Origin of the sequence: Flavobacterium aureirubrum, from assembly GCF_038739835.1 — a bacterium.
Taxonomy (GTDB): domain Bacteria; phylum Bacteroidota; class Bacteroidia; order Flavobacteriales; family Flavobacteriaceae; genus Flavobacterium; species Flavobacterium aureirubrum.
On sequence record NZ_JBCGDO010000014.1, the window covers coordinates 57,672 to 100,827 of the forward strand.

Consider the following 43,156-nt stretch of genomic DNA (forward strand, 5'->3'; position numbering starts at 1 on the left):
TCAGTGTAACCATTGCAAACATACTATTCAGAAAAATTAAAAATAGTAATTATTGACTAGATTTTCCTTCATTAAACTTCTTCATGATAGCTTTTCGCAGTTCTTCGCGCGCTATTTTTTTTGCCTTGGCTTTGTCTTGCGCTTTATGAAGTTTATCGTTATATGCTTTGATATTCTTGTCGTTATTTCTTCCCATGGTGTAAAAATACTTTTTATAAGCAGTAAAAAATAACTTTGGCACAAGTATTGAGCAAGTATTTTGTAATATTACACTCTTAAAATTATATGTTATGAAAAAGATTACCCTAATTTTAGCTTTTATCGGGATGATAACGCTACAAGGATGTACTGTAAATGAAGATATCAACAATGGTATTGATAACGATACTATCAGTCAGGTATTTGAATACAGCAATGTGAATTTTGTACCCAATAGTTTTACCTCAGTATTAGTTTTTCCTCGTCCTATTTTTAATTCAGATATGGTTTTAGTCTATCGTTTATCTGGAGTTTTTCAAGGTGAAGATGTGTGGAAATTATTACCCGAGTCGTATTATTTCCCCGATGGTACACTAGATTTAAGATATGATTTCGATTTTACGCGTTTTGATGCAGAAATTTCTATGCAAGGATTTGATCTTTTAAGCGTTAGTCCAGGCTTTAGATTGAATCAGGTATTCAGAGTAGTCGTAATTCCTGGATTTTTTGCTAATAAAAATGCAGTAAATCTTAACGATTATAAAGCTGTGATTGAAGCATACGGCATTGATGAAAGCAAGATGATCAAAACCAAATTGTAATATTTCTTGCTTGTAGTAGTTTAAATTTCACTCACGAAATGAAGTGAATGAGTTTAAAAAAAATGTTTGCTGGTGCAGACTGTAACCAAAATTTTATACCATTCACAATAATGAGCTCAATGTTAATTGGGCTCATTTTGTTTAAATTATCTTTTCAAATTTCTTTGTAAAAGAAAAGGAACAGAAAAAAACTAATTCACTTTCTTCAACGCACCAATTTCCATTCGCAACTGTTGAAACATAGCGGTAACATTCGTCACTCCTAAATCGTCGGGTTGATATTCCTGGGTACAAAAACTACAAACATGCTCCCAAATTTCCAGAATATCGCTGGCTTTCACTTCATAGGGTTCGTAAGCAACATTATCCGAATGAAAGATAAAAATCGTCTCTCGTTTGGGTTTTCGATAAATTCTCTTGTATACGATTCCGTCGTTTTTGCTTAAAACTACATAGGTTTTCCCTTCTTTGATATCGGCTAATTTCTCAATATATTTCCCTACAATAAACGATTTATCGTTGTGTGGCGGCATCGAATCGCCTTCAATTGGGAACGCTCTGTATTTTCCATTAGATAGAAAAGATAGCGAAATACGTTGTAAATTTTCAATAAATTCTGGATCTCCATAACCAGTCAAATAGCCCGCTTTTGCTTTAGAAGCCACAATTTCAATTTTATTCTCGCCGTTACTATCTACAGTAATTGGAAGCAAAATACGGTTTTCCTCGAGCTGTAATAAATTCTCGTAGGGCACACGTCGAATATCAAAAGACAGCAATAAATCGATACTCACGTGAAAGTATCTAGAAATCCTTTGTAAACAATCAAGTGGCGGATCTGTTGTTCCTTCATATTTTGCATAGCGTTCACGAGGTATACGCAATTCATCTGCAATTTTTTGTTGTGTCATTCCGCTTTTAACACGAAGGTATCTAAGATTATCTGAAAAGATAGACATATGTTAATGTGAATTTAATTCACAACAAATATAATTATTTTTGGTAATATGGTTCTAATTTTGTAACATAAATTTTCATCATTAAATAGTAAACAGAGTATGTCACGCGCAATTGTACATATGGATTTAGATACCTTTTTCGTTTCGTGCGAAAGATTGGTCAACTCAAAACTTATTGGCATGCCTCTCATTATCGGTGGTAGTTCTGATCGTGGTGTGGTTGCGTCCTGTTCCTACGAAGCTCGAAAATTTGGCGTTCGTTCCGCTATGCCTATAAAATATGCGTTACGCCTTTGTCCGCAAGCTACTGTAGTTAAAGGCGATATGGAATTCTATTCTAATAAATCACACGAAGTCACTTCCATTATTGAAGAGGTAACGCCTGTAGTAGAAAAAGCCAGTATCGACGAATTTTATCTCGATTTAACCGGAATGGACAAGTTTTTTGGTTGCTATAACTGGACATCAGAATTGGCATCCAAAATTCAAAAACAAAGCGGTTTACCCATCAGTTTTGCATTATCAGTCAATAAAACGGTTTCTAAAATTGGCACTGGCGAAGCCAAACCATTTGGCCGATTAGAAATTACTGAAACCAACGTAAAACCATTTTTAAATCCATTACCTATTCAAAAAATACCGATGCTCGGCGATGTTACTTTTCAACTCTTATCCCGAATAGGCATCAGAAATATCCAAACATTAGCCCAAATGCCAGTCGAAATCTTGCAGCAAATGATTGGTAAAAACGGCATCGAAATCTGGAAAAAAGCCAACGGAATAGACAACAATCCCGTAGAACCTTACACCGAAAGAAAATCAATCTCTACCGAACACACCTTTGAAACCGACACAATAGACATTCCAAATATCAAATCGTTAATCGCTGGGATGATAGAAAAATTAGCCTATCAATTGCGAACCGAAGGATTTCTCGCATCCACAGTGGTCGTAAAAATTAGGTATAACAATTTTGACACTGAAACCAAGCAAATCAAAATTCCTTACACCTCGTTTGACCATGTTTTAACCACGGCAGCACTCGATTTATTCCAAAAATTATACACCAGAAGAATGCGTTTGCGGCTCATCGGAATTCGATTTACAGGTCTAGTTCGCGGCACTTACCAAATCAATATGTTTGAAGACACCACCGAAATGCTCTCACTCTACCAAGCCATTGATAAAATTAAAAACCGATTTGGTTTCGATGCGGTTGCCCGATGTTCAGGAATGAAATTAAAAGATGTAAAGATGAAAAGTTAAAAAATTAGTTGGGCGTTACCCTTCGGGTCGGGCTTTTCGTTCCAATCTTTTTTTCTGAAAAAGAAAAAAAGGATTTCCACTTCAATCCCTAACGCAAAAAAAGAGAAAAGAGAAAAGAGAAAAGAAAAAAGGCACACTCATTCTAAAATCTCGGTTCTTTACCCTCACCCTTAAACATTTAAACCCTTAAACATTTAAACCCTTAAACATTTAAACCCTTAAACATTTAAACCCTTAAACCCTTAAACCTTTAAACCCTTAAACCCTTAAACCCACAAACCTCCCGTGTACCTCAACTGCCATTCCTATCACAGCCTTCGCTACGGCACCATTCCTGTAGACGAACTCATAGCACAAGCCAAAACTTGTGGCGTTACTGCATTGGCACTTACCGATATCAACACCATAACAGGAATTTACGAATTCAAAAAACGCTGTGATGAAGCCAGTATAAAAGCCATTGTTGGTGTCGAATTTCGGCAAAATAACAAGTTGCTTTACATTGGCTTGGCCAAAAACCAAAACGGCATTGGCGAAATGTGTCGATTACTCACCAAACACAACCTCTCAAAAACCGAATTACCCTATTTTGCTCCAAATTTCGAACACGTAATCATAATTTATCCATCAGAAAATGCACCAGAGAACCTGAGAGATTTTGAATACATCGGTATCAAACCAACCGAAATCATCAAACTCTTCAAACCCGATTGGAAACAGTTCATCCCAAAGGCAGTTATTTTACAACCCGTAACTTTCAGTACCAAAAAAGAATACAACCTGCACCGCATTCTTCGCGCCATCGATAACAATACTTTATTATCAAAACTAACCGATGATGACATTTGCCACAAAACGGAACTGCTTATTCCAGAAAATGAACTCATCACAAAATATGCGGATTATCCAGAAATTATAAAAAACACCGAATTTATAATCAATCAATGTCACTTTGAATTTGAGTTCAAAACACCTCGCAACAAAAAGTTTTATACCAAAAGCAAAGAAGGCGATAGATTACTACTCGAAAAATTAGCCAAAACCGGACTCATAAAGCGTTATGGAAACAACAATAAAGAAGCGCAAACCAGAGTAATTAAAGAACTAAAAGTAATTAACGATTTAAACTTTAGCGGTTACTTTCTCATCACTTGGGATATTGTGCAATACAGCAAAAGTCAAGGTTTTATGCACGTTGGGCGTGGAAGTGGTGCGAACAGCATCGTGAGCTATTGTCTAGGCATTACCGATATTTGCCCAATAGAACTTGACCTATATTTTGAACGTTTTCTAAACGAAAATCGGAAATCGCCACCCGATTTTGATATCGATTGGTCGTGGCGCGAACGCGATTGCATTCTCGATTATATTTTTAAACGGTTTGATCCAAATCATGTAGCATTTTGTGGCACCAATGTAGAATTTAAATACCGCTCCATTTTTAGAGAAGTAGGCAAAGTTTTTGGCTTATCAAAAGAAGAACTCGACGGACTATCCAAAGCCAAAGGAAGACAAATTGATAGTAATTCCGTGGTGAAATATGTGCAAGAATATGGCATGATGCTCGAGAAATACCCCAACCAGCGTAGCATGCATTCCTGCGGCATTATCATTTCAGAAGAACCCATTACCAATTTCACCGCTTTAGAAATGCCACCAAAAGGTTTCCCCATTGTACAATTTGATATGTACGTTGCCGAAGACATAGGCTTTGAAAAATTTGATATTCTCAGTCAACGCGGTTTGGGCACTATTGACGAAGCTGTAAAAATCATTGAAAAAAACAGAGGTATTACAATTGACATTACTGATATTTCTTTGTCAAAAAACGAAGCCAAGTGCAACCAACTATTGAGCATTGGCAAAACATTGGGTTGCTTTTATATCGAAAGTCCAGCGATGCGTGGATTGCTACGCCGACTAAAATGTGATAATTATAAAACGTTGGTTGCTGCCTCAAGCATCATTCGTCCTGGAGTGGCACAAAGCGGCATGATGCGAGAGTATATTTTTAGGCACAATAATCCAGATAAGTTTGACTATTTCCACGAAGTTTTTAAAGAGCAATTAGGCGAAACCTATGGCGTAATGGTTTATCAAGAAGATGTAATTAAAATTGCCTTGCACTACGCCGGGTTGGAAGCATCCTATGGCGATATTTTGCGACGTGCCATCAGCGGAAAAGGACGTTCACTAAAAGAATTACAATCGGTAAAGGAGCAATTTTTTATTTCGTGCCAAAAAAAAGGACATCCGTTAAAATTAAGCGAAGAAGTCTATCGACAAATAGAAAGTTTCGCAGGATATTCGTTTTGTAAAGCACATTCCGCATCGTATGCCGTGGAGAGTTATCAAAGTTTGTATCTCAAAACCTATTTTGGTATAGAATTCATGGTCGCAGCCATCAATAATGGTGGCGGATTTTATAGACCCGAAATTTACATTCACGAAGCCAAAATGAGTGGCGCAATTATTCATAATCCATGTATTAATAAAAGTTGTTTTCAAACCGCTGTGTATGGCGTTGATGTGTATTTAGGATTTATGTTGTTAAATAATTTGAACAGCGATTTGATACAAAGTATCGTTGCTGAACGAGAATTGAATGGCGATTTTACCTCTTTAGAAAATTTTATCAATAGAATTCAAGCTGGATTAGAAAGCATACAAACTTTAATTTTTATTGGTGCTTTTCGATGTACGGGTAAATCTAAAAGTCAATTAATTATCCAAGCCCGAATGCTTTTAGCACACCAGAAACCTACTAAAAATAATTTGCTCCTGATGGAAGAACCCACCAAAGAATTTCAATTTCCGCTCCTAGAACGTTCTTATTTAGAAGATGCTTTTGATGAGATGGAATTACTGGGTTTTCCGGTTTCTTGTTCGCCCTTTGATTTGTTAGAGACAAGTTACAAAAGCGAAGTCGTGGCCCAAAATCTCACCAATTATTTAAAAAAAGAAGTAAAGTTAATCGCCTATTTGGTTTCTATAAAACAAGTGCCTACTAAAATGGGGATGATGTTTTTTGGAACGTGGATAGACGTAAACGGCGATTATTTTGACACCGCACATTTCCCTAAAAGTCTGGAAAACTACTCTTTTAAAGGTGGCGGTTGTTACCTACTATTAGGGATTGTAGAAGTTGATTATCATTTCCCCACCATTACAGTGACTAAGATGGCAAAAATGCCGTTCAAACCCGATCCACGCTATGCTAATTCTAATGCGCTTCAATTTAAAGCTACCGAGCAACTTCGTGGCGACATCAGTACTACGGAACGTGCACCATATCCGCAGCCACACGAAATAAATATTCCGAGATTTAAAATGATTGACCAATAAAAGCTGAATTTCCCTCCATAAAATAGCAAAAGATTACAATAACGTTTTTCAAACCGCTGTATTAAAAAGTAGCTCTTTTTTAGGGTTATATAGCTACACTTCAAAACCTATTTGGTAAGTGATCATGGTATCTTTTTTTACAAACGCTAAATTTTGGTTTTGGTAGCTGATGTTTTTTATAAAAGTGTTGTGCTGCAGACTATCAGTTTCAAAGAGAAAATCGTCAATAGTAAGCTGCTCTGAATTGACCATTAATTCACACGTGCCGATGGTTCCAATTTCGTTTTGAAGGATGTAAATCCCATTTTTGGATACAAATGAAGTGCTAGTTTTTTCGAGGTGGAATAGGGGAAATAGCAGGTTTTCGTTGAATAACTCAGCCGTATTTATTTTAGATACTTTTTTGCGATTGAACCAAAACTCAATTTGACTTTTGGGAGCATTAATAATTCCTGAGCAGTGCTCCGAGGGCAAATCTTCTAGACAGTTATACCTTTTATCTTTTAGTTTATAGTAAAAAAACGGATCAACTAAAGCTTTTGTTAAGGAACTTTTTGGGTTAATGAATCCTTTCCATTCTTCTAAAACAGACTCAGGCAATAGAATTCTTTTGATTACTACACCCGTGCCTAAGAGGTTAATTTTGAGTTTGTTCAAGTGTATAAAGGATTGATAGATTGGGTTTGCTCAAAGGTAGTAAAACTTTAAATAAATTACTTCAACCCTTCAATAATCGCTCTAAAACTCTCCAATCCAGCCTCAATATTCTCTACTATCTCCAACGCTAATACATCTGGGTCAGGTAGATTATCTAAATCCGCTAACGATTTATCTTTTAACCACGTGATATCCAAACTGGTTTTGTCTCTTGCTATGATTTCGTCGTAGCCAAACTTTCTCCAACGTCCTTCGGGATTACTTTCAGCGTTATAGGTTTCTTTTCTTTTATGTCTGTTTTCTGAATTATATAAGTTGATAAAATCACGCAAGTCTTCTAACTTTAACGGATTTTTCTTCAACGTATGATGAATATTAGTTCTGTAATCATACACCCAAACTTCCTTTGTCCATGGGTCTTTGCTCGAAGGCTTACCATCAAAGAATAACACATTTGCTTTCACACCATTAGCATAGAATATTCCTGTGGGTAATCTAAGTATAGTATGTAAATTAGTAGTGTCTAACAATTTCTTACGCACCGTTTCTCCAACACCACCTTCAAACAAAACATTATCAGGCAATACTACAGCAGCTTGTCCTGTGGTTTTTAGCATGGTGCGAATGTGTTGCACAAAGTTCAATTGCTTGTTACTCGTCGTTACCCAAAAGTCCTGACGGTTATAGGTCAAATCTTCTTTCTCTTGTTCGCCAGCTTCATTGGTAAACGTCATACTACTCTTTTTACCGAAAGGCGGATTAGCTAAGATATAATCATAACGCGTACCCGAATCAGTAATCAACGAGTCATTAGGTGAAATAAAGTTATCCGAGTCAATATCACCAATGTTATGCAAAAACAAATTCATCAACGCTAAGCGTCTCGTACTCGCCACAATCTCATTCCCAAAGAACGTTTCATATTTCAGGAACTTCGCAGCATCTTTGTCTAAATCTCGGTTGGCAACAATCCAGTCATAAGCGGCAAGGAAGAAACCACCCGTTCCACAAGCGGGATCCGCTATGGTTTTCATAGGTTCTGGTCGTAAACATTCTACCATCGCTTTAATCAATGGGCGAGGAGTGAAGTACTGACCAGCACCACTTTTAGTATCTTCTGCGTTTTTCTCTAAAATACCTTCATAGATGTCGCCTTTGTCTTTTACGCCCATCAATATCCAGTTTTCGGCATTGATTAGTGCTATTAGTTTATACAACTTGGCTGGGTCTTGTATTTTGTTTTGACTTTTTACAAAGATTTGCCCCAAAATACCTTTTTCTTTAGCCAACTCGCGCAACATAATGTTGTAATGCGACTCCAATTCAGTACCACTTTTACTCGTTAAAGTCTCCCATGCAAACTCGCTGGGAATTGGCATCGTTCTATTGTGTGGCGGTTTGGTGTACTCGTCTGCCATTTTTAGGAACAACAAATACGTTAATTGTTCTAAGTAGTCACCATAACCCACACCATCGTCTCGCAACGTTTGGCAAAATGCCCAAACTTTGGATACTATACTAGATGCGTTTGCTGAATTTTCTTTACTCATTATTAAATTAATTTAATTATCCTCGAATTCAAATTCTACATTTGGATAATACTTTTTATACGTAATATCTAAAACTTGTATCCCTGGTACATTTTTTATAATATTGTATTCCGATATTAACCTAATTTCTTTATTTGTTATAGGATTAATTTCTGGTTTTAAGTCCCATTTTAATCCTAAATTTGATAAACTATTAAGAAACAACAATGACTGTTCATAGTTAGATAATTGTGCCCTTAAAGTTTTACCAAAAAAGTATTTTTCCTCGTCTGTTAAATCATTTTCATTAAATAAGAATTTATAAGACTGAAATAAATGTCTGTAATAATGTCCTAGTCTGTGTTGATGACCACCATAATATTTTTCTACAGCAAGATTGTTAAAAAAATTCATATGATTAAGGTGAGCTTCATAACCACTAACTCTTCTGTTTGTATGTATATTTTCAAAAATTGGTTTCATTTCAAGAACATTTAAATTAATGAAATATTTCCAACAATTATACATTTTTCCATACTGCATTTTTGGTTTTAATTGGAGAAACGTGACTAGTTTTCCAAAATAATCATCATTAAATTTTTGTTTAAACTTTATTGTTAAGAAAGCTTCACTGTCCTTTGCAACTCCAAAAAATAAAAAAGTATAAGCTAAATCTATTAGTGCAAAATCTTCTTCACTTACATTTAATTTATTTTTTTCAATTATTGATTTTAGTTTATTTTTATATTGATTTCTCATGAAGCTTTGACCATAAATTTTATGAAATCTTTTTATCTCAGTATAACATTCTTCAAACTCTTTATGTATTACTCTAAAAACTTTTCGTCCTTGATATTTTTCCATTTCCGTTTTTCCAAACTTAGTATAATTCTGGTCAGTTACATTTTCTCTGTGTAGTCTAATCAATTCGAAAAACTTAGTTTCAAAACTTGATAAATATTCTCTTTTTCTTTGAATTTTTAAATCATCTTTCTGCTGTTCATTAGCTTTGTATTGCACCCAAAAAGCTAAGAATGTTAGTATACCACCTGCAATACCAATAAAAGGCCCCATTAACCCACCAAAAGTATCCCCAATTTGCCCCATGTCATTGAAATCATAGAACAATAATTCATCTCTTACCCAATATGGAAAATAAATAACCATTAAAATAAAAATTATAAATGGTATAAATATTATCCAGAATTTCTTATCAAATGTTTTCATAAATTTTTTTAAACCAACTCCCCACTAAAAGCCTTTTTCAATATACTCTGTCTCAAAGCCTCGGCTTGTTGCAAGCTTTGTGTAATACTTTCCTCCATTTTATCTGCCACACTCAATCGGCTTTCTAATTCATCAACAACTTTACACTGTTCCTCCATTGGAGGAATTGGAAACACAAAACTTTTTATTGATGCAATTCCAATATTTGCTTGTGTTGTTTCTACAACATATTTTCTAATCTCATCAGTTATTTTTGGAGATAATGAAAAAAGGTAAATATATTTTGAAAGAACAATATCATGATTTGGTTTTATTACTGCACATGAATATGAAACAAGAAATTCTTTATCAAAATCAACTAATATATTTTTTCCTATTGTGCCATATCGCGGAAAAATAATGTCTCCTTTTTCAGGTTTTATTTTTCTTGATAAGTTTAAATAATCTTCTTCCGAAATATACTTAGCATTATCAAATGATATTTTTAAATCATTTGTAAAGTCTTTTGTTGAAACATAAGGATAACCTTTATCTAATTGTTTAGGCATCTTATGGTCAATATCTCCAATCTTTATACAAACCTTTTGAAAGGTTGTCCATTCCCAACTTTTAGGCAACTCACCCTCTTTCAAATTCTCATTCGTTAACTTCCCTTCAAAAGCCCATTTCAATACACTTTGGCGGTAGGTTTTGAGTTGCTGTTGTGCGGTTTTTAAATCTTCTATGCCTTTGTCTAACTCACTAAAGAGTTCTTCTATTTTGGAGACAATGGCTTGTTGGGTTTCAATATCATTAGGAACTAAAAAGCTTTCTTTTTCTAACAACTGAAAATGTCTTGCGTATCCTTTATCTTCAATTTTAATCGTAAAAAGTAAATAAAATAAAAACTTTGGTAAAATGTTTTCCTTTGCTTTTAAGACTTTTACACCGTCAGCACCTGGAATAAACTTGAAAGTAATATATTTTTTAATTTTCGTGTGGTCACCAAATATAATATAGGGTGGTTCATCAGAAACCAACAAACTTTCATCATTATAATATCCTCCAATTAAATCTTGTCCTTGATCAATAACAGGAAATAATCCACTTGGCAAATATTCTTTTTGCTTGATTTTTAATTTGTTTAACGATAGTTTTTTTGAAACATCATTGAGTGTTTTTATTTGCCAACTTTTTGGTACTTTATTATCCATTATTTCACCAAATAGTTAGCATCAATTAAGTCCAAGACTTCCTCATTATAAAGACGTTGGTTGGCAAAAGATATGGTTTTGTCAAACGCTAATTTTCCAATAATCAAAGCTGGGTGTATGGCTAACTGTTTAGCACAGTTTTCAATATCAGTTGTAGAAAGATAATTTATTTTTGTTTTTAAATACGTTACAATTTCTTGGTGTTTTAGTTTTTCAGCCGCAAGTTGGTTGGCTTCGGTTTCTAAATCATTAACTTCTTCTTCTCTAAAATTATCAAGAAAAAAAGTGTTCTTTTCGTCAAGATGTTTTAAAATATGTGCTATTTCGTGTGCTATCGTAAACCAAAAGTTATCTATACGTTTATATCTTGCAGTATAAACAATTACAGGATTGTTTTGGTAATAAAAAGCTGCACCATCTAAATACGTTTTTTGCAAATGAGGCAACACAAAAAAGACAACACCCAATTGGTTGAGCTTTTCTAAAAATTGGTTAATACCGTTTTCTTTCACGGTATAATTATGCAAATCATTATAGAGTTCTTCTAATCCTTTTTTATCAAATTCAGGAACAGTATAACCGCTAGCTACAATCATCGCTTTATGATACCAAGTATAGGTGTATGAAGCCTTATATTGATTAAAGCTTTCTGATTTTCTTGCTAAAAGTGGCGTTATTTGTTTGTCCCATTCATCAAAGTCTAATTTTTTAGTATTCCAAAAATCCAAAAGGCTATCGTAAAGTTCATATACATCTGCAAAAGCTGGAATCCAGTTTTTAGCAATCATATCTCTAATAGGCATACGCTCATAAAGATTGGCTTTTAATTCAGCTTGTTTTTCTTTTTCCGAAGGAACAGAATCTAACCAAAGTCTGTAATTAGCATCTAAATTCAACCAATATTGCGGAGAAGTGTCAAAAACTTCAGCTAATACTTTTGCAGTATCCAATGTAATGGTTTGTTTGTCTTTTAGAATTGCGTTAATGTGTTTGATTGTCATTCCCATAACTTCAGCTAATTCCTCTTGTGTCCAGCTTCTATATTCCATTTGTTCTTTAATGAAATAACCTGGTCCAAATTTAATTGCGGGTCTTAATTTTTGGGTAGTTGCCATAATGAAAGATTGTTTTTTTAAGAATAATGATTTGAAATGTCAGTTATAATGAAATCACCAATAGTTAGTTCATTATTTTTCCAATCAATATCCATTTCAAGACGGTATTTTATTTTTAAGCGCATGGAATAAGAATTTTCAGTGTTTGTTAATTTTTCAAAATTCAAACCTTTATCATTCCATAGATCATAAATATCGTTAGCGGCTTCGATTTGTTGTAATCTAGCAAAGAATTTTTCAATAATATCACTTGGAAGCTTCAATTTTTTTGATTTTCCAGTAGTGTATAGTTTCTCTAATTCTTTATTTCTAAATGTAAAATCCATCTCAATTCTTTTGCAAAAGTATAATTATTTTTTAAAACAACAACAACAAAATGTGATATTAGGTTAAAATTAACTATTGATTTAACCTATAAGTACAATTAGTAATTGCATTTAAGCTGCTAAAACTTCATTTAATTCCTTAATAATACTATCCGTTTCTTCCCCAAATAACTGCCACATTTTACTCAAACCGCCTTCGGCATTAAAAGGACTAAGGTCAAAATCATCCTTTTCAATACTAAAACTGCTGGTTACATAGTCTTTCATCATCCGCAACCATTGCATTTGGGCTTCGGTAAAGGCATTGTGTTGTCCAGCATTTTTCTTGAATATCCACTCTTGAAAGTTTTTATCTACCGTTTTATCATAAGCGGTTAGGGTAGTGTCAATACCTACTACTTTGCGAATCAAGCTTACCAGCGCAATTAACTCGTTTTTTGCTGAGCCGTTGGTTTTTTCCAATTGTTCATAGGCACGCCAAACGGCTAAAGGTGCTAATAGCGGTTTTTCGTGCTTTAGTTTTTCGCACAATTCTTTTATCATTGTATAAGTAAACGTGCGGTGTCTATAATCTTGTGCATAGAAAATCTGCAAAGCGGTAATCTCGTCTTTGTGGCTTTCTATCCATTGTTTAAAATCATTAATAGTGGCAGTTGCCGCTGCTTCTTGGTCTTTTACCCAACCAATGTTGGTAATCGTGTCCATGTTCACCACATCAATAATCTGGTCATACTTCTTGCGGATATCCACAATAAAGTCTCGCAACTCAGGATTGTGAAAAACGGCAATAGCATTTTCAATTAGTTGTTGTTTGGCATTGTCTATGGCTTTTTCAATTTCTATAGGAGCTTGTCCTCGTAAACTATTCGTAATTTCTAATTCACAATTCGTAACTGTATCCGGGTCATATGCATTCAGCAATTGTTTCACCACTTGGTTAATAGTAAAACCACCCGATTGTTCTATAAATTTTTGCTTGTCTTTGTCTAACAATTGTCTGTCCAATCGTATCAATCTATTGGCTAAGGTAGTCAGCATATCTTCACTGGTATTACCCATTGCCACACTGGTCAGTACATCTTTCAACGAAATACCCGGCAGTTTTTCCAAAGGGCGACTGTCGGTTTTCTGTGATTGCTCCACGCCAATAGCATCAATAATCACAAAATGGTCTTTACTGTATTTGGCAGCAGGCGTTCCTTTGGCTCTCAATTCTTCCACAGTACAGGTGCGTGTGCCACGACCTTTCATTTGTTCATAATAAGAACGGCTTTTCACATCCCGCATAAACAGTAATACTTCCAATGGTCGTATGTCGGTTCCCGTGGCTATCATATCTACCGTAATGGCTATACGTGGGAAATAGTCATTGCGAAACTGTTGCAACACACTTTTGGGGTCTTCGTCACTCTTATACGTTATCTTTTTGCAAAATTTGTTTTCCTCGCCAAATTCCTCACGAACGATGTCAATAATATCCTCAGCATGACTATCGGTTTTGGCAAATATCAATAGTTTGGGCACTTCAAAATTGCCGTTGCCATCCACTCGGTCAGGAAACATAGAAGGTAAGTTTTCTTTGGTCGCTCTAATAATGGTTCTAATGGTACTTGGGTTGACAATGTCTTTATCCAATTGCTTGCCGCTATATACTTCATCTTCATCGAGCGCTTCCCAAAACTTCTTGCGGGTTTGTCGGGAACGTCTATCAATAAGCGGACTGAATTCTTTTAAAATACTCGCACCGTTTTTGGTAATTTCGGTTTCGATGGTAAACACATTATAGGGTACTAAAACCCCATCAATCACCGCTTTTTCATAACCATAATCAGAAACTAGGTTTTGGTTAAAATACCCAAAAGTTCTGTTGTCAGGCGTTGCAGTCAACCCAATTTGAAAGACATCAAAATAATCCAACACCTGTTTCCACAAATTGTAGATAGAACGATGACATTCATCTATCACCACAAAATCAAAAAACTCAATCGGCACTTTTTCGTTATACCCCACAGGAACTGGCTCTTTTGGTATATAGCGTGTTTCGTTTGGGTTTTCTTCCTCGGCACTTTCATCCAGTTCCGTTTCTTTGAGTATAGAATACATACGTTGAATGGTGCTGATATATACTTGGCTGTCATTAGGAATAAACGAACTGTTCAAACGCGTTACGCCATACAATTCGGTAAACAAACGGTTATCTTCCTGAGCAGTATACGCTCTAAATTCGCCTTCGGCTTGTTCGCCTAAGTTTTTAGTATCAACCAAAAACAAAATGCGTTTGGCTTTTGCATATTTTAATAAACGGTAAACAAACGTAATAGCTGTAAACGTCTTACCTGAACCCGTTGCCATTTGAATTAAGGCTTTTGGTCGCTGGTCTTTAAATGATTTTTCCAGTTTATTAATGGCCTTTATTTGACAATCCCGCAAACCTTCTTCAGGCAAAGCTGGAATGTCATGCAATCGGGCACGCAAGGTTTTAGGTTGGCTTAACCATTGTACGAAAGTTTCCGGTCTATGAAAAGTAAATACATTTCTTGAACGCGGTTTTGGGTCACGGTAATCCGTAAATCGGGTTATTTCTCCCGTGCTTTCATACACAAAAGGCAAGGGGTCATTATTCAATAACCGCAATTTAGCATTGGCATATTGTGAGGATTGATCTTCCACGGTAGTCAGTCGAACACCTTCTTCTTCGCGCTTAGCCTCAATAATCCCAACAGGTTTTTTATCCACAAACAACACATAATCTGCAGGACCAACATCCGTCTGATATTCTCTAATAGCAATACCCAAACCAGCCGCAAGATTGAATTGCTTCTTATCTTGTATAATCCATCCACAGGCAAGAAGTTGCTTGTCGATATTATCGCGTGCTATCTGTTCAGGGTTTTGGTTGGTCATTCTAAGTATAATCAACTTTTAGTAAAACATATTTTCAAATATACAGTGTTATTCCCTACAATTAAAATGTAAAATTAATTTACCTATGGTATGCACATTTTTTGTAAAAATAGAGAACCTTATTTCTTTTTCTTTACGGCTTTCCGTAAAAACAAGAATATTTTTAAAAATATATTGTCATGTTACTTACCTAACCCATATTTCTCAATAATATACTTGGTAATAGGACGCAAAGCCTTGCCTGTTTCGGGATGTGTTCCATGAGTATTGAAACATTCTATTTTTTGGTTGATTTTGCAGTACCAAATTTGGGGTTCACCATTTTTAAAGAAAACAGTTGTGTCAGTAGGGATAACTCTTCTCAGCATCATTTCATTGTGGTCAATAGGAATAATGTCACTAAAACCAGCAAAGGCTTGCTGAGCAGATGAACTACAATCAATCAATTCATAATGGTCTTTTTGCCATTGCATACATTCCTTTTCGGGAAAAGCTACATCTTTTGCCGTATAACCAATGGAAAACAATCCTGTAACTCCTAAAATCCCATACATCAATTTCCTTTTTTTAGTTTGTGGAACCGTCGCTGGGAAATCTTCTGCTTTAGACTCAACAGTGTTTTCTGGGGTAGTATTAAATGGTGCCGCTTCATTTCCTGAAAAATGTTTGGCAAACTTTAAAAAAGGTCTTGGCGTATAATCCACCAATAGGGCTATTAAATTAATTGCTTCGATAGCATTACAATCGGTAGTATTTTTCAAAAAATTCTCTAAGGCTCTAAAGCGATCGGTCTCCGATTTTAATCGGTTTAAATTTCCTTCACCAAACTCAAAACCAAAAAAAACTTTGAAAGTCGTGGCATCATCTTGAGATTGATTTTCCTTTAATCGCTCCACACACAGCTTTCTTAAATTGGCTCTACTGGGTTGCAATAATAGGCTAGAGTAGAGGCCTGTTTTCTCGGTGTCATACTGCTGTTTTATAGCTTTTTTATAAGCTTCCAAGTTATTTTGTGTCATAAACAATAGGATTTTTAAGGAACAATCAGGAATCATAGGAAAGACCGGAATCTCCTGCAAACACTAATACAAAAACCCTATTCCTTTGCCTCAGAATTAGTTCTTGTTCTGTTTCGCGGATAGAACAAATGTACAAAACTACTTCTAAAAAGAGTGATGCTATTCAGAATTGAATTTTTATTCGGGAAGTATAAAGAAACCGTTTTGTTGTAGCACACTTCACTTCCCAAAAGACTTTTTGAGTTTTTAAAATCCGCAATGGCATTGCCACTGCAACGGCTTCGAGCAGCACTCGAACGGCCACATCTATGTCTAATTTTAATTATTTTAACAATGAAAAAGCTTATATTATTCTCGTTTTTTATTTTGTCCTCTATTGCCACTAGCTCTTGTACTGTTGATGATGCACCAATCCAAGTACAAGGCACTGGTGGTCAAGGCGGAGGATTAACGCCACCGCCACCACCGCCACCAAAACCATAATTTTTTTATCAGAAATAATTTCTTTACAGATTAAATTAATATTTTCGGGAAATGAAACTCAAAAGGTTGCTTTTCCCGATTTTTTTATTTGGCATGGTCTTTCAATCCTGTACTAAGGATTTTGAAATAGAGAAGAATTTGTCAAAATCGGAATATGACCGTTATAATGATAGAGCATTTAACTGGGTCGAACAGCAGCGCTATGATAGTGCTTTTTATTATTTTCATAAGTCAAAATCTGTTGCTCAAAGTTCGGAACAAATGGTTTATAGCTTGCTGCAAATAGCTTCAATAGAACAAAAATATTGCGATTTTGCTGGAAGTGAAGAGACCATAACCCTTGCTTATGAAAATTGTACCAATCCCATTTACTTTCCCACTATCTACAACCTGCTTGGTCTCGCTTTTTTAGAACAATATAATTATGAGGAAGCTTTGCTGTATTTCAATAAATGTTACAACTACTCTTTAAAAGAGCTGGACAAGTCTATTGTTAAAAACAATATCGCGTATGTATATTTAGAAAAAAAAGAATTTAACAAGGCCATAGCTGTCTTAAGTAAAATAGTTACCAATGACTCTTTGCAAGCCGATAAAAAGCAATATGCAAAGGTATTGGATAATTTAGGTTATGCTTATTTTAAAGTCAACAGTCCAAAAGCATTGCCGTATCTTACTAAATCATTAGCAATGAGAACTGCACTCAAAAATGATTTTGAATTAATTGCCTCTTATATTCACATGGCGGAATATCATCAAAATAGCAACCCAGCTTTCGCCTTGGCATTTGCTAAAAAGGCTTATGAATCTGCTAAAAATGTAAATAGTCCTGATGATAAAATAGAAGCATTGAAATTTATGATTACCAGCAGCGAACCAGCTACAGCAAAGCAACTCGCGCTACAACAAATTGCATTGACTGATAGTATTTATAAAGTGCGTCAATCGGCCAAAAACCAATTTATTAAAATTAAATACGACTCAAAAAAAGCTATTGCAGAAAAAGAACACCATAAAACGCAAAAGGAACTAGTTGTGGTTATCCTTATTACGGTTATTATTTTAGCTGTTTTATTGCTACTATTTCTACGCTACCGTAACCGACAAAAACTCAAAGGTTCTGTTTATGCCACAGAGACTAGGATTGCCAAAAAAATACATGACGAATTAGCAAATGATGTTTTTCAAGCCATGACTTTTGCCGAAACACAAGATTTGAATAACCCAGATAGTAAGGAAACTTTACTCGAAAACCTGGACACTATATACACCCGAACTCGAAATATTTCGGGCGATAATTGCCCAATAGACACTGGCGAAAACTATAGCAAATTACTTATCGATTTACTCCATAATTATACTAGTCAAGAGGTAAATGTTATTATCAATGGCGCTACTTCCATCGACTGGCACAAACTCAAAAAAGAAACTAAAATAGCCATTTACAGGGTTTTGCAAGAATTGATGGTTAACATGAAAAAGCATAGTCAAAGTACACTTGTGATTATTAGTTTCAACAATTTTTCAAAACACATTGAAATTAAATATACCGATAATGGAATAGGAATTTCGTCAGGAACGCTTCCAAAAAAAGGTTTGCAGAATGCGGAAAACCGTATTCATGCTATCAAAGGAACGCTTACTTTTGAGAACGAAACCCAAAAAGGTTTTAAAGCAAAGATTACCATTCCAAAATAGAAAGTATGTATAAGAAAGTTCTAATAGCCGAAGATTTTGACAGCATTAACATTGCCGTAAAACAAACCCTTGAAGAAATGGGCGTTCAAGAAATACACTACGCAAAATACTGTGATGATGCGCTCCTAAAATTCAAAAAAGCACTCCAAGAGAACCAACCCTTTACTTTGCTAATTAGCGATTTATCCTTTGTAGAGGACTATCACAAAGTAACCCTAGCTTCGGGAGAAGCACTTATTCAAGCCATTAAAGAAATCCAGCCCGAGATAGACGTACTAGTCTATTCTATTGAAGACAAACCTTATGTCATCAGAACTCTTTTTGAAGAAGCTCATATCAATGGCTATGTAAAAAAGGGGCGAAACAGCATCAGCCAGCTTAAAACCGCAATAGAAACACTACTTTATGGTAAAATATTTCTATCGCCTGAACTTTCCTATGCTTTGCAGGACAAAACAGCCAAAGAAATAGATGATTACGACATTACGTTGCTTTCTCATCTGGCGAACGGCATTGCTATTGAAGAAATGGAGGCCTTTTTCAAACAATTGAACATCACACCAAACAGCAAATCCACCATCGAAAAGCGAGTAGCGAAACTAAAAGACTACTTCAAAGCGAAAAACAACGTCCAACTAATTGCAATTGCTAAAGATTTGGGTATTATTTAGCAGTTAGCTTGTGTTGTTGTATACTGTATTGTTGTATACTGTATTTTTTTTATTAGTTTATTACTTCTAACTTCCAACTAGTTACCAGCGATTTTCCACTTCGTATTTAAAAAAAATGCTCCAATTACGGATTCCCGTAAAATACTTCCAAAAAGGGTGACTAAGTTTGATTTCAAAAAAAAAGACATGAAATTATACTATATCGAAACCACCGCAGATAGTAATGGCGAGCATTTAGTGCACTTATCAGAGTGTGACAAAGTACCTAACTTTTTAAGTCGAAGATTACTGGGCTATTTCAATTCCTATGAAGAAGCCTTGACAAAAGCCAATACCGCTTATCCAAAAGCAAACGGTTGCCCAGAGTGCCTTTCGGCGTGTCGTTCTACCAACGATGAACTAAAAAGTAAAAAAAGCACCCAATTGCGGTTTCCCGTAAAATATTCTCAATAAGCTTAACTAAGTTTGACTATTAATTTAAATAACAATCTCATGAAAAAAATTACATCTCTTTTATTGCTTGTACTATTCGCATCTTGTAATACAGTTTCAACGTATTATCAAGTATACAAAACCCAATCCCGAACTGTAAAAGCGGAAGGAAACACTATCGCATTTGAAGATTCCAATTGCAAAATAAATTACAACCTGTGGGCAGAAAGCGGTAATGCAGGATTTACATTCTACAATAAAACCACAGAAACCATCTACCTTCAATTAGACCAAAGTTTCTATGTTATTAACGACAGAGCTTATGACTATTATCAAAACAGAATTTTCATAGACACTGATCATCTGGCTACAAAAACCTCCAATACCGTGGGCTTTTCGCAACTAGGTTGGCTTTCATCAGCATCTTATACAACTAATACGTTATCCAATAACAAGACTAGAGGAGTAGAAACCATCGAAGCCAAAGTCGTAGCAATACCACCAAAGACCTCGAAAACAATCTCAGAATTTCAAATAAATCAAACACTTTTTAGGGATTGTGATTTGCTTCGTTTTCCAACTTCAAGACAAACCAGCACAAAATCATTCACAGAACAAGCATCACCCATTCGGTTCTATAATACTATAACCTATACAAAAGGCGACAAAACAAACAAAGTCAACAACGATTTCTACGTTTCCGAAATAACAAACATAGCTTCAAAAGATGCGTTCAGCCAAGAAAGAAAAACGTTTTGCAACCAAAAAGGCGGCGGCATTCAAAACGTATTCAAAACAGCTGCACCCGATAAGTTTTATGTAACCTATACCAAAACACAACTCGACACCTGGAAATACTAAACAATATATTTGTGGTTGTTTGCATCAGGACAGTTACACATACGGCTGTTCTGGTTGCAAACAAAGAAGTTACACAGAAATACATTTGAATTCTAGGTAATGTATACTTTAAATAAAAAAAAGTATTTTTGGATAGAAAAAGGTGAAGTTTGAAAGTTAATATAGATAACAAATTTGTCGTATATTTAAAATAATTATGGAATAACAAGCTGATCAACTAAAATATAAATTAGTTTGCCTTCCTATAAAAAATTAAAAGTGTTTATGACAGAAAAATCAAAAAAAAATTAAAATAGTACTTTATAATAATTTTGTTTTTAGCCCAAACTTAAACTTGAAATCCTAATTTAATAAATAGAAATAAATGTCAGGAACAAAAAAAGAAAGCCATTGGATACCCTTAGCCGACCTCATGACGGTTCTAATGGTAATTTTTCTGTTTATGTCTATTTCTTATATGGCATTAATGGAAAAGCGACAAAAGGAACAAAATCAAATATTCAAGGACTACGAAGAATCAAAAGTGGCATTATACAACGAATTAAACGAAGCTTTTAAAAGCGATTTTGCAAGATGGAATTTAAAACTTGACAACGACTTGTCAATAAAATTTACAAATCCACAAGTTTTATTTGATGAAGGAAAATCAGATGTTACTCCTACATTCCAAAATATTTTAAGAGAATTTCTGCCTAAATATTTAAGGGTTGTTTTACAAGATAAATACAAAGACAAAATTGCTGAAATCCGTATCGAAGGACACACAAACACGAAGCCCATTAACAAAACAAGCGACCCCTACATTGACAATATGGAGTTGTCACAAAACAGAGCAAGAAATGTTCTAGGTTTTCTTAGACAACAGGATTGTTTTATTAATCTTGAAACAAATAAAAAAGACAGGTTACAATATTGGCTGACAGCCAATGGTCTTTCATTCGGACGAACCGTGGATAAAGATTTCAAAATTGCCTTTGGTGGCAATCAACCAATTGACAATGACAAATCAAGACGAGTTGAATTTAGAATTGTTACGACTAGCGAAGCTATTATTAACGAAGCACTTAAAAACATAAAATAATAATGAACATAGTAGAAATAATTATTGCAATAGGATTAATATCATATTTGATTTATGGTATTAAAGTATTGAATTTAGCAAAAGTTGATTATTCAAAAGTAAATCAAAATGACTTGGATTTAATTCCGACTATGTTTACTACAATTGGAATTTTAGGAACTTTTGGAGGAATTGCTTATGGCTTATGGTTTTTTGAACCAACCGATATAGAAAATAGTATTCCTACATTATTGAAAGGTTTGAAAACTGCTTTTTTTGCTTCAATTTTTGGAATTGCACTTTCAATTGTTTTTTCCAAACGAATTTCTTTCATAAAAAACAAAAATGAAAAAGGGGTTTTAAGCGACGAAACAATTGCTATAAATAAACTAATTGAATCAATTGAAGAATTAAGAAATGATTTCTCTACCGCAGACGATAATGGCAACAAGATTAAAGCAGGTAATCTGTTCAGAGACATCTATAAAGAATCTCAAAAGCAGTCTAGTGCTTTGCAATCTTTTTCCGCTAACCTTGCTTTAACAATTGAAGCAGGATTTGAACAAATATTAAATAATCCAAATGAGGTTCTTGTAGCAGAAATTAGAGATTTGAAAACAGAAATTGAAAAATTAGGATCAAATATATCAGAAAATACAGGTGATGGAATGGAAAGAATAGTTTCTAATTTGGAAGTTTCTATTGGTAAAATGATTGAAGAGTTTAAAACTTCAATAAGTGGCGATACCAAAAACGAAATGGAACACTTAGCGAAAATTCTTGGTCAAGCTGGAAGTTCCCTAACCGACTTTCCAATGAAATTGCAAAATATGACAGATAACCTCAATGAAAATTTCAGGGGATTACAAGATGTTGTAAAACAAATTTCTCAACAAACGCTTTCTCAATCAGAGGATTCTACTAATGCCATGAAAAAACAGGTTGAAGATATGGGTGAAATATTGAGAAGTAAAGTTGGAGATTTACAGTCTGGACAACAATCATTATTAAGCGAACAATCTAAGAACTTACAGGTTTCTGAGAGTCTATTGAGCGCATTCAATACAAGTATTGAAAATATGAATGGATTATCTGTTGGCGTAACACGGAGTATAAATAATTTAAATGAAGCTCAAGCAGCATTGGCAACTACAATCTCAAATTTCAGAAACGCTTCACAAGAAATCAACTCATCATCAAGCAAGTTTGGAGAATCTCAATTGCTATTCTCAAAGCACTCAAATGAGTTCTTGCAAAACAATTCAAGCACTATAGATGAGATTCAAAAATCCTTAATAAAAGCCAAAGATGTTTCGGCAGATTACGCACAAAAATTTGAAATAATTGAAAAAGGGTTACAGGGGATATTCGTTCAAATAAATGATGGTCTAAAATCATACGAACAAACAGTCAATGAGAATATACAAAAATATTTATCGGAATTTACGAAATCATTAACATCAACAGCCGAATCACTAGCTGGAGCATCCAAAGAACACAAGGATTTAATAAATGATTTAGGTGATTTATTGGATGGAATTAAGAATAAATGAATAAAATAAACGACATATTAAATTTTTATTTTTCACCATCAGATTTTCATAATCGAAGTAAGAGTGTTATACCTGTTACTTTAAAAAATCAACTTGATTTGAGAATTGGGGAATTGCAAAAAATAAAAGATGAAATTGGAGAAATGTCTTTTCAATTTGATAATGAAAAGTTGATTCCTGGTGTGTTTAGGAAATTTAAAAAGTTTTTAAATTCTAATAGTGTCATTTTAGACAGAAGAGAACTTAGTACTTTAACGTATTCTTTAACTTACTCCGAAAGAAACTTACAGACTGTTTTTAGCAACGAAAATGAACTCATAATTGCTTTGGAAGCAATGGACAACAATTGGCGTGATTCTTTTTTATCTGGCTTGATAGATTGCTTTTTAAGCAATTGGGAAACTAAACATCAAAAGTCATTAGAGAAATTGGGACAATTCATTGCTAAGAAATTAGAAAACTACACTGGAAAAAGGAGCTCAATAAATTCATTCAAAAACAATAACAGATTCTTCAATATAAAAAATGGAAGTGAAATTTTGGGATACGAATTGGCATTAAAGAATATAAATATTTCTTTTTTGCCAATGTACTTGGGTGTTCCTGAAAAGTGGATTTCATACGATTATTTTTCAAAATCGATTGTGGCATACTACCAAAAAAACGAACCTAAAATAATTGAGATCTTTGACGACTTGATTAATGTTTTGAAATCGCACCAATCAGGAAATCAAACTGGAAGTGATGATATTAAAAAAACAGCAAAACGGCTAATTAGTAAGATTATTATAAAGGCAAACCAGCCTCAATTTGCAATTCTACAAGATAAATTAAAGGAAATTGCATTCACCCAAATTGGCGACCCCAGCAATATATCGAATTGGACAGCTTTTGAAAATGCAACTGACGCAGAAAAAAACGAACTTGTAGAAGCTAGAAATATATTGGACGAGTGGATTGCCAAACAATTTATTGATATTTTCTTTAGAGTCTGTATTAATGATGTAAGACGGAAAAAGTTTTGGTTGAAAATAGCATCTAAAAATAAAGTAACCTTCAAAGTTTATGGCTCTGCACAAGTAAAACAGCAATTAGGGTTGAATAAAAATATTGCGGAGTATTTGGATAGCAGGTTTGAGATTGTGGAAAGCAACAAAAATGTATCTGCTTTTATTTTATATACAGCAGATTATATGTTGATAGAATTTAGTAATGCCGGTTATGCTTTCTACGCATATAAAATTGATGGCTTAAGACGACCAAAATTAATAAATAAACTAAAAAGTATAGATATGTTAAGGAATAGCAACGTAAATATGTTGGTTTACCGATCAGGTTATAGCATTACTTCTACTAATATAGAAGGACGGCTAGGACATAATGATGGAGATTTAAGTTGGGAACAAGTTTTTGAATATTGGTTTAAAAATATAGCAGGAATAAATGTTTAGATATATATACGACAATAACAATTTTTCATTTTATTTCCTTAACCAATCAGGGGATAAAATACCTGTTTCAAATTGGGCAGAACTTCAATTAGAATTTTTATCTCAACTTGCCATTTTAAACGAATTACAAGATAATGGTTTGGCTGATTGCACAGAATATTCCTGTGAAGTTGACAGTTTAGAAATTTTAAAGTTAAGCAATATTGACAAACAGATTTTAGATTTACCTAATAATTATCCGTATGAAATATTTATAGAATCTGATGGAGTGCTTAGCCAAAATACTTTTAAATTCAAATACGGTTTTTATGATTTTAGTCCTAATGGCACAAGATTAAACACAAAAAGAAATGGAACAATTTTATACGTCGATGAAACTCCATATCTATTATCTGAAAATCAATACAAAATTTGTGAAGCTATTGTAGAATTCAATAATTTAATTGATTCACAAAAAGGGAATTTAATTAATCTTAAAAAACTGTCGGAATTAAAAACCCTTTCCAATGAAAGTGGATTAACGTTAGAGCATTTTTTGAGTAATCAAGAATTGTTTATTCCTGAAAAAATCAAGTTAGACATTGAATTCAATAATGGTGTTTTAGAGGTTATTCCATCCGTTGGTATTTCTAATCCCTACTCTTTTACAAAAACTTTTGACATAGATAGATCAAAAGTGAAAGAGTTTTATCCAGTAAATGGTAGTGAAGGAAAAACTACTAGAGTATATGTTTATTCCCAGAAAGAAATTGACGACCTAAATACGGCTAAAGACAATAGGGATATCAATGAAGTAGAATATAATGAAAAGCTACAAGAACTTTTAAAGCGAAAAAGGCAATTTGACAACATAAAGGCAATTCGAAAAGTAACTGACATTAATAAGATACGGGAAATTTCAGATAACCCTGAACAATTTTTCGATGATGAAATTATTGACTATCCTGATTCAGACAAACAAAGTTTTCTTCAATTTTATAGCGACAGAGTTAAGGAAATTGGAGTGTATAGTCCAAAGTTCTATCCTTTTGCAAGCCCTTACAAATCGCAATGGATTCCCGGAATAGTGGTTAAGGACAAAGTACATGGAGAAAAAAGAATCTATTTTAAATCGCAAGAAAGACTTTCTGATTTTATAGAACAAAAGGAAAAAGCGGTTAGAGAAAATAAACAAACTGTTCAATGGGAAGAAATAGAAATACCTATAGATGATGCTGTACAGTTCATTGAATCTGCAAAAAAACAATTTGAGAAACCTCATACCGCTGTTCTTCCTAAAGAAGAGAAAACCAATCCCGATGTTCTTATTATAAAAGAAAATGCCGAAGAAACAGAGTTTAGTAACGGAAATGAGTTGCCTGAGAATTTAAAACATAACTTTTACGAAATACCTAATTTAGTAAATAGTATAAATTTGATGAACCATCAAAAAGAAGGTATTTCTTGGCTACAATCCTTATTCAAAGAAAATTTTGCAGGTGGTTTACTCGCTGATGATATGGGACTTGGTAAAACATTACAATTACTATATTTTATTGAATGGCATTGTCAAAATTGCAATGATAATAAACCTTATTTAATTGTTGCTCCAGTTAGTTTACTTGAAAATTGGGAAAACGAATATCAAAAATTTTTTAGCCCGCAAAGTTTGCCATTACTCAAACTATATGGTTCTGTTTCATTAACCAAAGAAAATAATCATATTCAAAATCAACAAGATGCAAGGTGTCTTCAATTTAAACAAATCATTTTAACAAATTATGAAACCGTAAGGTCATATCAAATTAGTTTAGGACTAGTAGATTTTGCAATTATAGCACTAGATGAAGCACAGAAAATAAAAACACCTGGAACACAAATAACTAATGCGAGCAAAGCATTAAAAGCAGATTTTAAAATTGCAATGACAGGTACACCAGTAGAAAATACGTTGGTAGATATTTGGTGTTTGATGGATTTTGCAGTTCCAGGCCTTTTAGGTAATGCTAAAGATTTTGCTAAAGAATATCAAAATCCATTAGGTGATGAAGGTATAGACATTAAAGCTTTAACAGAACAACTTCGCAATAACATTGGGGTATTTATCAAAAGAAGATTGAAAATTGATGTAGCAAAAGATTTACCAAACAAACACGACGGTTCAAATTCAAGAATAAAAAAAGTGATGCCAACTATTCAATTAGATCGTTATAAACAAGAAATTGAAATGGCAAATGACACAAGTTTAACTGGAGTTGCTGGACGAAATCAAAAACTAAAATCACTTTGGGCAGTCCGAGATATTTCAGACCATCCGTTTTTATTGGAGAGTCAAGTTTTAACTTTCTCAAGCGAAGAACTTATATCAAGTTCTTCAAAATTACAAACTACAATAGGTGTTTTAGGTGATATAAAATCTAAGTGCGAAAAAGCTATAATTTTTGCTGATAGAAGAGAAACTCAAAAAATGTTGCAAAAAGTTGTATATGATACTTTTGGAATCTTTACGAGCATTATAAATGGAGATACTCCAACAACAAAACAACTTGAAGGTAAATCAAAATTAAGCAGGCAGCAAACAATTGACCGTTTTCAATCAGAAGAAGGATTTAATGTAATAATTATGTCGCCAATTGCAGCGGGCGTTGGACTTAATGTAACCAAAGCAAACCATATCATACATTATACAAGACACTGGAATCCTGCAAAGGAAGAGCAAGCAACAGACCGAGCATATAGAATAGGTCAAAAAAAGGACGTTTTTGTGTATTACCCAATGGCTATTTTTCCAGAAGAAATGAAAGATGAAAGCGGTAACAGATTAAAATCTTTTGACGAAATTCTTGATGCTCTTTTGAATAATAAAAAAGCATTAGCAAGTAATACACTATTTCCAACAGAACAAGCCGAAATAACACCTGACGAACTATTTGGTAACATATTTGGGACAAAAACCGAAACTATATCAAAGTCATTGTCTCTACTGGACATAGACAGATTGAATCCTAATTTATTTGAAGCAAGTATTGCAGCACTTTATAAAAAACAAGGGTTTGAAATTTACTTAACACCATACTCCAACGACAAAGGTGTCGATGTTGTAGTTCTCAAAAATGGAGAAAACTATCTTATTCAAGTTAAACAGACAAAGTCATTAGTAGGAAATGACGCAATACAGGAAATTTATACTGCAAAAAACTACTACGAAAGCAAGTTTAATGAGAAGTTTAATTTACTTACTATAACAAATAATGAATACAGTTCATCAGCGAAAATATTAGCTAAGTCTAACAATATTAATTTATTAAATCGTATAAATTTAGAAGAATTAATTAATATGAATCACATCACAATACAAGAAATTAACAAAATCGAATCTCAAAGAATGACACGGGTGTAGTCAATGCATTTGGTAGCATATTTAAAATCCTCGAACCCATAAACCCACCCAAAGTCCATCGAGAAACCTTTCCATCCCATAATTCCCCGCTGGCGCGGATTTGCAATCCGTGCCTTGTCTTGCCCCGCTGGCGCGGATTTGCAATCCGTGCCTACCAAAAAACCAAAACAAATAAAAACAACCACCTCCCACCAAAACCACCTCCAAAACCCAAAACCCATACTAAAAAAAATCAGTTCCACTTTACGGATTTCCGTAAAACGGAGCTGTTTTTTTTTCTGTCTTTTATTTTCTTTGGGTGCTATGAAATTATGGGGAGTAAAAATCCACAAAGTGCCTACTTTCGGCTGCTGTATTCGTTTTTTCGATTTAAAATGATACTTGTTTTCTAGTAGTTAGCAGGTATAAGTAGGGATCAAAAATGGGCTGCTGGGATTTTAAAAAATAGAAAGGATAGTGGCTAAAGGCTTGTAGCGCTTGGCTTTTTAATTGGCGCTGTAGTCTTAGCAAAAAAAAATCAAAAAAAAATAACCTCGTTACGGATTCCCGTAAAAAAAAACAAATGCCACTTTTTAATTTTGGGGTAATAAAAATGATTTATTAACCTTAAAACAAAAAAAGATGAGTTTATCCAACAGAGTAAACGATGAAATTCCACAAGCTGTGATTGATGAAGTCACACGAAAATTAAAAGAATGTAGAGAAGTGTTAGCGCCCTATATGATTGGACTAACCGAAAAAGAACGTCAAACTTTATTCAAACAAGGCGACAAAACCGTAGCCACGGTTCAAAAAGTACAATCTTATGTGCAAACTAACCCAGAATTTATTCCAAGTTATATGCAAACAGAAGAGTTTAACAAAGATGTAACTATTACTAGCGTATTAACGCCGCTACACAATGTTGCGTTTCAGTTGGCAAGCGACATGGATGATACCCGCATGCTAGCCGGTAGCGAAGCTTTGGCAGAAGCATTAATTTATTATGGTTCGGTGCGCGAGGCAGCAAATAGAGGTGTTGCACAAGCCAAACCTATTTATGATGATTTAGTGGAACGCTTTATTAAAAGAAGAAAAAAGAAAGACGAGCCTGAAAAAAAATAGGTTTATTATTTTGAAAATAAGTCCCTTTTTGTAGAAACTGAAAGGGATTTTTTTGTTTTGCACCTCTTGTAACATCGTATCAAAAAATTAACCGATCACTGCTTAAATTAAGCTTTCATTCCTTAAATTAAGCTTTTATTCCTTAAATTAAGCTATTACTCCTTAAATTAAGGGTCACTGCTCTTAATAAGAGGCTTTTTGCCTCTTCGAAGAGGTTATTTGCCTGTTCGAAGAGGTTTTTAACTTGCTCAAAGAGGTTTTTTGCTTGCTCAAAGAGGTTATTTGCCTGTTCGAAGAGGATATTTGCCTGTTCGAAGAGGTTTTTAACTTGCTCAAAGAGGTTTTTTGCTTGCTCAAAGAGGTTATTTGCCTGTTCGAAGAGGATATTTGCCTGTTCAAAGAGGATATTTACTTGCTCAAAGAGGTTTTTTGCTTGCTCGAAGAGGTTTTTAACTTGCTCAAAGAGGTTTTTTGCTTGCTCAAAGAGGTTTTTAACTTGCTCGTCGAGGTTATTTACTTCGCCGTCGAGGTTATTTACTTCGCCGTCGAGGTTATTTGCTTCCTCGACGAGGTTATCTATTGTGTCAGTTTTGCGAAGTTTCTCGGCTTTGTTGCACCAATTTTCATGTAACCGCTTTAATGTATTGGTATTCGATAAAAATCTTTTTTCAACAGGATTTCAATGGTAAACTCAGATATGTTTTAAGTACACCGAACCCTAAACCGTTAAAAATCAACAAACCAAAGCCTTGGTACTGCCAAATCTGCCGACACTATAGATGATAATCACAAAAAAAACGTAGGTATTACGGTTTCCCGTAAAATATATTGAATTATTGGTTTTAAGTTTGCCATCAGTTAGCAATTTCTTCAATTCCTAACGTTAAAAAATTGAAGCTGGTGTTGTTTGAATAGGTTAGTAAATAAATTACTGGTATTCTTCAGCTTACATTTTATAACTAATCAACTATTGCGGTATACGTATTATATAATAAAAACATAAATTCAATAACTAAATGAAACATAGTTACTTACTATTCCTGATTTTATTGCTTCAAAATTTAGGATTGGCTAATGAGAAAAAGATTGCGCTACTTCCATCAGCTACAATAACAGGCGCAACTACAGTGTGTCAAAACGCAGCAAGTCCTTTGATAACCTTTACAGGAAGTGGTGGCACAGCGCCTTATACGTTTACTTACACGGTTACGGGTGTTGTGGGCAATCAAACGATTTCAACAACTGGAACTAATAATTCTGTTACCGTTGCTGTTCCGACTGGTACCGCAGGAACTTTTACCTATACTTTGGTGAGTGTGGCAGACTCGCTAGCTCCAAGTAATCCGGTAAATGTTACTGGAAGCGAAGTTGTGACTATTAATCCACAGCCAAATGCTAACATGGGTGGTACTGGTTCAGGTTCTACTTTCGGAGTTTTTCCTGTATTCAGGGTTTGCAGTAACACAGCTTCAACATTAACTTTTACAAATACATCAACAACTACAGCAATAAATACCAATTATACTATTAATTGGGGAGATGGTTCTCCTAATTTCACAGGTACAACTTGGACAAGTTTAACTCATACATATCAAATAGGACTTTGGTTTTTAACTTACACAATAAATGCAAATAGTGGTTGTTCAATAACTAGAACGTTTGTGGTATTCGTAGGTTCTAATCCTGCGGTATCACTAGGTAATCCAGGGAATACCGATATTTGTAATTCGAATTCACTAACTTTTCCAATAACAGGTACAACTAACAACCCACCGGGAACAACATATACAGTTACATTTAATGATAATTCTACACCTCAAGTATTTAATCATCCGCCGCCAGCAAGCGTCACACATCTATTTACAAGTTCATCATGTGGTACTACTAGCTCTGATGGAAGTAATTCTTATCCCAATTCATTTTCTGCAAATATTGTTGCAACTAATCCCTGCAGTACATCTTCTGTTGGAGTTGTACCGATATATGTTTCAGCAAACCCTCAAGCAAATTTTAATTCTCCACCAACAGCATGTCTTAATACACAAGTATGTTTAACAAACACATCGCAGGGAAATCAGGTAATTAGTAATAGTTGCTCAAGTCCATCAATAGTCTGGTCAATTAGCCCATCGACTGGATTTTCAATTGCATCAGGTATATTAGGAAATGATTTTTCTTCAACAGATTACAGTTTATGGCTTTCAGGTTCAGATAATTTGTGCTTAGTTTTTAATACACCGGGAATATATACCATAACAATGAAAACAGGGAATAAGTGCGGAGTTGACACTGAAATAAAGACAATTTGCGTTCAATCAACAGTAACCCCTCAATTCACTTTAAACACAACCACTGGTTGTACTCCAGTATCAGTAACGGCAACTAATAATACCAATTTGGCTAATCAATGTGCAACTCCAACTTATCTTTGGGCAGTGACTCATACACCTGCGTTTTGCGGAACAACCATACCTACTATTCCAAATCAAACAACCCAAAACGCATCTTATAATTTCACTGAGCCAGGAACCTATTTGATTAGATTAACGGTTACTAACTCGTGTGGAAGTACTACCACAACGCAAACAGTAACTGTCAAAAAACCACCAACGGTTGCCATAACTAACATTGCTGATTTTTGCCAAAGTGTTTCTTTAACACCTATTGTAAATGTGAGTCCATGTACTAATACAACTCCAACTTATTTGTGGAGTTTTCCCGGAGGAACTCCATCATCAGCAACATCCCAAACAGCTCCATCAGTAACTTATGCTATAGCTGGAAATTATACTGTATCCCTTGCTGTAACTAATGAATGTGGAACAGCAACAGCTGTAAGTAATAGTTTTGCAGTGCAATCTGCTCCAACAGTTCAAAATGAAACCATAACTGTGTGTGGCGGTGTAGCTTTTTCAGTATCACCATCAAATTCCACCGCTGGAAATACAATACCCGTAGGAACAACATATTCTTGGCCAATACCAATAGTAACTGGTGGAATGACAGGCGGAGTATCAGGAACAAATCAAACCGTCATAAGTGGGACATTGAACAACTCAACTTCAAGTGTTCAAACAGCCACTTATACTATAACACCAAAAATTGGAACTTGTTCGGGAGCTACTTTTACAGTTATAGTTACAGTAAATCCTGCCGCACAAGTCAATCAACCTATCGATGTTTCTGTTTGCAATGGAGCAACAACATCTGCCGTAAATTTTACAACAACTAATCCAAGTGGCACAACATTCTCATGGACTAATTCAACACCGTCAATTGGTCTTGCGGCTTCGGGTAATGGAAATGTTCCATCGTTTATAGCAGTTAACACCACTAACTCTCCAATACTTGCAACAATAATAGTAACTCCCTCTTTTTCTGGAGGTAGTGCTACTTGTAGTGGTGTTCCAAAAACATTTACCATTACGGTTAATCCAACTGGAGAAGTAAATCAACCAAGCAATTTAATAAAATGTAATGGAGAAGTTGTTTCAATACCTTTTTCAACATCAAATAGTGGTGGAACTACTATTTATAATTGGACAAATGATACCGTAGCTATTGGTTTAGCAGCAACAGGAACTGGAAACATAAGTTTTACAGCTACTAATTCAACTAGTACTCCATTGGTAGCCACAATTAATGTAATTCCAACATATAATAATGGGAGTTCTATTTGTACGGGAACTTCAAAAACATTTACAATTACGATAAATCCATCAGCTCAAGTTAATCAACCACCTTCAATTTCTGTATGTAACGGAAATATTGTTCCAACCACCACTTTTTCTACATTGAACACGAGTGGAACTACTAGTTATACATGGACAAATTCAAACACCGCAATTGGATTAAGTGCGACTGGCACAGGCGATATTCCCGCTTTTACAGCTATAAATACGGGAAACAGTGTTTTAACAGCAACTATTATAGTTACACCATCTTATCTGGTTGGCGCTACTTCTTGTACTGGTAGTACAAAACAATTTACAATTACGGTTTCGCCAAATGCCAATGTGAATGCAACAACAGATAAAATTATATGTAATGGAAGTAGTTTGCCGAGTATATCTTTTAGCAGTGCAAACACTGGTGGAACAACATCGTACAGCTGGACAAATGATACACCAAGTATAGGTTTAATTGCATCGGGTACTGGCAACATACCGACTTTTATGGCGGTAAATACTGGTTTAGTTCCTGTTACAGCTACCATATCAGTTACACCCTCGTTTACAAATGGAAGTTTAGTTTGTAGTGGAGTAACACAAACATTTACAATTACGGTTAATCCATCGGCTCAAGTTAATAGTATAAATAATATTGAAGTTTGTAACGGAAATTCTATACCATCTATTGTTTTTTCAACTAATAATCCTGGAGGAATTACAACCTATTCTTGGACTAATTCAAACATAAGTATTGGTTTAGCAGCAAGTGGTAATGGAAATATTCCAACTTTTACAGCAAATAATACTGGTTCAACACCACTAATTGCAACGATTACAGTTACTCCAACTTATACTAATACTGGCGTTAATTGTGGCGGAATAAGTCAAACTTTTACAATAACTGTTAATCCAAGCCCAACAGGTTTGATTTCTGGCACAGTAGACGTTTGTTTAAATGCTTCTAATCCATTAATCACATTTACTGGTTCAGCAGGAAACCCACCTTATATTTTTACTTACACTATAAATAATGGTTCCAATCAAACAATTTCAACAACATCAGGAAATAGTATTTCCATAAATGCTCCAACAAATGTTTTGGGAATTTTTACCTATAATTTAATCAATGTTCAGGATTCTAATGCAACTTCTTGTTTAAATACAATTTCACAATCAGCAACAGTAACAGTTACTGCTGCACCATTAATAGATGTTCCACCCACTCCAACGCAATCAATATGTGTTGGCGGTACAATTCAAAATCCGTTGACTGTAACTTATATTAATGGAACTGGAACTCCAACCTATCAATGGTATAGCAATACAAGCAGTTCTACGACAGGAGGAACAGCTGTCGGAACAAATTCACCTTCTTATCTACCATCAGTATATACAGTTTCTGGAACTTACTACTATTATGTAATTATTAGTTTTAGCGGAAGTGGGTGTGGAAGTGTAACAAGTGCTGTAGCTGAAATTGTAGTAGTTAGTGATCCTATTGTTTCAACACAGCCAATTGCGACACAATCACTTTGTCAAAACGAAACACCAACAAATTTGACCGTTACTGTTTCTGGTGGAATCGGTACTATTTCTTATCAATGGTTTAGAACTACAACTTCTACAAATATAGGAGGAACTCCTGTTGGAACAAATTCTTCTAGTTTCACTCCACCAACAAATAGCGTTGGAACATTTTATTATTATTGCTCAATAACTCAATCGGGTGTTGCGTGTTCTGTAAATAGTAATTCAGTGACCGTAATAATAAATACTTCGCCAACCATAGTAAATCAACCTAGCTCTAGTACCGTTTGTCAAAATGGTACACCAACAACCTTATTTTTTACTTATTCAAATGGAGTTGGAACTCCAACCTATCAATGGTATTCAAATAGTTTAAATTCAAATACTGGGGGATCAATCATTCCAAATGAGACAAATCCAACCTATATTCCACCTTCAACAACAACAGGAATTTTTTACTATTACTGTGTAATTACTTTTCCGGATTTAATAGGAAGCTGTTCAAGTGTTACTACAAATGTCGCAATAGTAACAATAAATCCACAAAGCACCATTGATATTCAACCTTTACCAACGCAATCAATATGTGTTGGCGGTACAATTCAAAATCCGTTGACTGTAACTTATATTAATGGAACTGGAACTCCAACCTATCAGTGGTATAGCAATACAAGCAGTTCTACGACAGGAGGAACAGCTGTCGGAACAAACTCACCATCTTATCTACCACCAGTATATACAGTTTCAGGAACTTACTACTATTATGTAATTATAAGTTTTAGCGGAAGTGGGTGTGGAAGTGTAACAAGTGCTGTAGCTGAAATTGTAGTAGTTAGTGATCCTATTGTTTCAACACAGCCAATTGCGACACAAACACTTTGTCAAAATGCAACGGCATCTGCTTTAACAGTAGTAGCATCTGGTGGTATTGGAACTTATTCCTATCAATGGTATAGTAATACAAGTAATAGCACAAGTGGAGGAACATTGATTAATGGAGCAGTAACTGATACTTATACGCCTTCAACAAGTAATGCTGGAACAATCTATTACTATTGCGAAATCACACAACCAAATGGAATTGGTTGTAATGTAAGTAGTGAAATTTCTGAGGTTAATGTAAATATAGCACCAATAATATTAAATAATCCTTCATCTAGTACAGTTTGTTTAGGGAACAATCCAACATTACTTAGCGTGAGTTATTTAAATGGAGTTGGAACACCAAATTATCAATGGTATTCCAACACTAGTAGTGCTAATACTGGTGGAACTTTAATTTCTGGGGCAACAAATGCAACTTATAATCCACCAGCCACTTCAACTGGGACAACATTTTATTACTGTGAAGTTACTTTTTCCGCTATATCAGGTTCTTGCTCATTGATTGTATCCAATCCCGCCGAAGTAACCATTAATCCAAATCCCGTTATAGCGCCAGAAACAACTACCATTTGCAGCAGTACTACTTTTACCATTACTCCAAATACTGCTTCGGGAAATATTATACCGCTTGGGACAACTTACACTTGGTCTAATCCAACTATATCTCCAGCGGGTTCCATAACAGGCGCATCAGCTCAAAACACACCTCAAACCAATATAAGTCAGACATTAGTAAATTCTACTACTAGTCCTGCAACAGTTACTTACACAGTTACGCCAATTTCGGGTGTATGTACTGGGGATAACTTTACCGTTACTGTAACTATAAATCCTGCTATTAATCCAAATGTAGTTACTAATAACAATACTTGTTTTGGTGTCAATACTGCTTCTATTACTACCAATATCACGGGTGGAATTCCTCCCTATACAATAAATTGGACAGGACCAAATGGATTTACTGCTGCTACGACTAGTATTGCTAATTTATTGCCTGGTTTATACAATGTCACTATCGATGATCTTGGAGGTTGTCCATTTTCAAACTCCTATACTATTATTGAACCTGCTGATATTGTAATTACAGTGGATAGTGAAAGTGATAGTACTTGTTTTGGAAGTAACAATGGAAGCATCAATATTAGTATAACTGGTGGAACAGGCGATTATTTTTATACTTGGACAAAAGATAATATTCCATTTGCTACTACCCAAGATGTTTCAGGTCTCGCGCCAGGAGCTTATGAAGTATCCGTTACAGATGCAAATAATTGTGGACCAAAAACTGCAACTTTTACTATAACAGAGCCACCACTTTTGGTAGTAAGTTTAGTTAGTCAAACCAACGTATTGTGTTTTGGTGCGGCAACTGGAGCTATTACAGTAAATATAGTAGGAGGAACTCCAAACCCTAGTGCATTAGATTATACGTATGCTTGGACTGGACCAAATGGTTTTATCAGTAGCAATCAAAATTTAAACTCAATTATTGCAGGCACATACAATCTCTCTGTTACAGATGATCAAGGATGTTCTAAAAACTTGACCGTTGTTATCACACAATCTAGTGAAATTATTGTGAATTTCACTACTACACCAATTACCTGTTTTGGTGCAAATAATGCCTCAATAACAGCAACAATATCTGGTGGAAACGCTCCGTATCAATTCCAATGGAATAATTTAGCTACTACTTTAAACCAAACAAACTTATCTGCTGGAACCTATACAATTACAGTCACAGATAATGTAGGATGTAGTAAAGTGCAAAATATAATCATTCCAGAAGCACCACTATTTACTGTAAATCCAATAGTAACAAACGTAACTTGTTTTGGTGCAAATAATGGAAGCATCAACCTAAATTTAACTGGTGGCATTGCACCGGTAGCATTGACGTGGAGTGATGGCAGCACTGCAGGATTGATAAGAAACAATTTACCTCCAGGCACCTATACAGCCACAATTTCAGATGGCACACCTTGTTTTATTGTAAGGACATTTACGATAATACAACCTCAAGCATTGGTGCTTGCAGCTACTACTACAAATCCTCTTGATTGTAATACTGCCAATAATGGTTCCATAAACTTGATTGTATCTGGTGGTACAAGTCCATTCACTTATACTTGGTCAAACGGCGCAACTACAGAAGACTTGTCTAATTTGAATGCTGGTAATTATTTTGTAACAGTGACCGACTCAAATAATTGTGTAATTACAGGGCAATATAACTTAGTAAGGCCAGCACCAATTCAAATAGCAGTTACAACTCAAACTGATTTTGACTGTGCAACACGTGAAGTAACTCAAAACTTTGTAGCACAAGCTAGTGGCGGTATTCCTCCTTATCAGTACCAGTGGTCAAGTGGAACTGTAAGTGGCGCAAACAATCAAATAATGAATTCAACTGTAAATGGTACAGTAATTTTAACTGTAACAGATAGCGCTAGTTGTACGGCTAATTATACTGTAGACGTAGATAACCCTGTAATTGGTAATGCCTCTTTTGAAGCAACCTCTTTCGGCTATGCTACCTATGGTATTTATTCTATTGGAGATCCAATACAATTTAACAGTACAATTACAGGAGACTACTTATCAGTACGATGGGACTTTGGGGATGGGACATTTTCAACCGAATTAAATCCCGTTCATACATATCAAATACCAAGAGATTATATTGTTACACAAACAGTTACTTATCCATTTGGATGTATATATGTTCAAACAATATCTTTAGTAGTTGAAAAAGGATATTTGTTAGTTGTACCAACAGCTTTTACTCCAAACAGAGACACGTTAAATGACACTTATCGTCCAGTTACAAAAAGATTAAAAGATGTACAGTTAGACATATACGATACTTGGGGTTCATTAATTTACTCAGAAAAAGGAGATGTTTTAATTGGCTGGGATGGCACAATTAAAGGGTTCAATGCCGAAAATGGAAACTATTACAGTAAAGTAAAAGCGGAAACGTTTTATGGAACGATAGTAAATGAAAATCAAACATTTGTTTTAATCAAGTAACGCCAAAATCAGATGAAATTTAAATTTATTTTAGTAATGGTTTTTTCGTTGATTATAAACAAAAGTCATGCGCAAGACCCTATATTCACCCAATTTTACCTTGTACCTGAAACTTTAAATCCAGCATTTACAGGTATTTCTAATACATGGAATGCAGGTGTAATTCATAGAAGACAGTGGCCAGATGGTAATAGAAGAATTGATACTCAGTTTGGTTTTGCAAATAACTTAGTTAGTGACGAAATTGGAGTAGGGATATCGGTTCTAAATCATACCGAAGTTTTTACGGGTTACAATTATTTTAAGTTCAACGGAGCTTTCGCATATCGAATTGATTTAGATAACGATTGGCGACTTAGATTAGGTTTAGAAGCGGGGTATGGAAGAAAAGATTTTAATTTTAACAACCTTCTACTGGAAGATCAAATTAATATAAATACAGGAGCTATTAATCCGGGAAGTATTGATCCAGGTGTAATGGATTATAGCAATAATATTAATTTTGCGGATTTTTCAGCGGGATTTGTTATGGACCAAGAAAACGCTTGGTTTGGTGTTGCTGTAAAGCATTTAAATAGACCAGATATTTCATTTAGAGAAAATGCAAATGTTCCATTGGATTTATTTTTAACAGTTCATGGAGGCTATTTTTATGAATTTCTGAATTCGCCAACTTCTTTAATTCCCGAAGGAACAAATTTGCTGATTACAGGTAATTACATGCGACAAGGACAATATAATCGCTTAGATATCGGAACAGTTATGGATTATAGTCGTTTTAGTTTTGGTATTATTGCTGCAATCAATCCAGAAGGACGTACCTCAAGTAGCCATATGGTAACGTCATTAAATCCTGTTCTATCTTTCAAATCTAGTGAATTCACATTCGGATATTCGTATGATTGGAACACCTCACGGATAGGAAATACACAAGGTGTCCACGAATTTTCTCTTACTTGGCAATCCAGTTATCGTTGCGACCGTTGCGACAATTACAAAGTCAAACTAAAACGAAATGGGGAAGCGGGTTATCAAAAAATGTAAATCATATAGAATTTTTTGGTTTACAAGTATGCATTTCTTTTAAAAAAAAAGTTTAACCACCCAATCTTTGCTTTAAACCAATGTTTAAAAAAGTCTCCCAAATTCACAACAACAATTTTCACAGTACTATATTTATTAAACATGCATTCAGTAAAAATCAGTGTCAAACAAAATTACTAATACCAATTATAACATGATTTTCGTGAACCAAACCCTAACCTCCAACAACCTTCAACCCAAAACCTTTCAACTCTTGAAAACCATAAAAAGCACCATTTACATCCTGCAAATAACGGTAGTGTAAAACTGCTATCTGAAAACCATTGGCATCATTGGGCACAGCAGCAGTAAAGCTAATGGCTTGCGGAGGAGCATTTTTTGCCACACGAACAACATCACTCCTAAAAAGAGTAGCTTTCATCTGGTCTAGATCCAAAACAACAATGCCAAGTTGCAACTCCAAGTGAGTTGCACCAGTAAGAAACTTCAAACCTTTGGTGCTAAAATCACTAAAAGTATAAGTTGAACTAATAGCATCATAAAAACCGGTTTCAGTAGGTAAATTAAAAGACGTAAAGCAAAATCCAACAAGTAAATCTTTTCCATCAGTATGTTGCAAACCCAAACCCACTTGACGTTGTCCACGTTCAGAAGTCAAATCAGCATTCTTAATTCCAATAAACAATTGCATCAATCGACCCTGCAACTCCTCATTGCGTTGCTTACCCAAAAAAGGAAACAAACTATCTTTAAATATTTTTTTAACCCGCGAACAATGTCCAAACTCACTGTTATTTTCCCTAACTCGTTCCATATTGGTGCTATTTTTAATCGCCTTGCCTGTAAATCCGCCACCTGCTTTTCGAGCAACAGGCTTACCCTTGCGCATATAAAAATTGATCCCATCAATAGTACCAATCAACGGTATAATACCAACTTGCTTTGCCATAAACCAACGTTTTAAAAGAATTAAAAGCAAAGATACTAAATATATATGAAGTCTATGTATGATATATATGTTAATTATATATAGTATAAAATAGTAATAAAAGAAAGGTTTAACAATGGAGACACACCGAATAATTATTGTAAATTAGTAACCAATATGCCAATGAACAGAATGAAATCCTTACTGACACTGCTGCTACTAATTCTAGTTTCGCTAACCAATGCTCAAGTCAAAGTCCTGTCCTGGAATGTGGAAAACCTCGGCAAATCAAAATCGGATAGCGCCATTGCCTTTATCGCTAATACTATTCAAGAATATGACGTGGTCGCGCTGCAAGAAGTAGTGGCAGGCTATGGCGGTGCACAAGCCGTGGCCCAACTAGCCGATGTATTGAATAGAAAAGGCAGCAAATGGGATTACATAGTGAGCGACCCAACCAGCAGTAGTGCCTATAAAACGGAACGTTATGCCTTTATTTGGAAAACCAGTAAAGTGAAAAGAGTAGGCAAGGCGTGGTTAGAAAGCAAGTACCATTTAGAAATAGACAGAGAACCCTATTATGCTACTTTTGAATACAAGAACAAGCAGTTCACTTTGGCTAATTTTCATGCCATCACCAAGTCGCGCCAACCCGAAACCGAAATCAAATACTTCAAGTTTTTACCCGCGCAATACCCCAACCTGAATATACTTTTCGTCGGCGATTTTAACTGCCCACAATCGCATACCGTTTTCAATCCGCTGAAAGAAATGGGCTATCAAAGTGTTCTAAAAAATCAAAAAACGTCGCTCAAAAAAGAGTGTGTCAACAACAACTGCCTTTCTTCGGAGTTTGATACCATTTGGTACAATCAAAAAGTGACCGTCATTGAGGGTGGCGTACTCCATTTTTATAAAAATTTCAAGACACTACAAGAGGCGAGGACCATTTCTGATCACATTCCGGTTTGGGTTACTTTTTCGTTAAATTGACATCGGGTTATTTTCCGTGGAGGCAAATGTTTTGACTGCGAATTCAAAAAAAAAAGGGACAATTCCCCGTGAAATGAGAATTGTCCACTTTTACTGTGGAGTCGCCGAGAATCGAACTCGGGTCCAAACAAGCAACTAAAGGGCTTTCTACACGCTTATTTCCTGATTGAGTTTTCGATGTTTTGCAAGGCCAGAAACAGCCACAAAACACTTAGCTTCTTTAATTTTCGTAACAGTTTCAAAGCAGTACTGTTCTTAGGTTCGTTTTTACGATTTACCTATATCGACCGCCACAAACCAAGGCTTTCGAGGTAAATCCTGCTTTCCTACCTTGTAGGACGAGGCTAATCTTACTATAATTCAGATTATGCAGCAAGAGCGTAGTTTCCTTCGCCGTTTATGTTTTTGTACCTTTGGATTTACGAGCAAAAAAGTACAATGCTCGGCGTGCTTACCGTTCAATTCGACTTGCTGTCAAAACCAGTCGACCCCATTTTTTTGAGTAATTGGTATGCTGTTTAAAGTGGTACACTTCTTTGTTTTGAAATAATTTTCACTTTAAACGTGCTACAAAGATAGGTTATTTAAAAGGTTAAGTCAAGTATTTGGTTCCTTGTTGGCAATTATCTTTAGTTTTGAGAGGATACTTCAAAAAACGAGTATTGGTTTTTTGTTTTACTGTTTTTAGCCTCAATTCTCTATAAAACAAATTAAAGTAAATTAAAAATCAGCATGGCTTAAAACCCGTTTATAGCAGTTTTAAAAAGTAAAACAGTAGAGAAAAAGGAGTTTTTTCACAGCCTGACGTTTCGCGGCTTTGCTAAGTTGCGAGCTTCGTAAACGTTTATTTTCCGTTAAAGATAAAATTTCTTGCGAAAAGTAAACGTGTATTTACTACAAAATTCGCAATTGCGCCAAACGTGTGTTGGCAGATGCCTTTCTTTTTTCTGTTGTCGTTTTATATACTATTTTGTAGATTGAATAATTCGGATATCTTGTAGAATTTCATATTATTAGTTTTTACATAGTTACAAATTTCAATCAAAGTTTGGTATTCCGTTTCATAATTGTTTTGAAAGCTTGGAACTGGTTTGTGAGCATAAAATATTACGATTTTATTATTGTTTTTTGCGTATTCTAAAAGTGATAAAAAATACTGATTACTAAAATGTGAATAATTTTTGTCAATTCCCAAACCAAATACAAGATTATTGTAATTGTAAAAACAAATTTGAGAAGCTGGATTTGCGCTTCCATATGTCGTTCCGCGAACTATTTCAAAATGGTTGAGCAGTAAATTATCGGTTGTTGTATTTCGAGCGCCATATGGATAAGCAAATGATGTAGTTGATAAATCATTATTATTCATTAAAGTTTTCATTGGAATAATTTCTTGATTTAAATATTCAGCCGTTCCATTTGCCGTTATAAAATTACGTGCGTTTAAATGATTTAAACCGTGTCCGCCAATCTCGTGTCCGAGACTTTTTAAGTCTTTCAGCTTTTGGATTTCAGATGTCGATAATTGATTAAATCTAGTTACAAAAAATGTTGCTTTCCAATCATATGATTGTAAAATATTATTTACTTCAAACCATTCGTCTACATAATCATCATCAAATGAAATTACGACACCAGATTGTAAATTTGATTGTTGATTTGGAATGTCGTCATTTTCACTACAAGAAAATAACATTATGGTTAAAAATAATAAAAGGTATTTTTTTGTTTTCAAATTAGTTTTTTTTCGTTTCGTGTAGCTCAAAGGTTGCTGCCAACTTGTATATACCCGCTACAAAGTAGCGCATATACACCCAAAACTAGGTAGATTGTTGCTACTCAGTAGCGTATTTACTTCAAATATATAATTTTTTTTTCCACAACCCACCAAACACCCTTTCAATCCCTTCAATAACTATATTAACCCGTTGGGTGTAATTAAATTATTTGATTTTTAATATTATTTATTGGTCTATCAAAGATGAATTTATTGATATATTGAACTAAAGTTAATGCTGTAATTTTTGCTAATATTCTTGTTTT

General features: G+C 34.7%; 29 protein-coding genes, 1 other RNA gene and 1 pseudogene. 17 read left to right on the top strand and 14 right to left on the bottom strand.

Features of this window, described 5'->3' with window-relative positions; all coding sequences use genetic code 11:
* Positions 1-49: 49 nt before the first annotated feature.
* Complete coding sequence (locus WFZ85_RS10930; RefSeq protein ID WP_342696329.1) at positions 50-241, bottom strand: hypothetical protein; 192 nt, start codon at positions 239-241, stop codon at positions 50-52.
* 49 nt (positions 242-290) lie between these two features.
* Between WFZ85_RS10930 and WFZ85_RS10935 the strand changes: the two genes are divergently transcribed.
* Positions 291-800, top strand: coding sequence for a hypothetical protein (locus WFZ85_RS10935; RefSeq protein WP_342696330.1), 510 nt, complete (start codon positions 291-293; stop codon positions 798-800).
* Positions 801-991: 191 nt separating this feature from the next.
* On the opposite strand, the gene WFZ85_RS10940 is transcribed toward WFZ85_RS10935, so the two are convergent.
* Positions 992-1,759 (bottom strand): XRE family transcriptional regulator, encoded by a 768-nt coding sequence (locus WFZ85_RS10940; protein ID WP_342696331.1) that lies wholly within the window; start codon positions 1,757-1,759, stop codon positions 992-994.
* A gap of 99 nt (positions 1,760-1,858) precedes the next feature.
* Here WFZ85_RS10940 and dinB point away from each other — a divergent pair, with 99 nt between their 5' ends.
* Complete coding sequence (gene dinB, locus WFZ85_RS10945; protein ID WP_342696332.1) at positions 1,859-3,025, top strand: DNA polymerase IV; 1,167 nt, start codon at positions 1,859-1,861, stop codon at positions 3,023-3,025.
* A gap of 285 nt (positions 3,026-3,310) precedes the next feature.
* On the top strand, positions 3,311-6,370 hold the full coding sequence (locus WFZ85_RS10950) for a DNA polymerase III subunit alpha (RefSeq protein ID WP_342696333.1): 3,060 nt from the start codon (positions 3,311-3,313) through the stop codon (positions 6,368-6,370).
* A gap of 93 nt (positions 6,371-6,463) precedes the next feature.
* Here WFZ85_RS10950 and WFZ85_RS10955 read toward each other — a convergent pair whose 3' ends face one another.
* The 8 genes from WFZ85_RS10955 to WFZ85_RS10990 all read right to left on the bottom strand — a co-directional run bounded on the left by WFZ85_RS10955 (position 6,464) and on the right by WFZ85_RS10990 (position 16,340).
* The gene (locus WFZ85_RS10955; RefSeq protein WP_342696334.1) at positions 6,464-7,027 is read right to left on the bottom strand and encodes a hypothetical protein; all 564 of its coding nucleotides are present in this window, start codon (positions 7,025-7,027) and stop codon (positions 6,464-6,466) included.
* 56 nt (positions 7,028-7,083) lie between these two features.
* On the bottom strand, positions 7,084-8,577 hold the full coding sequence (locus WFZ85_RS10960) for a class I SAM-dependent DNA methyltransferase (RefSeq protein WP_342696335.1): 1,494 nt from the start codon (positions 8,575-8,577) through the stop codon (positions 7,084-7,086).
* A gap of 12 nt (positions 8,578-8,589) precedes the next feature.
* On the bottom strand, positions 8,590-9,783 hold the full coding sequence (locus tag WFZ85_RS10965; protein WP_342696336.1) for a putative phage abortive infection protein: 1,194 nt from the start codon (positions 9,781-9,783) through the stop codon (positions 8,590-8,592).
* 8 nt (positions 9,784-9,791) lie between these two features.
* Positions 9,792-10,976 (bottom strand): restriction endonuclease subunit S, encoded by a 1,185-nt coding sequence (locus WFZ85_RS10970; protein WP_342696337.1) that lies wholly within the window; start codon positions 10,974-10,976, stop codon positions 9,792-9,794.
* Positions 10,976-12,091 carry a HigA family addiction module antitoxin gene (locus tag WFZ85_RS10975; RefSeq protein ID WP_342696338.1) on the bottom strand — a complete coding sequence of 372 codons (1,116 nt, stop codon included), beginning with the start codon at positions 12,089-12,091 and terminating at the stop codon, positions 10,976-10,978. The genes WFZ85_RS10970 and WFZ85_RS10975 overlap by 1 nt, the downstream gene beginning before the upstream one ends.
* A gap of 17 nt (positions 12,092-12,108) precedes the next feature.
* Entirely contained in the window at positions 12,109-12,417 is a 309-nt protein-coding gene (locus WFZ85_RS10980; RefSeq protein WP_187657464.1) for a type II toxin-antitoxin system RelE/ParE family toxin, read from the bottom strand.
* Between the two features lie 111 nt (positions 12,418-12,528).
* On the bottom strand, positions 12,529-15,336 hold the full coding sequence (locus WFZ85_RS10985) for a type I restriction endonuclease subunit R (protein ID WP_342696339.1): 2,808 nt from the start codon (positions 15,334-15,336) through the stop codon (positions 12,529-12,531).
* A 167-nt stretch (positions 15,337-15,503) separates the two neighbouring features.
* The gene (locus WFZ85_RS10990; protein WP_342696340.1) at positions 15,504-16,340 is read right to left on the bottom strand and encodes a hypothetical protein; all 837 of its coding nucleotides are present in this window, start codon (positions 16,338-16,340) and stop codon (positions 15,504-15,506) included.
* A 333-nt stretch (positions 16,341-16,673) separates the two neighbouring features.
* On the opposite strand from WFZ85_RS10990, the gene WFZ85_RS10995 reads away from it, so the two are divergent.
* The 13 genes from WFZ85_RS10995 (at position 16,674) to WFZ85_RS11055 (ending at position 39,192) form a co-directional block, all read left to right on the top strand.
* On the top strand, positions 16,674-16,823 hold the full coding sequence (locus tag WFZ85_RS10995; protein ID WP_342696341.1) for a hypothetical protein: 150 nt from the start codon (positions 16,674-16,676) through the stop codon (positions 16,821-16,823).
* 51 nt (positions 16,824-16,874) lie between these two features.
* A complete protein-coding gene (locus WFZ85_RS11000; RefSeq protein ID WP_342696342.1) occupies positions 16,875-18,521 on the top strand; it encodes a tetratricopeptide repeat-containing sensor histidine kinase in 1,647 nt (548 codons plus the stop codon).
* A gap of 5 nt (positions 18,522-18,526) precedes the next feature.
* Positions 18,527-19,192, top strand: coding sequence for a response regulator (locus WFZ85_RS11005; RefSeq protein WP_342696343.1), 666 nt, complete (start codon positions 18,527-18,529; stop codon positions 19,190-19,192).
* Positions 19,193-19,378: 186 nt separating this feature from the next.
* Positions 19,379-19,645, top strand: a complete 267-nt coding sequence (locus WFZ85_RS11010; RefSeq protein WP_342696344.1) for a hypothetical protein — start codon at positions 19,379-19,381, stop codon at positions 19,643-19,645.
* 39 nt (positions 19,646-19,684) lie between these two features.
* The gene (locus tag WFZ85_RS11015; protein WP_342696345.1) at positions 19,685-20,485 is read left to right on the top strand and encodes a hypothetical protein; all 801 of its coding nucleotides are present in this window, start codon (positions 19,685-19,687) and stop codon (positions 20,483-20,485) included.
* A 364-nt stretch (positions 20,486-20,849) separates the two neighbouring features.
* Positions 20,850-21,566 (top strand): OmpA/MotB family protein, encoded by a 717-nt coding sequence (locus WFZ85_RS11020; protein WP_342696346.1) that lies wholly within the window; start codon positions 20,850-20,852, stop codon positions 21,564-21,566.
* A 2-nt stretch (positions 21,567-21,568) separates the two neighbouring features.
* Positions 21,569-23,098 (top strand): hypothetical protein, encoded by a 1,530-nt coding sequence (locus WFZ85_RS11025; RefSeq protein WP_342696347.1) that lies wholly within the window; start codon positions 21,569-21,571, stop codon positions 23,096-23,098.
* Positions 23,095-24,549: an EH signature domain-containing protein gene (locus WFZ85_RS11030; protein WP_342696348.1), complete on the top strand. Its 1,455-nt coding sequence runs from the start codon at positions 23,095-23,097 to the stop codon at positions 24,547-24,549. Before WFZ85_RS11025 ends, WFZ85_RS11030 begins: the two co-directional genes overlap by 4 nt.
* Positions 24,542-27,928 (top strand): SNF2-related protein, encoded by a 3,387-nt coding sequence (locus WFZ85_RS11035; protein WP_342696349.1) that lies wholly within the window; start codon positions 24,542-24,544, stop codon positions 27,926-27,928. Before WFZ85_RS11030 ends, WFZ85_RS11035 begins: the two co-directional genes overlap by 8 nt.
* A 621-nt stretch (positions 27,929-28,549) precedes the next feature.
* On the top strand, positions 28,550-29,032 hold the full coding sequence (locus WFZ85_RS11040) for a hypothetical protein (RefSeq protein WP_342696350.1): 483 nt from the start codon (positions 28,550-28,552) through the stop codon (positions 29,030-29,032).
* 244 nt (positions 29,033-29,276) lie between these two features.
* A complete protein-coding gene (locus tag WFZ85_RS11045; protein WP_342696351.1) occupies positions 29,277-29,663 on the top strand; it encodes a hypothetical protein in 387 nt (128 codons plus the stop codon).
* 385 nt (positions 29,664-30,048) lie between these two features.
* Positions 30,049-38,148, top strand: coding sequence for a PKD domain-containing protein (locus WFZ85_RS11050; RefSeq protein WP_342696352.1), 8,100 nt, complete (start codon positions 30,049-30,051; stop codon positions 38,146-38,148).
* A gap of 12 nt (positions 38,149-38,160) precedes the next feature.
* Complete coding sequence (locus tag WFZ85_RS11055; RefSeq protein ID WP_342696353.1) at positions 38,161-39,192, top strand: PorP/SprF family type IX secretion system membrane protein; 1,032 nt, start codon at positions 38,161-38,163, stop codon at positions 39,190-39,192.
* A gap of 214 nt (positions 39,193-39,406) precedes the next feature.
* On the opposite strand, the gene WFZ85_RS11060 is transcribed toward WFZ85_RS11055, so the two are convergent.
* The gene (locus tag WFZ85_RS11060) at positions 39,407-40,141 is read right to left on the bottom strand and encodes a hypothetical protein (protein ID WP_342696354.1); all 735 of its coding nucleotides are present in this window, start codon (positions 40,139-40,141) and stop codon (positions 39,407-39,409) included.
* Between the two features lie 171 nt (positions 40,142-40,312).
* Here WFZ85_RS11060 and WFZ85_RS11065 point away from each other — a divergent pair, with 171 nt between their 5' ends.
* The gene (locus tag WFZ85_RS11065; RefSeq protein ID WP_342696359.1) at positions 40,313-41,113 is read left to right on the top strand and encodes an endonuclease/exonuclease/phosphatase family protein; all 801 of its coding nucleotides are present in this window, start codon (positions 40,313-40,315) and stop codon (positions 41,111-41,113) included.
* 93 nt (positions 41,114-41,206) lie between these two features.
* On the opposite strand, the gene ssrA is transcribed toward WFZ85_RS11065, so the two are convergent.
* The 3 genes and pseudogenes from ssrA to WFZ85_RS11080 form a co-directional block, all read right to left on the bottom strand.
* Positions 41,207-41,605: a transfer-messenger RNA gene (gene ssrA / locus WFZ85_RS11070) on the bottom strand.
* Between the two features lie 466 nt (positions 41,606-42,071).
* Positions 42,072-42,848 (bottom strand): polysaccharide deacetylase family protein, encoded by a 777-nt coding sequence (locus WFZ85_RS11075; RefSeq protein WP_342696355.1) that lies wholly within the window; start codon positions 42,846-42,848, stop codon positions 42,072-42,074.
* Positions 42,849-43,051: 203 nt separating this feature from the next.
* Positions 43,052-43,156: pseudogene (locus WFZ85_RS11080) on the bottom strand (IS982 family transposase); the annotation flags it as partial.

What these genes read in the sequence shown, in the direction of transcription:
- WFZ85_RS11050 (WP_342696352.1), top strand. Translation starts at nt 30,049, where the DNA reads ATGAAACATAGTTACTTACTATTCCTGATTTTATTGCTTCAAAATTTA.
- WFZ85_RS11010 (WP_342696344.1), top strand. Translation starts at nt 19,379, where the DNA reads ATGAAATTATACTATATCGAAACCACCGCAGATAGTAATGGCGAGCAT.
- WFZ85_RS11035 (WP_342696349.1), top strand. Translation starts at nt 24,542, where the DNA reads ATGTTTAGATATATATACGACAATAACAATTTTTCATTTTATTTCCTT.
- dinB (WP_342696332.1), top strand. Translation starts at nt 1,859, where the DNA reads ATGTCACGCGCAATTGTACATATGGATTTAGATACCTTTTTCGTTTCG.
- WFZ85_RS10995 (WP_342696341.1), top strand. Translation starts at nt 16,674, where the DNA reads ATGAAAAAGCTTATATTATTCTCGTTTTTTATTTTGTCCTCTATTGCC.
- WFZ85_RS10990 (WP_342696340.1), bottom strand. Translation starts at nt 16,340, where the DNA reads ATGACACAAAATAACTTGGAAGCTTATAAAAAAGCTATAAAACAGCAG.
- WFZ85_RS10980 (WP_187657464.1), bottom strand. Translation starts at nt 12,417, where the DNA reads ATGGATTTTACATTTAGAAATAAAGAATTAGAGAAACTATACACTACT.
- WFZ85_RS10965 (WP_342696336.1), bottom strand. Translation starts at nt 9,783, where the DNA reads ATGAAAACATTTGATAAGAAATTCTGGATAATATTTATACCATTTATA.
- WFZ85_RS10960 (WP_342696335.1), bottom strand. Translation starts at nt 8,577, where the DNA reads ATGAGTAAAGAAAATTCAGCAAACGCATCTAGTATAGTATCCAAAGTT.
- WFZ85_RS11000 (WP_342696342.1), top strand. Translation starts at nt 16,875, where the DNA reads ATGAAACTCAAAAGGTTGCTTTTCCCGATTTTTTTATTTGGCATGGTC.
- WFZ85_RS11065 (WP_342696359.1), top strand. Translation starts at nt 40,313, where the DNA reads ATGAAATCCTTACTGACACTGCTGCTACTAATTCTAGTTTCGCTAACC.
- WFZ85_RS10975 (WP_342696338.1), bottom strand. Translation starts at nt 12,091, where the DNA reads ATGGCAACTACCCAAAAATTAAGACCCGCAATTAAATTTGGACCAGGT.
- WFZ85_RS11025 (WP_342696347.1), top strand. Translation starts at nt 21,569, where the DNA reads ATGAACATAGTAGAAATAATTATTGCAATAGGATTAATATCATATTTG.
- WFZ85_RS11030 (WP_342696348.1), top strand. Translation starts at nt 23,095, where the DNA reads ATGAATAAAATAAACGACATATTAAATTTTTATTTTTCACCATCAGAT.
- WFZ85_RS11040 (WP_342696350.1), top strand. Translation starts at nt 28,550, where the DNA reads ATGAGTTTATCCAACAGAGTAAACGATGAAATTCCACAAGCTGTGATT.
- WFZ85_RS11015 (WP_342696345.1), top strand. Translation starts at nt 19,685, where the DNA reads ATGAAAAAAATTACATCTCTTTTATTGCTTGTACTATTCGCATCTTGT.
- WFZ85_RS10935 (WP_342696330.1), top strand. Translation starts at nt 291, where the DNA reads ATGAAAAAGATTACCCTAATTTTAGCTTTTATCGGGATGATAACGCTA.
- WFZ85_RS11020 (WP_342696346.1), top strand. Translation starts at nt 20,850, where the DNA reads ATGTCAGGAACAAAAAAAGAAAGCCATTGGATACCCTTAGCCGACCTC.
- WFZ85_RS11005 (WP_342696343.1), top strand. Translation starts at nt 18,527, where the DNA reads ATGTATAAGAAAGTTCTAATAGCCGAAGATTTTGACAGCATTAACATT.
- WFZ85_RS10970 (WP_342696337.1), bottom strand. Translation starts at nt 10,976, where the DNA reads ATGGATAATAAAGTACCAAAAAGTTGGCAAATAAAAACACTCAATGAT.
- WFZ85_RS11055 (WP_342696353.1), top strand. Translation starts at nt 38,161, where the DNA reads ATGAAATTTAAATTTATTTTAGTAATGGTTTTTTCGTTGATTATAAAC.
- WFZ85_RS10940 (WP_342696331.1), bottom strand. Translation starts at nt 1,759, where the DNA reads ATGTCTATCTTTTCAGATAATCTTAGATACCTTCGTGTTAAAAGCGGA.
- WFZ85_RS11060 (WP_342696354.1), bottom strand. Translation starts at nt 40,141, where the DNA reads ATGGCAAAGCAAGTTGGTATTATACCGTTGATTGGTACTATTGATGGG.